Here is a 55,156-nt window from a genome sequence, read left to right on the forward strand (position 1 = left end):
GGAAGCTAAGCCTTTCAGCGCCGATGGTACTGCAGGGGGGACCCTGTGGGAGAGTAGGACGCCGCCGAACAATTATTCCGGGAAAGCCCCGTGCCTTTGTGGCACGGGGCTTTTCTGCGTTCCGGGACCGGTCACCACGACCACCGGATGCCGGAGCAGCCCGCGAGAGCGCCGGCCCGCTGCGACGGGGTGGCATCTCGGCATGTGGCCTTCCTCACAGCGAAAGCACAGGAAGTGAAGGCAACTGCACCCATTCGTCTTTTCTGTCTCTGCGGATGATCGCGTTCCGGTCGGAACCGGTGGAAAACCCGTGCCGTCCCGCGCCCATGACGGATCTACGATCACGTCGAGTCGCATCTGTGTGCCCCATTCCGCTGCGACCCCTTCCTCTCTGTCCGGACCTCGAAGGGCTCACGTGAAGATCCGCCGCATTCTTGCCACAGCTGTCGCCACCGCGGTGACCGCGCCCGTCCTCATGCTGTCGGCCGGTCCCGCGTTCGCCGAGGGCAGGCCGGCGTCCCAGACGCAGGAGAAGCCGTCGATCGCGGAACTGGAGAAGGCCGCGACAGCGGCGAAGAAGGTGTACGACGAGGCGGTGGAGGCCGAGAGCGCCGCTGAGGCCGCCGTCGAGCTGGTCATGGCCGACAGCAACCCGCTGGCTCTGGACGCGGCGGAGGCCACGGCTGCGGCGGCCGACGCCGCCACCGCGAAGGCCGTCGCCGACCAGACGGTCCTCGACGCCCGGGCCGTGCTGGACGCCCTGTCGGAGGAGTCCACCGACCAGGAGCGGGCCGACGCGGAGACGGCCCTCACCGAGGCCGAGGCGGCCGCCGCCGGCGCCGCCACGGCGAAGACCGCCGCGGACGCCGAGGCCGGGAAGGCCGTCAAGGCCCGCGATGACGAACGGGTCGCAGTCCTCAGGGCGCTGCACCTGGCGCAGAACGCCACCGAGGCCGCCCTCGCCGACAAGAAGGCCGCCGACGCGGCGCTGGCCAAGGCGGAGGAGGAAGCCGCCGGGGAGGGCGAGGACGACGAGGACTGCGTTCCGACCACCGAGCTGACCACGGAGGTCACGGGGCTCCCGTCCACGGTGGTCGCCGGCACGAAGGTCACCTTCGGGCTCCGGGTCACCAATGGCACCGGCAAGACCCTGGACGAGGTGTTCCCGTTCGTCTATCTCCACGCCACGGACAGGAGCGGGCGCAAGGTGCTCGACGATCTGGTGCACCTGCAGTGGTCGTCCGGCTCGTCCGCGAAGTGGCAGAACGTCGACAACGAGAACTACATCGACCCGGTCAGCGCGCTGAAGAGCGGTGCCCACGTCGATGTGAAGCTGCGTCTCTCGGTCGACGCGTCGGCCCCGGCGGGCAACGGCGTGACCTTCGTCGCCGGTGACTACTGGAACGAGGACGGGAGCTGCGGGGGAAGCCCGGACCTCGAAGGCTACGAGTTCCTGATCGCCGCCGCGGGCAGCAAGCCCGGCAAGGTCGAGGACGCGGTGCCCGCCCCGACCGGGCGCGACACCGCGGACCTCAGGCCGCAGGGTGCCGCGTCGGCCGTGCCCGTGGGGGGCAGCCTGGCGGCCACGGGCTCGTCCTCCGCCACGCAGCAGCTCGCGCTCGCGAGCGGTGCCGCCCTGGCGATCGGGGCCGGCGCGGTCTTCGCCGTACGCCGGCGCAAGGACGGTTCCCGCGTCTGAGGCGTGAGCCGGTGCACCGGCCGCTCCGGACCGTGCGACGGGCCCGGCACCTGACGGTGCCGGGCCCGTCGCCGTACGGCCCTTCCCGGATTCTCGTTTGCCGTGGTGGGACCGGCGGGGCACGATCGGCGGATGGACTACGTGGTGCGTGCGGTGCGGGCCGAGGAGTGGGAGCGGGCCAAGGAGATCCGGTTGGCGGCCCTGCAGGACCCGGCCGCCCCGATCGCCTATCTGGAGACGTACGAGCAGGCCCTGACCAAGCCGGACGTGTTCTGGCGGGAGCGGACGGCAGGGGCCGCCTCGGGGGAGCACAGCCGTCAGTTCGTCGCGGAGGCGGCCGACGGTGAGTGGGCGGGGACGGTGTCCGCGCTCGTGGAGAGGCCCGCGGGCGAGCCGGGTTTCGGCGAGGCGGCCGAGGTCGGCCAGACCCACCTGGTGGGGGTGTTCGTGCGGCCGGGGCACCGGGGCCGCGGAGTGGTGGACGCGCTGCTGCGTGCGGCGATCGACTGGTCCTGGTCGCTGAGCGGGCCGCCGCTGGAACGCGTCCGGCTCCACGCCCACGAGGCCAACGCACGTGCCGTGGCCGCCTATCGCAGGATCGGCTTCACGCCGACCGGGCGGGCGCTGCCGATGGAGGGCGACGCGGCCTCGCTGCAGTGGGAGTACGAGATCCGCCGCTGAGACGCGGGACGTCCGCGGGGAGCGGTCCCGCCCGTGATCACCTCGGTCCCGCAGGTCCCGCAGGTCCCGCAGGTCACCCGCGTCGCGCAGGGGCGCCGGCGCCCGGTGGGTCGAGCAGTGCGGGCGTCGGTGGTGGGTGTGCGGGGCGCCCGGACGGGGCGCGGTGGGTCAGTGCTGTCCGGGGGCCGGCAGCGGGTCGCGCCAGCGGGACCGGGCCTGTTCCTCGGAGCGGAGCAGGACCAGGGTGGTCATGCCCCGGGCCTCGCCGGACGACAGCAGGTCCGGGAGCTGGGGCAGCGGCGCGACGGCCGCGACGTCGTCCAGGACGAGTGTCATTGGTGGGTCGAGCCGACCGTCGGTTGACCGTGCGGCCATGCGGCGGCCGTGCTCGACCACGTGCGAGGCGAGTGCGGTGAGCAGGGGCATCGCACCGGGGCGGTGGCGAGGGTCCTCGACGGGCTCGCCGACCACATAGAGGGTTCCCCCCTCGCGGGCAAAGGAATCCAGTACGAGCGCATCGGATCGGTTGGGTGTGCATGCGTCACGGATGTGGACCGACGAGAGGGCGGCGAGCGCACGCAGGATCAGTTCCGTCGCCGCGTCCCGGCGTTCGGGATGGGCGGTGAGCGCGGACTCCAGGAGACCGGCCTGCCCGGCGGCGGCCTTGGGGTGCGTACGGAGCAGGCGCACCGGTTCGTGGCCCCCGGAGCCGGACGCCCAGCGGTGGACCTGGCGGAAGGGGCGGCCGTCCACGGCGGCGGCGTGCAGCCAGCACCGGAGCAGGGTCTCGGCGGTGTCGGCCACGGCCGCGTCGATGCGGGCCTGCGGGCGTACCGGGGTGAGGAGCGCGGCGGCCCGTGAGGCCGCGGTGGCGGGGTCCTCGCAGCCCGCGGTGGGTGCCCAGTGGAGACGGGCCGGTGTGTCGCAGAGATGGCCCGGGTCGTAGACGAGGACCGGGCCCAGCTTGCTGCGGGCGTCCTTCGTCTCGGCCCAGACGGTCGGGTCCGAGGTCACGACGAGGGCGGGGCCGTCGGCGTCCCGGACGGCCCGGACGACGGCCGGGCGGCGCGTGGCGGACGTGCCGTAGAGGACGTGGGGTGCGCGGGGGGTGGGGAGCAGCGGGGCGCTCTCGCGGGCGTACGCGGCGAGGGCCTCGGCGGGGGCGGCCCGTGCGGGGTCCGGGGCGGGTGGTCCGAGGGGTGCGCCGGTCGCGGGCACGGGGGCCGTCGCGCCGGCCGCCGCTGCGGGGATCGCCTCGACCGGGGCGGGGGCTGCCTCGACCGGGGTGGGAGAGGGGGCCTCGGCGGGTGTCGTCCGGTGTGCGGGGGCCCGGTCCGCCTCCGGCGGTACGGGGGTGTGCGGGGCCCGGTCCGCGTGGCGCTGCTTCCGCACCAGCCGCCAGCGCGTCAGCACGCCCATCGCGAAGACCGTCAGGACCAGCAGGACCATCACTTCGCCGATGAACAGGCCCCAGAACAGGCCGTATCCGGAGAGGTCGCCGGGCGGGGTGTCCGGCCAGGCGGCCGGCAGGTCCGTCGGGCCGACGGCGAGGGCGCGCAGGGCCAGGGGGGTCCGGGTGAACGTGACGCCGTCCGGCCAGCCCCCGTGGGTGAACAGCCCCGCCAGGCCCGTCGCCGTCCACGCCAGGACCGTCAGGCCGAAGAGGAAGGCGAGGAGACCGATCAGCAGGCCGTCCGGGACGCCTCCCTGGCCCTCGCCGCGTCCCGGACCCGTGGGTGCCTGCCGTGCCATGTCATGCCACCGTTGACTCGGACGACTCGTTCAGCCGTTGCTGGTGCTCGATCCGCGCCGCCCGCTGCTCCGCCTCCAGCTCCGCGGCGCGTACGTCGTCGGGGAGCAGGTCCGCGGCGGAACCCTCGGTCATCGCGCGGTCGGTGAAGACCAGGGGGCGTTCGGCCTCGGTGATCAGGTGCTTGACGACCTGGACGTTGCCGTTGACGTCCCACACGGCGATGCCCGGGGTCAGCGTCGGGATGATCTCGACGGCCCACCGGGGCAGGCCGATGACCTTGCCCGTGGCTCTCGCCTCGTCGGCCTTCTGGGCGTAGATCGTGCGGGTGGAGGCCATCTTCAGGATGGCCGCCGCCTCCTTCGCCGCCGCGCCGTCGACGACGTCGCTGAGGTGGTGGACGACCGCCACGAAGGACAGGCCGAGCCGGCGGCCGAACTTCAGCAGGCGCTGGAAGAGCTGGGCGACGAAGGGCGAGTTGATGATGTGCCAGGCCTCCTCGACGAGGAAGATGCGCTTCTTCCGGTCGGGCCTGATCCAGGTGTGCTCCAGCCACACGCCGACGATCGCCATGAGGATCGGCATGGCGATGGAGTTCCGGTCGATGTGCGAGAGGTCGAAGACGATCAGCGGGGCGTCGAGGTCGATGCCGATCGTGGTCGGTCCGTCGAACATGCCCCGCAGGTCACCGTCGACGAGACGGTCCAGGACGAGGGCGACGTCCAGGCCCCAGGCCCGTACGTCGTCTATGTCCACGTTCATCGCCTCGGCGGACTCCGGCTTCGGGTGGCGGAGCTGTTCCACGATGTCCATCAGGACCGGCTGGCGCTCGGTGATGGTGTCGTTGACGTAGGCGTGCGCGACCTTGAGCGCGAAGCCGGAACGTTCGTCGAGGCCATGCCCCATGGCGACCTCGATGATCGTGCGGAGCAGGGCCAGCTGTCCGGTCGTCGTGATCGACGGGTCGAGGGGGTTGAGCCGGATCCCGTCGTTCAGCGCGGCGGTCGGGTCGAGCCGGATGGGCGTGATGCCCAGCTCCTGGGCGATGAGGTTCCACTCGCCGACCCCGTCCTCGCCCTGGGCGTCCAGGACGACGACCTGGCGGTCGCGGAACCGGAGCTGGCGCAGCACGTAGGTCTTCTCCAGCGCGGACTTGCCGTTGCCGGACTCGCCGAGCACCAGCCAGTGCGGGGCGGGGAGCTGCTGCCCGTACAGCTGGAACGGGTCGTAGATGTAGCCCTTGCCCGAGTACACCTCACGCCCGATGATCACGCCGGAGTCGCCGAGGCCGGGTGCGGCGGTCGGCAGGTAGACGGCCTGGGCCTGGCCCGTCGACGTGCGTACCGGGAGCCGGGTCGTCTCCACGCTGCCGAAGAGGAAGGCGGTGAAGGCATCCGACAGCGCGGACAGCGGATCTCGCATGGCGTGACTGCCCTCTCGGTTAGCGACGGATGCCGGTGGCGAACGGCAGGGTGTTCACGAAGGCGCGGTGGTGCTCCCGGTCGCACCACTCCAGCTTCAGGTACGACTTGCCGGCCGAGGCCCGGATCGTCCGCTTGTCGCGGGCGAGTGCCTCGGGGGACCGGGACGAGACGGTGAGGTAGCCGACCAGGTTGACTCCGGCGGCGCCGCTCGCCAGGTCCTCGCCCCGCTGGTCCAGCCGTCCGTGGGCGGCGATGTCGCGGGGGTCGACCGTGCGGTTCATCTTGGCCTGGCGGCTCGCCTCGGCGTCGTCGTTGGTCTTCTCGGTCAGCATCCGCTCGATGGCGATCTCGGTGGGTTCGAGGTCCATGCAGACGGCGACGGTGCGGATCACGTCCGGGGTGTGGACGAGGAGGGGCGCCAGGAAGTTCACGCCCACCGGGGTCATCGGCCATTCCTTGACCCAGGCCGTGGCGTGGCACCAGGGGGCGCGCGTCGTCGACTCGCGGGTCTTGGCCTGGAGGAACGTGGGCTCGACGGCGTCGAGTTCGGCCGGCCAGGCGTTGCGCTTCGTCATGGCCTGGATGTGGTCGATGGGGTGGTCCGGGTCGTACATCGAGTGCACGAGGGAGGCCAGCCGGCTCTGGCCGAGGGGCTGGCGGACCCGGATGTCGGCCTCCGCGAGCCGTGCGCAGATGTCGGTGAGCTCGCGCGCCATGACGACGGCGAGACCCGCGTCGCGGTCCACCTTGCGGCCGCCCTGGGGCCGGATGGCGCGGGCCATGGCGTTGGCCTCGGCGGCCAGGTCGCGGCCGTAGTGCATGCAGGCGACGAGGTAGGCGCGGTGCTGCTCGCTGGAGGTGGACACCATCGACTGGAGCTGGTCGTAGGAGTCCTGGAGCCAGTCCGGTGCGGACCTGTCGCCGCGCTGGGCGACGTCCTTGGCGTGTGCGTCGGGGTCGGCGGGCAGGGTGCGGGCCAGCATCTGGAGGCGCGTCACGAAGCCGTCGCCGTTGGCCACGTGCTTGAGGAGGGTGCCGAAGCGGTCGACCAGGGCTTCCTGGTCCTCGCTGTCGCGGAGGCCGACCCCGGGTCCCTCGATCTCGATGGCGGCGGTGACCGTGCGCCGGTCGGCGTGCAGCAGGACGGCGATCTCGTCCGGGCCGAACGGTGCGGCGAGCCAGCTGATCCTGCCGATGCCCGGCGGCGGCCCGATCTCGACCTCGCGCCCGTCGGCGCCGATGCCGGCCTCCATGGCGGCGGAGCGGTAGGCCGTGCCGCGGCGGAGGGTGCGCTTGAAGCTGCGGTTGATCTCGAACCACTTGTAGAAGGTGCGGCCCTTGTAGGGGACGTACACGACGGCCAGGGCAAGGGCGGGGAAGCCCACGAGGGACACGATCCGCAAGGACAGGGCGGGGACGAGGAGCCCGCTCATCATGCCGAGGAAGGCCCCGAGGATGATCAGCGCGATCTCGCCCGTCTCGCGGTTCTTGCCGACGATCGCGTTCGGCCGGGCGCGGCCGATGAGATACGTGCGGCGGGGCGTGATCGTGTGGGCCTGGGTCGTCACCGCCCTCCACCTCCTGTGCTCGTGCTGCCTGTGTTGCCTGAACCGCCTCGCGCGGGGCGGCTGCCGTGGGGGGTGCCGGAGGTGGGTCCGGAACCGCTGCGGGGCGACGGGGCGGAGCCGCCGCCTCCACCGGAGTTACGGGTGCTGTGGGCGGCGACACCGCCGCTGACCGGGTTGGCGGGGCGTGCGCCGCCCCCACCACCGCCCTCACCGCCGCCACCGCGGCCGCTGTGGGTCTTGATGCCCTGCGAGACGAGCGCGGCGGGCGAGCTGATCATCGCGGCGGCCTGTGAGCCGTCGGTGGCCTGCTTGAGGTTGGTGCGGGCGCCCTGGATCTCGTCGCCGAAGCCGGGGACGAAGCGGTAGATCATGGCGGAGGCGAAGATGGCCAGCAGGATGATGGCGAGACCGGACACGACGGCTGAGAACGCGTTGGGGCCGTCGTCCGCGGAGAGTGCCCCGGCGAGCCCGAGCACGATGACGATGACCGGTTTCACCATGATCACGGCGATCATGATGCCCGCCCAGCGGCGGACATGGCCCCACATGTTCTTGTCGACGAGCCCGGAGTACACGACGACACCCAGCAGGGCGCCCACGTAGAGCAGGGCGGCCCGGATCACGAGCTCCAGCCACAGGACGCCGGCGGCGACGATCGACACGAGCGAGACGACGATCAGCATGATCGGCCCGCCGCCGATGTCGGTGCCCTTCTTGAGCGCCTCGGCGAACGACCCGAAGAAGACGTCGGACTGGCCGCCCGTCGCGGTGGAGATCACCTGGGTGACGCCGTCGGTGGCGGAGACGACCACGTAGAGGATGAGCGGGGTGAAGGCCGAGGCCAGCACCGTGAGCCACAGGAAGCCGATGGCCTCCGAGATCGCGGTGGTGAACGGCACCCCGCGGATCGCGCGCTTGGCCACGGCGAAGAGCCACAGGACCAGGGTGAGGATGGTGGACGCCGCGAAGACGACGGCGTACTGGGTGCGGAACGTGGAGTTGGTGAAGTCGACGGTCGCGGTGCTCTCCACGGCCTCGCTGAGCTTGCCCACGATGTAGGCGGCGGCGTCGGCGCAGCCGCGGGCCAGCGAGGTGAGGGGGTCCGAGGCGTCGGCCACGAGGGGTGTGTTGCGGGCGCCGGATCCGGCTTCGCCGTCCTCGCAGTAGTCCTTGGCCAATCCGACGATCAGGTCACAGGGGTTGTCGCTCCCGCTCGGCGAGGGAGTCGGTGTCGGAGCTGCGGAGGCACGGGAGGCGAGTGCCAGCAGCGTCGCCTGGAAGCTGCCCAGCAGCCCCATGAGCGAGAGGGTGCGGAACCTTCGGCTATCGGGCATAGGTGAAGCCTCCGTATCCCTGAACCGCACCAGCGATGTCGTCCGCAGTCGAAGCTCGGTTGTCGCCGTTGACGGGTGTCGGCCCCTCCGCCTGGCTCGACGACTCGATCCTCCAGTCGTCACCGACCCACTTGAGTTTCTCGGTGAGGGTGAACCAGGTGGCGGTCACGGGCTTGGTGGATCCGTCCCCCGCCATTCCGACGAGACCTGTGCACCAGACCTCCACGGTCGCGGCATCCGCGCTCCGGGCCGTCACCTTCGTACCCACGGGAACGGTTCTGGAGACGAACGTCAGTCCGCCGGGTGTGCTGCCGTCCTCGTTCAGGCCGACGTTCGAGAGGAAGCCGGCGGAATACGCCTTGGCCATGTCGGCCTGGAGAGCAGCCACGACGGCCGGGTCGTGGGTGGCCTCCAGGATGCCGTCCCGCTTCGTCTTGTCGAACATCTCTGCGGATCCCAGCGCCACCGCGTAGTTCGCCGCCGCGCTCTGCGCCCCCTGCTCGTCGTGCGCGAAGCCCGATGCGATCGTGCCGTTCCTGCCCGGGACCGGCTTGGTGCCCGTCGCGGCGGTGGGGCCCGCGCCTGCCGCGTCCGAGGGTTTCTCCTTGGCGCCGTCCGAGCCGCCGCCCCCGCCCTGGTTCGCGAACGCGATCGCCGCGATCAGCAGCACCACGACGCCCACCACCATGATCAGCGAGCGGGAGTTCCGGACGGGGCGGCGGGCGTAGCCCTCGCCCTCCTCGCCGTCGGGCAGGCGGGTGCGTGTCTGGCGCGTCCCGCCGAGGGTGCTGTACGCGTCGTCGTTGCGGTTTCCCGGCTCGTGTCCGCCGTATCCGCGCTCGTCGCCCTGGCTCATGCCGCGTACGCCCCCTCAGCCGTGTGCAGTTCCGCGTACGACGACGGTAGCGCTGCTGGTTTCCGCGTGGGCGCGGTGTGGTGACTCGACATCAGGGGAGACGACCTCTGCCGGTGGGCACGACGGACGGGTGGGGTGGGATGGGCCCGGGACGGGCCCGGGGCAGGGTGACGGCCCGGCGGTGGGTCAGACGGCCATTCCGTAGACGATGGTGAACAGTGTGCCCAGCGAGCCGATGATGAAGACGCCGGTCAGCCCTGCCACGATCAGGCCCTTGCCCTGTTCCGCGCTGAAGGTGTCGCGCAGCGCCGTCGCGCCGATCCGCTGTTTCGCGGCGCCCCAGATCGCGATGCCGAGGCAGAGGAGGATGGCGACCGCCATCACCACCTCGATCATGATGCGCGCCTCGTTGCCCAGCGTCCCGAACGGCCCCCAGTTGGGGGCGATTCCGCCGATGATGGTGGTGATGTCGCCCTTCTCAGCCGCAAGGTTCATGTAAGTCACCGCCCCTGTTGGGTAGTTCGCAGCCCGTGCCGTGCGACACGGGTCAGTCTCTATCTTCGCTGATGAAACCGGCATCGCACGACGCCTTCCCGGGTCTCTTTACCCGGATCTCGCACGTTTGACCGGGCGAACCGCTGTGACCTGCGGTTCGCACCGGAATCCGCCCGCATGTGCATGGTCACTCTGTGTATCACGCGGTGTGACCGCTAGCAACGACGGTGGCCATGGGTTCCGGATGCGGTTGGTGCGTTCACCGCGCACCGGCCGTTCGTACGCGCTGTTCGAGTGCGGTGCGTGCGCCGGTGGCCCCGGCCGACGCGCCGTCAGGCGCCGGGTGCGGTGCGGTCGGTGTCTACGGGGCGCGGAGCACGGTGTGCGCGGGTGCCGGGCCCCGGGGCGGCCTCGTCCAGTGCGGCGGGGGCGTGAAGGTGCACCAGGAGCCGTCGAACGGGAACGCTCCGGCCTCGGCGAGCCGGGTCACGCGCCGGCCCTCGGTGCGGATCGCCACCGCCTCCTCCGCCGACCAGTAGGCGGGGTGCCCGGTCTTCTCGGCGAACGACCGCTCGTCCTTCCATCGCCAGCCGCGGTCCGGGGCCACGACGACGTCGAGTTCGTGATCCGCCACGTCGATGTCCTCGCCGCGGTGGATCCGGTGCTCCAGATTCACGTACCAGCCGCGGAAGTCGTGGCCGCGGCCGAAGAACCAGAACACCGCGTGTCCCGCTCCCGTCGGCTGGTGGATGAGGGCGCTGCCCCGGGGCCACCGGCCGGCCCTGACCGGGTAGCCGTGCGGAGAGCGGGCCTCGGGCGGGATGTCCCGCAGGTGCGTCCGCCGGGGCAGCGTGGTCCGCCACATCGGGGTGCCGGACTCCAGCCACACCCACTGGCCCGCGTCGGTGCGCCGGACGAGGCGTACGGGCACGGAGGAGCTCAGGTGGCCCCCGATGAAGAGGTTCCACCGGAGGATCTGCCCGGCCTCCGCCCTCACCGCACCCGTCCCGTTCTCAGGTCCGCCCCCGCTCCCTCAGGTCCGCTCCCTCAGGTCCGTTCCCTCAGCGTTGCCGTGAAGCTGCGGCCGTAGGCGTGGTGGGTGGTGACGTCGAGGCGGGTGCCGCCCGGGACGTGGTGGACGCGGATGCCGGTGTCCGCCGCCACGCTCCGCAGCGGGCGGCCGTGGAGGGTGACCGACACGGTGCGCCGCGTCGTCGTGGGGTCGGACACCGCGAGTGCGTAGGTGCCGCCCGCGGTACGGCGCAGCAGGACGCTCGCCGGGCCGTCGATCGAGAGGCGTCCCGCCCGGTGGGTGCCCGCGGTGAAGGCGTTGGCGGCGGTGATGCCCAGCCCGGTGTGGGCCGCCGCCTGCAGGTGTTCCATATTGGAGAGGACGGCGAGCGGGCCGTGGGTGTAGGCCGCCAGGTCCCGTGCGGAGGCGTTCGGGACGAGTGCGTGCGCCATGGCGGTGGGCCGTGTTCCGGGTGGCTGTGCGTAGGTGAGGGTGAAGACCTGCTTGGTCACCGCCGTGTCCGCGTTGGCGAGGCGTACGAGGCGGCGGCTGCGGGTGACCGTGCCGAGTGCGACGACCGGGGGCGGGCCGGCCAGGAAGACGTAACCGACCGCGGTCCGCTGTCCGTCGTCCGTGTACCGCAGCCAGGCCGGCGGGGTGGTCCCGTTGCGTGGCCAGGGCGAGCCGTCGTGGAGGCAGCCGGTGACGGCGACGGGGGAGGAGGGGTCGGCGATGCGGCTGTCGACGGTGGTGGTGACTCCGCGGCCCGCCGATCCGGTCACGCCCGCGGAGAGGACGAGGATCTCGTCGTCGAACATGAACCAGGACCGGGTGGCGCGCGCCGCGCGGTAGGCGACGAAGTCCTCGGGCAGGGTGCCGGCCTGCCGGGCGGCGTACGCGGCGTCGTCGGACAGCACGAGTCCGGCCGCTCCGTAGGCGCCGAGGCGGGCGCCGCCGGAGAACTCCTGGGTGGCGCGCGGGAAGTAGACGTACGTGTTCTGCGCCTCGGACGAGGAGGTGAAGCCGCGTTCGGGGTTGTCGTACCAGAGGCTGCCGTACGCCTCGGGCACGGTGAGCCGGGTCTCCGCCGGTGCGGTGACGCCCGCGAGCCGGTCGGGCCGGACGGCGGTGACGTAGTCGACGCCGAACGCCTGCCGCTGGTCCGCGCCGGACAGGTACAGGTGGTGGGCGCCGGTGCCCTGGAACCAGGGCATCAGGTTCTCGCCGCTCATGTACTCGTACATGCTGGTGCGCGCGGAGCTGCGGGCGAGTGCGAAGGCGTAGCCCGGCCGGCGGTGCACGGTCCGGTCCATCGCGTTGTACGCGGCGTGCGCGGCGGAGGGGCCGATGTCCCGTGCGGGTACGGGGGAGTCGAGGATGTCGGCGTAGCGGGCGATGCTGACGGGGGACGTGAAGGCGGTGGGGTCGAGACCCGCTTTCGAGGTCTGCCCGAGGTGTTTGACGTACGCCCGGAGTGTTTCGGCGTCGCTGCCGGTCGTGTGGGCGGAGAGGTCGACGACGGCTTCCACGACGGCGGTGACGTCGTCGTACCCGGTGCCCGTCCGTGAGACCGCGCGTCCCTTGACGATCTCCATCATCCAGCCCTCGAAGATGAGGGGGGCGAAGCCGTCGGCGATCCAGCCCCGCACGACGCCGGGCAGGCTGTCGTCGGGGAGGTGGCCGGTGCCGTCGAGGATCTTGATGGTCTGGACGATCCGGGTGAGCAGTCCCTTGCCGTAGGAGCCGGTGTACGCGACGGAGCCGTGCTGGACGAAGGAGCCGTCGGCGTAGAAGCCGTCGGTCACCCCGTGGCGCGGCCGGTAGGGGTCGACGGTCGCGAAGACGGTCAGCTGGTCGGCGAGGGCCTTGGTGATGCGGGCCTCGTCCCCGAGCAGGGCGCCCTGGAGGATCCGGTTGGCGGTGATGTCGGCGAGGTTGGCGCCGGTGTGGAAGCGGGAGTCGAGGTCGACGTCGCCGTCCTTGCCGTGGCGCAGGTAGGCGTCCATGGTGGCGACGTACGTCGCGGTGAGCTCGGGCCGGTGTGCGGTGAGCTCGTCGCGGAGGAGGAGCAGGGTGCGGGTGGCGTGGCCCGGTATGCCGATCTCCCAGTGGAACCAGTTGCCGTAGTAGCCCTTCGACTGATCGCCGAACCAGTCGTCGTGGAGCCGGGCGAGGCTGTCGGCGACCCGCCTCCGGACCGTCGGGCCGGCGAGCGGTCCGGAGGGGTCGGTGCCGGGCAGGCGGGTGGCGAGGGCGATCTCGTAGAGGTACTGGTACGTCGTGCTCAGGTGGGGGTCGCTGGTGCCGAGCGGTACGCCCGCGAAGAGTTCGTCCTGCCCGGCGCGGTCCATCGCCGCGAGCCGGGTGAGCGCGGTGGCCCGCAGGGCGGCGAGCTTCGGGGCGACCTCGGGGCGGGCGTTGGACGCGGTGGTGCCGGCGAGGACCGCGAGGGTGTTGCGGAGGAGGGCGGCCGAGCTGCCGGCCGGTTCGGCCGGTGGCGGTGGGGCCGACGCCGTGGTGGCGCCGGCGGTGGCGGGCGGCTCGCGCCGGGGGGCCGCCTCGGCCCGCAGCGCCTGGGACATCGTCCAGAGCGTGGCGGCGGGGATCACGGACAGTGCGGAACGACGTGAGAGCTCCATCGGCACGCTCCAAAGTCCGGCCTTCAAGCGCTTGTTGCCCGTGCACCCAGCCAACCAACGGTCTCTCCCGGGTGTCAACGGCCGTGCGGCTCGGACGGCTGCGGGGCGCGGGCGGGGCGAGGCGTCGTTGACAGTGGAGGCTAATTGAATTAGCTCTTAGCTAAGAACATTAGCTGAACTTCTGGAGGATGCCGTGTCCGAGTACCTCGCCGTCGACGGTGGCACGCTCGCTTACGAGGTGGCGGGTTCGGGCCCGCTGGTCGTCCTCGCGCACGGCATGGGCGACAGCCGGGCCGCGTACCGCGAGGTGATCCCGCCGCTGGTGGCGGCGGGGTACCGGGTCGCGGCGGTCGACCTGCGCGGCTGCGGTGAGTCCGGGGCCGACTGGCCGGTCTGGACCCGCACCGCCCTCGCCGGCGACCTGCTCGCCGTGATCCGCCACCTGGGCGGCCCGGCCGTGATCGTCGGCCATTCGATCTCCGGTGGCGCCGCCACCGTGGCCGCCGCCCTGGAGCCCTCGCTGGTCACCGGGATCGTCGAACTGGCGCCCTTCACCCGCAAGCAGTCCCCCGGCCTGGCGGACCTGAAGGTGAAGCGCTTCCGGCAGGGGATGCTGCGCCTGCTCGGTGCGGGGCTGTTCGGCAGTGTGCCCCTCTGGCTCTCGTACCTCGACGTGGCCTACCCCGGTGCGAAGCCGGCCGACTGGACGGAGCGGATCGGCCGCATCGAGTCCCTGCTGCGCGAGCCGGGACGGATGAAGGCTTTCCAGGGCATGGGCCGCAGCGCCCCGGTCGACGCCGGCGCGCAGCTCGGCAACGTCCGCTGCCCGGTCCTCGTCGTGATGGGCACGCTCGACCCCGACTGGGCCGACCCGCACGGTGAGGGCTCCGCGATCGTGGACGCCCTGCCGTCCGGCCTCGGACGGCTCGAAATGATCGAGGGTGCCGGGCACTATCCCCACGACCAGTTCCCCGACCGGGTGGTCGCGCTCGTGCTGGCCTTCCTCCGGTCGGACGCGGCCCGTGCCTAGGGCCGGCCTGGACCCGGCCGCCGTGGTCGCCGCCGGTGCCGCCCTCGCCGACGAGGTGGGCCTCGCCCACCTGACGATGGGGCTGCTGGCGGAGCGGGTGGGCGTCCGCACCCCGTCCCTGTACAAGCACGTGAGCGGTCTGGAGGACCTCAACCGGCGGATCGCGGAACTGGCGATGGCCGAGGCCGCCGAGGCCGTCGGCGTCGCGGTCCAGGGCTACGCGGGCCGCGACGCGCTGGCGGCGGCCGCGCGTTCCTTCCGCGCCTACGTCGTCGAGCACCCCGGCCGCTACGCCGCCACGCTGGGCCAGGAACCCACCGGGCCCGACGACCCGCTGGCCGTCGCGTCCGGCCGGCTGCTCGACGCGTTCGTCGCGGTGCTGCGCGGCTACGAGATCGCCGAGACCGACGTGGACCACGCCCTGCGCACACTCCGCAGTCTCTTCCACGGGTTCGCGACCCTGCAGGCGGGCGGCGGCTTCCGCTGGAGCGCCGACGTCGACGAGAGCCTCGACTGGCTGATCGCCTTCGCCGACCGGGGCCTGCGGAACGTCAGCGCTCGGTGAGCGGGGTCGTGGGCTCGGCGAAGTGATCGAACTCGCCGGCCACGACGCCCCGGGTGAACGCCTCCCACTTCTGGACCGTGGTGGTCACCACCGTCCCGGGATCGCCCGTCTCGCGCAGGTGCACGAGCCCCCCGCGGCCGAACGCGATCTCGATCCAGGGACCCGGCCCCTCCGCGCCCTCCGGTGCGGCCCGGACCCAGGTGAGGCCGGCCGGGAGGTCACCCACGGCCGTGGGTCTCCTTCACCGTGCGGAGCAGTGCCGCCCAGGCGGCCGGGCTCGTCCGGAGTATCGCGCCGTCGGGATCGCCGCTCTCGGTGAGGGCCACGGAGCCGTGGTCGGCTGCGACGTGTACGCACGAGTTGCCTTGGGCGCAGTAGGACGACTTCTGCCATGCGAGTGTGGCCATTGCTGTTCCCTCACAGATTCCGGCCGATGGTGTGGACGAAGTCACGTGACCTCTCAGGCGCGAGCGCGATGTCCTCGATCCTGCTCAACAGGGTGCGGTACTTCTGCAACTGCGCCTCTGCGTCCTCCGGTGCGGCCCGGACCCAGGTGAGGCCGGCCGGGAGGTCATCCACGGTCGTGGGTCTCCTTCACCGTGCGGAGCAGTGCCGCCCAGGCGGCCGGGCTCGTCCGGAGTGTCGCGCCGTCGGGATCGCCGCTCTCGGTGAGGGCCACGGAGCCGTGGTCGGCCGCGACGTGCACGCAGGCCTCTCCCTGCGCGCAGTAGGAGGACTTCTGCCAGTCCGACGTGGTCATTCGTGGTCCTCACCGTTCCTGGGCGATGGTGTGCACGAGGTCTCTCGACTGCCCGGTCGGCAGCGCAGCCGCGTCGAGCCGTTCCAGCAGCATTCGGTACGCGGCCAGTTGGGCTTCAAAGTCGGTGAACACCGGGCCGTGGGACTGGACGAGCCGGGCGGTGTCGATCCGGAGATCCCGGCTCCGTTCTGCAGCGGGGTGCCGGAGGAGCCGCATGTCCTGGCGGAGCGCGGGCGTGGACTCCAGCTCGTGCGGGAGTGCGCGGAGAGCTGGGGCGCCTACCCGATCAGGGGTGGGCTGCCCGGGCAGGGCGGGAAGGTGCTGTGGGTGGAGTGCACCGTCCCGCCGTGCCCGGGGTGGGTGCGTCAGCCGGAGTAGCGTGACTCGAAGGTCCGGAATGCCTGCTCCTGGCGCCATTCCAGGCGCGCCTTGGGGCTGTCGGCGAGGAAACGGGTGCAGCGCGCGGACTGCGGTGCCCGGCACTCCTGGACCGTCTGCCAGCCCTGGCGCACGGGGTCGGGACGCCACAGGCTGCGGCCCGGCAGGAAGGCGTACTCCAGGGAAGCCCGGGCCAGGTCCTTCAGCTCCGGGTAGCCGAGTCCGTAGGTGAGGGCGGCCCGGCGGTACTCCTGGCCGATGTCACCGCGCGAGATGCCGGGGTCGTCGGTGGACAGCACGACGGGTACGCCGTACTTCCGGTAGACGGGGAACGGATGGTCGTCGCCCTCGACCTGGAGGATCTGCGCGTTGCTGGTGAGCGGTACCTCCACGGCGATCTGGCGGCGCGCCATGTCGCGGGCGAGCTTGCGCCAGTCGTCCTCCTGCACGAGATCGACGCCGTGGCCGATGCGTTCGGCCCGGCCGGTGCGTACGGCGTCGTCGATGTGGAAGGTGAGGTCCTCGGGCTTCACGAGGCCGGGGACGAGCTCGCCCGCGTGCAGGGTGATGTGGGCGCGCGGGTAGACCCCGTGCAGGTAGTCCAGCATCCGCATGTGGAGGCGGTAGTCCCGCAGGGAGATCTCGCCGTCCTCCGGCTGGACCAGGTTCACGGCGACGAACCGCTGGTCGCGTTCGGCGAGGCGGAGACCCAGGGCGATCTGGGTGAAGACGCGTTCCGGGGCGCTGTTGCGCGAGACCTGGGAGATCCAGCGCACCGTGATCCGGCATGCGGGGCGGGGCGTGGTGGTCGCGCAGCCCGCGGTGTCGCGGAACTCGGAGTCGGCGGTGTCGGCTTCCTTCCCGGCGTCCGCCACCAACTGGTCCAGCCGGCCGCCGGCGAGCAGCTTGCGGTGCAGGGCGGCCAGGTCGGCGTCCCAGCCGACGTCGGTCGCCAGTTGCTTGGCACCCGCCGAAGCGGGGCTGACCATGGTCTCCAGGTAGGACTGGTTCTGCCGCGCCGCGGTGCCGGCCACGTCGGCGAGCATCTTGCCGCGGTGCGAGGTCGCCGCGCTGAACTTCCCGAACGTGGCGAAGAAGTGGTCGTGGCCCGACTCCCCCTGCGGGAAGTCCTGCATGGACCAGGCCCGGACGATCTCCTGCCGGAAGGCGGGATCGGTCAGAGCGTCGGCGGCCGGCCGGGTCCCGGTGCCGCAGGGAGGGGCGACCGCGGTCGTCGTGGCGTCGATGCAGAGGCCGTCGTCGGCCGCGAGCCGGATCAGGTACTCGGTCTGCACCGCACCGGAGAGGTGGTTGTGCAGGTCACCGCCCTTGGGGAGGTCCCGGAAGAAGTTCCCGGGCCGCTGCGGGTGCGCCTCCAGCCACGCGGCGGTGCGGGCCTCGGCAGTGGTCGCCGGACGCGGTGCGGTGTCGGAGGCGGAGGCTGCGGCCCGGGCGGTCGTTCCGGCGGGCAGGGACGCGGCCAGGGCGGCCGCGGCGAGCCCTGCGGCCGTCAGGAGACGGCGGGCAGGGCGTGAGTCGGGGGATACGGAGATCACGCCTCGCATGATCACGAAGACCGGCTCGGACGGCCCCGGGCCGCGTGGACAGCACCCGGTAAACCATCCGTCCGAGGGACATCCCGGGACGGCGGTCCACCCGAACGCCCCGGGGCGTCACCGGAAGCGGAGGGACCGGCGGCTCCGGGAGTGGACTCAGAGGCGCAGTCCGGGTGGGAAACCGGTCCAGTGGAGGTCCGCCGGGAGATGGCCCATGTCGTTGACCACGAGCAGTGCCGCGGGCCGGCCGGGGGTGTACCGGATGACGGTGAGCGCGGCGTTGGCGTGCTGCAGGCTCATCCAGCGCCACGCGGGCGCGTCGAGGGCATCCCGCACCAGCCAGGCGACCAGAAAGGCGTGGGTGACGACCAGTTCGTGGCGGGGCTCGTCACCGGCCGCCACTCCGGTGAACCGTGCCAGGGCGGCGTCCGCCAGCTGCGGGCCGCGGGTGCGCTCGTCCTCGGGGAACTGTCCCAGGAAGCCGAGGAACCGGTCCGCCGACTCCTCGGGAAGCTCCGCGCGGCCTGGGACGTACGGGACGTAGTCCCCGGCCTCCTCGGCGGCCCGCAGGGGTACGTCCTGCCGCAGCTGCGCGTGGACCAGGCGGGCGGTCAGGGCGGCCCGGGGCAGCGGACCGTGGTGGACGGCGGACAGCGGTACGTCCCGGAGCCGTTCACCGAGCAGGGCCGCCTGGCGCCGGCCCCGTTCGGTCAGATCGGTCTCGTCGGGGGACGCCTCGCCGTGCCGGGCGAGGTAGAGGAAGCGGGGCGCGGTCTTCGCCCCGGTCCGTGCCGTGGTCATGAGGTCCTCTCGCTGGTCCGGCCGTCTCGCCGGCGCGGTGGCGGGACGGTTCTGTCGCCCGGCTGTCCGGCCGTCCGGCCTGCTCGATCGCTCGGCCGGTCCGGGTTTCCGGCCGGTTCGGATTCTTGGCCGTCCGGTCGCCCGGCCGGTTCGGTGGGTGTCGGGGTGGACGACGTCCGGGCTCCGGGCGGTTCCGGGTCGCGCGTTCGGGTGACGCCGGCGAGGACCGCCCCGTACGGGGAGGGGGCTCCGGCTCGCGCCCCCGGTGGGCCCGGCGTGTCGGAGGCGCCGGGTCTGGGACAGTGCCGCTCCGCGATCGAGACGACGGGGTGAGCGGGGATGACTGTGGTGCGGGGGCCGGACGACCGGACGGGACCGCCGCCGGGCGGAGCCGACTGCGGGCCGAGGCTGAGGCACAGCGACGGACCCTGGCTGCGGGCCGCGCGGGGCGCGGACGAGTTGGTGACCCATCTCAGGCCGGTGCAGCAGGAGTTGGGGGCGGCGCACCAGGGGCTCATGGAGGGTGCGGGCCGGCTGACCGCCCTCGCGGAGCTGGCGGCCGTACGGGAGTCCTGGGAGCGGCGGATCAGGGCGGCGCAGTGGGAGTGCGGCAGCCTGGCCGCCGGACTGCGGGACGTGGCGCGCGTCCAGGGCGGCACGAACGAGGCCGTCGGGTCGTCCTTCGGCCCGGCGCGGGTGTGCGAGCGCGAGGAGGACCGGCGGTGACGCCGACGCCGACCCTGACCTGGGCGCAGTTACGGGACCTGAAGTGCGCCGAGCTGGAGGGCGCCGCCGACGGCTGGGGCAGGTCGAGCAACCGTGCCGACGCGGCCCGGGACCGCATCGAGCAACAACTGCTGACCGGACTCCGCGACACACAGGAGGGCGAGGCCGCACAGGGGGCGGTGGCCCGGCTCCGGCAGCTGGGCCGCAACTTCCAGTACGTGTACACCGAGTGCGGTCTGCTCCGTACGACGCTGAACTCCCTCGCCCACGAGATGAAGCGCCAGCAACGGGTCCTGGCGGAGGCACTGCAGGACGCGGCCGCGCTGAAGTTCACGGTGCACCCGGATGGGTCGGTGACGTATCCGGCGGGCGGCGAAGGGCTCGTGGACGGTGCGCCGCTGCGGGGCGGTACCGCGTCGTCGCGCGGAGCCCCCGGGCTGACACCGCCTTCGGGCCTGGTCGCGCCGAACCCCCATGCGGCCACGGCACAGGACATCGCCGACCGGGTGTGCGGGGCGGTGCGTGCGGCGGCCGAGATCGACTGGCGGTACGCGGGGATCCTGCGCCGGCTGAAGGCGGAGGAGGGCCTGAAGGTCCCGGACTCCACATGGCAGGACGCGGCGGGCGACGCGGCGGAGGTACGGGACGCGGCGAGGGTCTACCTCGAGGACGCCATCCCGCACGACGCGTCTCCCGAGGCACGGCGCGACTGGTGGGCGGGCCTCACACAGGAACAGCGCGAGGAGTACCTCGCGGTGTACCCGGACCAGATCGGCAACCTCGACGGAATCCCCGCCTTGGTCCGGGACGCCGCCAACCGGGACAACCTGCGCCTCCTCATCGGAGAGCTGGACGGCCGGGACGACGAGAAGTCGATGACGCAGCTCGCGGGACTGCGCGAGATCGACCGGCAGTTGAGTGCGGAGCCCAAACCCGGGGAACCGCCGATGCTCCTGCTGGGCATCAGCGATGAGGGCAACGGGCGGGCGATCGTTTCTTACGGGAACCCCGATACGTCGCGGAATGTGGCTGCGTATGTGCCGGGACTGAACACTTCGCTGGACGAGGACTTCGCGAAGAACGATCTGAAGCGTGCGCGTGACACAGCGATCGGCGCCCGATATCACGATCCGTCTAGTGCGGTGATTGCATGGCTCGGATACGACGCACCACAGCTAGTCGATGGCTTCAGTAGTTTCGCTGTGGCAGGTGATGGACGCGCAGTGCAGGGTGGTACGCGTTTCAATGAATTTACTGCAGGGCTATCTGCGACAAACGAGAATTGTGATCCGCACATGACGGCCATCGGTCATTCCTACGGTTCTCGGACCGTAGGGGCGGCTACGCAGCAAGCGGGCGGGATTCCAGGCGTCGATGACATTGTCCTGGTCGGAAGTCCTGGAGTGGGCGTTGATCGTGCCGAGGAACTCGGAGTGGGCAGGGGCCATGTGTTCGTCGGTTCGGCTGAAAATGACGTAGTAACAAAGATGCCGGCCAGGCAGCAGGTGGCAGCAAGTTCCATGGCGGCTCTGTCGGGCCCCTTCGCCTATGTCGTGGGTGACATGGCAGACCGAGGCGACGACGATCTCTGGTTCGGGAAAGATCCTGCAAGTGGCGCCTTCGGCGCCAGACGGTTTCCTGTCGACGATGGTCCAAGCGTCGTAAGCGGCGGCGGTGTCTCTATCGATGCGCATTCTCAGTATTTTGATCCCGTCAGGGATTCTGTCTCGGCGAACAGCATCGCCCTCATCTCTGCGGGGCTTTCCAGGAAAGTAAAATCTGAGGAGTATCGGTGATGGGCTCACTTCGGCGTGTGGTCGCCGTCGTGGTCTCTTCTTGTGCCTTGGCGGCTTGCTCGGGTAGCCCCACGCCGCTCGCTGGCAAGGAGGGGTATGGGATGAATATGCAGGAGGCGGCGACGCGCGCCGACAAGATTCTGGACGAGGTCTTCGATCAAGTTCATCCGGAGGTGCGATGGACCCACGGACCAACCACCACCGGAAGGTGTGACGTAACCCGAAGGCGTGCCGTCATGACCATCGTGTCCCCGGAACGCAGGGGCAACTTCTTGGGTGTGGTCGATCGTGCCTGGCGCAGTAGTGGGTACCGGATGAAATCCATCAACAACGATCCTGACGTCCCGGCCATGTTTGCCCAGACGGATGACGGGTTCGGCGTCAGCCTGATCGTCGGAGGCGAAGGACAGGTGTTCTTCGAGGTCGACACCCCCTGCGTCGAGGAGTCCGAGGTAGCCGACTCCACCAGTCGGGCCACCGCGCCCACCTACGAGGGCATGGAGCACATCCCCCGCCCCGACATCCGCTCGTCCTTCTGGTCCGCCGGCGCCCCCTGACCCCTCCCATCCGCCCCTGACGCCCCCTCATGCACCCGTCCACCCGTACACACCAGCGAATCAAGCGGTGAAGCGCGCCCGAATGGGGGATGGTTGGGGTGTGCGGAAATACTGGGTGTTCGTCGGTGGTGGGATCGGGCTGGGTCTGTGCTTCATCGCCCTGCTCGTCGTCGGGACGTACTCCGCCGCTGCCGGGATGGCCGGGGCGAGCGGGGCGGTCGGGCTGGCCAAGGGGGCGGTGCCCGCGCGGTACCAGCCGCTCGTGGAGAAGTGGGGCAATCTCTGTCCCGCCATCAACCCGGCTCTGCTGGCCGCGCAGTTGTACCAGGAGAGCGGGTGGAACCCGCGTGCCCAGAGCCCCGCCGCCGCCCAGGGCATCGCCCAGTTCATCCCCGGTACCTGGGCCGCCCACGGCATCGACGGGAACAACGACGGGAACCGCGACGTCTGGGACCCGGCCGACGCGATCCCGTCCGCGGCGTCCTACGACTGCGAGCTCGCCGGATACGTCAAGAAGGTGCAGGGCGACCCGACGGACAACATGCTGGCCGCCTACAACGCCGGCGCCTACCGGGTGATCCAGTCGGGTGGAGTGCCCGCGATCAGCGAGACGCAGAACTACGTCAAGATCATCCGGTCGCTGGAGAAGAGCTTCGCCAAGCCGGTCGGCAGGGTGCAGCCCTCGCAGCAGGCGGCCGGGGCCATCTACTTCGCGCAGAAGAAGCTCGGCACCCCCTACCTCTGGGGCGGCAACGGAACGGCCGACCAGGGAGGCCGGTTCGACTGCTCCGGGCTGACGCAGGCCGCCTACCGGACGGTCGACATCGAGCTGCCCCGGGTGGCCAACGACCAGTACAACGCCGGGCCGCACCCCTCCCGGGACGAGCTCCTCCCCGGTGATCTGGTGTTCTTCTCCGACGACCTCAACAACTCGCGGGCCATTCACCACGTGGGGTTGTACGTCGGCGGCGGGTACATGATCAACGCTCCGTACACCGGTGCGGTGATCCGGTTCGACAAGATCGACACTCCCGACTACTTCGGTGCGACCAGGGTCACCAAGGACGGTGCCGCCGCGCTTCCGACGGCGCTCCCGCAGAGCTGACGGGCAGTCGTCCGTGGCCGGAACTCTCCGTGAAGTCCGGGCCCTGAGCTGCGACGATGAGTCACTCTTCGATAACGTCATGGTGATCATTCGGTGGAGAGCGGAACGCAGGCAGCAGGCAGGTCGTTCCCTGGACCGGGACAGCATGCGCACATGACCATGCGTGTCTGCCCGGACCGGTCGGGCGTGACGGCATGATGGCGTGACGCGGCACCGGAATCCGCACCGACCACGGGGGTCAGACCAAGGCGACGCGCGCCGTTGTGCGTCGCAGCAGCAGCAGACAAGGCAAGGGGCCGCGGCAGATGGCTGGACTCGCACTCGATGGGTCGAACCCCGATGTCAGCCTGCTCTACGACATCAATGGGCTGGCGAAGGCGGCTCCGACCTGGTTCGACCGGGTCATGGAGTTCGTCGGTGAGTTCGGGATCATGCTCGCCATGGTCCTGGCGGTCCTGTGGTGCTGGTGGAGCGTGCGCCGACGTGGGACGACCGAGGACTCGGTGACCGGGGTCGCCGGGCTGGTCTGGGCGCCGCTCGCGGCCGGGATCGCGTTGCTCATCAACATCCCGATCCGTGAGTTCGTGGAGAGGCCGCGGCCGTTCCTCGACCACAAGGGCCTCGAGGTCCTTGTGCAGGGCAAGACGGACTACTCCTTCGTCAGCGACCACGCCACGATGGCGATGGCGATCGCGGTGGGGCTCTTCGTGGCCAACAGGAAGTTCGGCCTGGTGGCGATCGGGCTGGCCCTCCTGGAAGGCTTCTGCCGCGTCTACATGGGTGTGCACTACCCGACCGACGTCATCGGCGGCTTCGCCCTCGGTACGGCCGTGGCCCTGCTGCTGGCGCCCCTCGCGATGATGCTGCTGACGCCTCTGGTGGGTGCGGTGGCGCGTGCGGGCGTGGTCGGTCGCCTGGTCCGCTCGGGCGGCGCGATCGCGGCCGTCGACGGGCGGGGCGAGTCGCGGGGGATTCCCGAGCCGAGCCGTGGCTCCGGCTCCGGCGGTGCCTCCGACGAGAAGGACCTCGCCGCTTAGGCGACGGGAAGAACGAAGAATCTCGTCGCACAGGCGAGAAGGACCTCGCTGCGTGGGCGCAGCGGTCCAGCGGTGTGAGGGGGTGTCCTGCGGGACACCCCCTCTCGCGTGTTCCGGGGCCTTCCGTGCCGCTCGGGCGGCTCCGACCCGTGTGCGGGTGTCCGTGGACGCCTCTCGCCCAAGTTTCGAGAAATGGCTGATTTCGCTCGGTCCGGCATCGCCGCTGCGGCGACGGGGCGTCCACGGCGGCGGGGCGTACACGGCGGGGCGTACACGGCGGGGCGTACATGGCGGTGCGCACGCACGGCGGTGCGCACGCACGGCGGTGCGCACGAGGAGCGGGCGGTGTGCACGAGGAGCGGGCGGTGTGCACGAGGAGCGGAAGCGCCGGGGAGTCCGACCGGCCGGCCGGGTCGCACCCGGTCGCGGCCCTACTCCTCCGGCGCCCCGAGGTGGGTGCGTGCGTCGGTGCGGGCCAGGTCGCGGGAGCGGCGGGCGGCGCCGGTCCACCCGCAGCTGCAGCGCGCCAGGCAGAACGAGCCTCGTTCGACGGTCGTGGCGGTGTGCCCGGGAGAGGGGCTGTGGACGGGGGGATCCGGGGGGTCCTGGTGCACGCGTCCACGGTACCGGGGGCACCGCGGACCGGTCGGGGAGTCCGCCGATCGGCTGCCGTGACGGGGCCCGTGGCGTGACGGGGCGCCCCGGCCGTCGTTAGGCGGGACAGGCGGGAACCCGGTCAGGTGGACGTCGTTGGGGGTTGGCAGGCGATGGTGGTGCGACAGCACAGGTGCGGAGGCGGGGCACTGGCTGTGTGCGCCCTGGCCGTCGCCGGCGTGATGACGGTGGCCGGCGGGTGTTCCGCCCCGGGCGGTGACGGCGACGACGGTGCGGACGGCCGCACGGTCGCCCGGGACGCCGCGGCCGGCACACCGGTGGCGGTGGTCCGTCGGGCGGCCGGGCAACTGGCCGTCGCGGGAAGCGCCGAGACGCGTACGTCGATGGAGACCGCGGCCGGCGGTACCCGGGTGACGATCAGAGGCGAGGGGACGTACGACTTCCGCCGGCAGCTGGGCCGGATCACCGTGGTCCTGCCGAAGGACGCGGCGGGGGCCGACGAGCACCGGCCGATCACGGAACTGCTGGCGCCCGGGGCCCTCTACATGAAGAACCGGGGTGCCGGGGTGCCCGCCGACAAGTGGGTGCGGATCGACACGACCGCCCTGGAGGACGGCAATCTGCTCACCGGCGGTGTGACCGATCCGACGGCCGCGGCCGAGCTGCTGCGCGGTGCGGACGAGGTGCGTTACGTCGGGCGGACGGAGCTCGCCGGGGTCACGGTCCGTCACTATAGCGGGGTCGCCGACATCGCACGGGCCGCACGGGAGGCCTCGCCGTCCTCGCGCGGGGCGCTCCACGCGGCGGCGAAAGGGTTCAGCACGGACTCGGTCCCCTTCGACGCCTATCTGGACGACGAGGGACTGTTGCGGAAGGTGCGCCACCGCTTCACCTTCGCGACCGAGGGACCGGAGGTGGCGGTGGTGTCGACGACCCTGCTGCACGGTTTCGGGGCGCCGGTCTCCGTGGAGCTCCCACCCGAGAAGGAGATCTACACGGGGCAGGTCGAGCAGGGCCGGAGTGGCCCGGAAACCCCGTGAGGGCGGTCGGTACGGACCTGGGGGTGGGGACCGAAATGGTCCGTCCGTGCCATGCGCGGCACGTCCCGTGCTCCCTACGCTAGGGAGTCGGTGCGCCAGGAGTCGGCGACAGCAGAGAGAGGTGACGCAGGTGGTGACGCTCAGCGCTCCGAACGCTCAGGACTGTGTGGCCCTCGCCGAGATCGAACTGTGCGGCGAGCTCATGATCGCGGCGGCGGACGCACACGAGGACCGGCTCAGTGCCGACCGGATCGACGAGGTCCTCAACGTCCGGACGGATACCGCCGAGCCGGCGCCGACGATTCCCCGGCAGGCCCGCCACCGGGGCTGATCCGTCCCCGGGCGACCCGGACACTCCGGAACCGGACCCGCGCTGCGGTCCCCGTTCCCGTCACCGCCCCGGTGCCCGGCCACGTCACCGCCCCCGCCAGGTCCGCGTCCCGGACCCGGCATCCCCCGTCTCCGCCGGCCGGCCTCCGTCCAGGCCGGCCCCCGTTCCGCATCTCCCCGGCCTCCGCCTCGGCCGGCCCCGTTCCGTATCCCCGTCCCCCGGCCCCCGTCTCCGCCCTCGCCCGCGTCGGTGTCACGTGCGCAGGAGGCGGGCGATCGCCTTGGTGGCCTCCTCGACCTTCGCGTCGATCTCCTCGCCGCCCTTGAGTGCGGCGTCCGCGACGCAGTGGCGCAAATGCTCCTCCAGCAGTTGCAGCGCGAACGACTGCAGGGCCTTCGTGGAGGCCGAGACCTGGGTGAGTATGTCGATGCAGTAGACGTCCTCGTCCACCATCCGCTGGAGGCCGCGGATCTGGCCCTCGATGCGGCGAAGGCGCTTCAGGTGCTCGTCCTTCTGGTGGTGGTAGCCGTGGATTCCGCGGTCGTGGTCGGTGACGACCGCGTCCGTACCGGCCGCGTCGGCGGCCTCGGTGGTGGTCATGGGGTCCTCCCGTTGTCCTCGTGGCCTGCGGTGAGAGTGCCGTTCCGTACCGTCTGTATACCCCCGCCGGGTATATCGTAACGAATCCAGCCGAAACGTGACCGGGGGGCCGTGCTGATCACTGTGCCCGATGCGCGACACTGAAGAACGCCGGTTAGCCGTGGCCGGATGATGCGCCTAGCATCAGCCTGACCGAATCCAAAGCACCCCGAGGACCCCACGTGCGCTTTCGTCTGACCCCCAGGGAGACGAGCTTCTACGACATGTTTTCCGCCTCCGCGGACAACATCGTCACGGGCTCGAAACTCCTGATGGAACTGCTCGGGGCGGATTCAGCCTCCCGAGTCGAGATCGCGGAGCGTATGCGGGCAGCGGAGCACGCGGGGGACGATGCCACCCACGCGATCTTCCACCAGCTGAACTCCTCCTTCATCACGCCGTTCGACCGCGAGGACATCTACAACCTCGCGTCGTCGCTCGACGACATCATGGACTTCATGGAGGAGGCCGTCGACCTGGTCGTCCTGTACCAGATCGACGAGCTCCCCAAGGGTGTCGAGCAGCAGATCGAGGTCCTGGCCAGGGCGGCGGAACTGACCGCCGAGGCCATGCCGAGCCTGCGGACCATGGAGAACCTCACCGAGTACTGGATCGAGGTCAACCGCCTGGAGAACCAGGCCGACCAGATCCACCGCAAGCTGCTGGCCCACCTGTTCAACGGCAAGTACGACGCCATGGACGTGCTGAAGCTCAAGCAGATCGTGGATGTGCTGGAAGAGGCGGCCGACGCGTTCGAGCACGTCGCCAACACCGTGGAGACCATCGCGGTCAAGGAGTCCTGAACCTCGTGGACACCTTTGCGCTGGTCGTGACCATCGGGGTCGCGCTCGGCTTCACGTATACGAACGGCTTCCACGACTCGGCGAACGCCATCGCCACCTCGGTCTCCACCCGGGCGCTGACCCCGCGTGCGGCTCTGGCGATGGCCGCTGTGATGAACCTCGCAGGCGCCTTCCTGGGCCAGGGGGTCGCCAAGACCGTCAGCGAAGGCCTGATCGCCACGCCCGAGGGCCAGAAGGGGATGGGCATCCTCTTCGCGGCGCTGGTCGGCGCGATCATCTGGAACCTGGTCACCTGGTACTACGGCCTGCCGTCCTCGTCCTCGCACGCGCTGTTCGGCGGCATGGTCGGCGCAGCGCTGGCCGGCGGGACGATGGTCCACTGGGACGGGGTGCTCGAGAAGATCGTCATCCCGATGTTCCTCTCCCCGGTCGTCGGGCTGATCTTCGGCTATCTGGTGATGGTCGGGATCATGTGGATATTCAGGAAGACCAACCCTCACAAGGCCAAGCGCGGCTTCCGTATCGCCCAGACGGTCTCGGCGGCGGGCATGGCGCTCGGCCACGGTCTGCAGGACGCCCAGAAGACGATGGGCATCGTGGTGATGGCCCTGGTCATCGCCGACATCGAGGGCCCGAACGACGAGATCCCGGTCTGGGTGAAGATCGCCTGTGCGGCGATGCTCTCCCTCGGGACGTACGCGGGCGGCTGGCGCATCATGCGGACGCTGGGCCGCAAGATCATCGAGCTGGACCCGCCGCAGGGCTTCGCCGCCGAGACGACCGGTGCGTCGATCATGTTCGGTTCGGCCTTCCTGTTCCACGCACCCATCTCCACGACTCATGTGATCACCTCGGCGATCATGGGTGTCGGCGCGACGAAGCGGGTGAACGCGGTCCGCTGGGGCGTGGCCAAGAACATCATCCTGGGCTGGTTCATCACGATGCCGGCCGCGGCGCTGGTCGCCGCGGCGAGCTACGGCGTCGTGGTGCTGCTCTTCGGCTGACGCGGACCGGGCCCCCCCGGGGGCTCCTACGGTCGCGGTCATGGGTCCGCCCCTGCTCTCCGGTGGAGAACGGGGGCGGACCCGTTGCCTTGCGGTGGCACCGCCATGCAGCACCCCAAGGCCGTCTGTGGTTATCCGAAGCGGCCCGAGATGTAGTCCTCGGTGGCCTGGACCGACGGGTTGGAGAAGATCCGCTCCGTCTCGTCGATCTCGATCAGCCGGCCGGGCTTGCCGACCGCGGCGAGGTTGAAGAACGCCGTACGGTCCGAGACGCGCGCCGCCTGCTGCATGTTGTGCGTCACGATGACGATCGTGAAGCGCTCCTTCAGCTCACCGATCAGGTCCTCGATGGCGAGGGTCGAGATCGGGTCGAGCGCCGAGCACGGCTCGTCCATCAGCAGCACGTCCGGCTCGACCGCGATCGCGCGGGCGATGCACAGGCGCTGCTGCTGGCCACCGGAGAGGCCGGAGCCCGGCTTGTTCAGGCGGTCCTTGACCTCGTTCCAGAGGTTGGCGCCCTTCAGGGACTTCTCGACGATCTCCGACAGCTGGCTCTTGCGGTACGAACCGTTGAGCCGCAGCCCCGCAGCGACGTTGTCGAAGATCGACATGGTCGGGAAGGGGTTCGGGCGCTGGAAGACCATGCCGACCGTGCGGCGCACGGTGACGGGGTCGACGCCGGGGCCGTACAGGTTCTCGTCGTCCAGCAGCACCTTGCCCTCGACGCGGCCGCCGGGGGTGACCTCGTGCATGCGGTTCAGGGTCCGCAGGAAGGTGGACTTGCCGCAGCCCGAGGGGCCGATGAAGGCGGTCACGGAGCGGGGCTCCACCGTCATCGAGATGTCCTCGATGGCCTTGTGGGAGCCGTAGTAGGCGGTGAGCCCGCCGATGTCGATGCGCTTGGCCATGTGAATCACTGCTTCTTTCGGGTCGCTGATGGCCGCGTCAGCGACCGGTCTTGGGGGCCTTCCAGCGGGCGATGCCGCGGGCCACCAGATTGAGGATCATGACGAAGGCGATCAGGACCAGGGCTGCCGCCCAGGCGCGGTCGTAGGACGCGGCCTCGCCGATCTTGTACTGCTCGTAGATGTAGAAGGGCAGCGAGGACTGGGCGCCTTCGAAGGGGTTCGTGTTGATCAGCTGGCTGCCGAAGACCAGCAGGATGATCGGTGCCGTCTCTCCCGCGATGCGCGCGATGGCGAGCATGACGCCGGTGGTGATGCCGCCGATCGCGGTGGGCAGGACCACCTTCAGGATGGTGCGCCACTTCGGGATGCCGAGGGCGAGGGAGGCCTCGCGGAGCTCGTTCGGGACGAGCTTGAGCATCTCCTCGGTGGAGCGGACCACGACGGGGATCATCAGGATGGTCAGGGCCAGGGCGCCCATCAGGCCGGAGGGCTCGATGCTGCCGATCAGCATGATCGACAGGATGAAGAGGCCGGCCACGATCGACGGGATGCCCGTCATGACGTCGACGAAGAAGGTGACGGCCCGGGCGAGCGCGCCCTTGCCGTACTCGACCAGGTAGACCGCGGTCAGCAGGCCGACCGGGGCGGAGATGACGGTGGCGATCCCGACCTGTTCCAGGGTGCCGATCAGCGCGTGGTAGACACCGCCGCTGGCGTCCGAGCCGAGGACACCGGCCATCGAGTGGGTGAGGAAGTACCCGTCGAGGCGCTCGGAGCCCCGGCTGACGGTGGTCCACAGAAGCGAGGCGAGCGGGACGACGGCGACGAGGAAGCACACCCAGACGATGCTGGTGGCGAGGCGGTCCTTGGCCTGGCGCTTGTTCTCGACCGCGGTCGTCGCGGCGTACGAGAGGACCAGGAAGAGCAGGGCGGAGATCAGGCCCCACTGGACGCGGCTGTGCCAGCCGGCCGCCAGCGAGATCCCGACGCCGAGGGCGATCGACAGGGCGGCGAAGCCGAGCGGCGCCCAGCGGGGGAGGCTGCGGCTGCTGAGGCTTCCCTTGCCGGGTTCCGGCGGGGTCTGCGGACGCGTGTCCTGGACGTCGGTGGTGGTGGCGTTGCTCATGCGTTGGCCCCCGAGTACTCCTTGCGGCGGGCGATGATGAGCCGGGCCGCGCCGTTGACCAGCAGGGTGAGGACGAAGAGGACGAGGCCCGAGGCGATCAGGGCGTCTCGTCCGAACTCGTCGGCCTCGCCGAACTTGGCCGCGATGTTCTGGGCGAAGGTCCCGCCGCCCGGGTTGAGCACGTGCAGCGAGATGAGGAAGCTCGGCGACAGGACCGTGGCGACGGCCATCGTCTCGCCGAGCGCCCGGCCCAGGCCCAGCATCGAGGCGGAGATGATGCCGGAGCGGCCGAAGGGCAGCACCGAGAGGCGGATGACCTCCCAGCGGGTGGCGCCGAGGGCGAGCGCGGCTTCCTCGTTCATCTTCGGGACCTGGAGGAAGACCTCGCGGCTGACGCTGGTCACGATCGGCAGGATCATGATCGCGAGCAGGACGCCGACGGTGAAGAGCGAGCGGGCGACGCCGACCTCGGTCTTCTCGAAGAGGTACGTCCAGCCGAAGAACTGGTCGAGCCAGAGGTTCAGGCCCTCCATGTACGGGACGAGGACGAGGGCGCCCCAGATGCCGTAGACGATGCTGGGTACCGCGGCGAGCAGGTCGACCACGTAGGCGAGGGGGGCGGCCAGCTTGCGCGGCGCGTAGTGCGAGATGAACAGGGCGATGCCGACAGCGATCGGAACCGCGATGACCATCGCGATGATCGAGCTGACGACCGTGCCGAAGAGCAGGACCGCGATGCCGAAGACCGGCGGGTCACCGGCCGGGTTCCAGTCGAAGGTGGTGAGGAAGTTGCCCTCGTCCTGCGAGATCGCGATCACGGAGCGGTAGCTCAGGAACACGGCGATCGACGCCATGATCACGAGCAGCAGGATGCCCGAGCCGCGGGAGAGGCCCAGGAAGATCTTGTCGCCGGCGCGCCCGGTGGACTTGGGGCGGCCGCGCGTGGCCGGCGGAGCCGGCGGTATGTCGAGCGGTGTCGTGGAAGCCATGGTCTTTCCGGTCTGTGTGGGGGAGCGGAGGGCTCCCCTGGCGGCGGTGCACCGGATGGGTCGGGCGGTGGGGGCCGGTCCGGAGGGGTGCGCCGGACCGGCCGCCTGTGCGTGGCGTGCGGGGGTGGTTACGAGAGACCGGCGACGGTCTCGCGGACCTTGCTGTTGATCGCCTCGGGGATCGGGGCGTAGCCGGCCTCGGTGAGGACCTTCTGGCCGTCCGCGGAGGAGGTGTAGGTCAGGAAGGACTTCACGGTGCCGAGGGTGTCGGCCTTGTTGCCGGTGTCGCAGACGACCTCGTACGTCACGAGGACCAGCGGGTAGGCGCCGTCGGCCTTGGTGGTGTAGTCGAGGTCGAGCGCCAGGTCCTTGCCGGTGCCCTTGACCTTGGCGGCGGCGATCGCCTTGGAGGCGTTCTCCGAGGTGGCCTCGACCGGGGCCGAGCCGCCCGTGTCGATGGAGACGGTGGTGATGTCCTGCGAGGCGGCGTAGGAGAGCTCGAAGTAGCCGATGGAGCCGTCGACGGCCTTCACCTGGCTGGCGATGCCGGACGAGCCGGACGCGGCCTGGCCACCGGGGGCGGGCCACTTCTTCTCGGCCTCGTACTTCCAGTCGCTCGGGGCGGCGGCGCTCAGGTACTTGCCGAGGTTCTGGGTGGTGCCGGAGTCCTCGGAGCGGTGGAAGGGCTGGATCGCCTTGTCCGGCAGCTTCACGCCGTCGTTGAGCTTGGCGATCGCCGGGTCGTTCCACTTCTTGATCTTGGTGTCGAAGATCTTGGCGAGGGTGGGGGCGTCCAGCGTGAGGCTGTCGACACCCTCCAGGTGGAAGCCGACCGCGATCGGGCCGCCGACCATGGGGAGGTTGATGCCCTGGCCGGTCTTGCAGATCTTCTTCGACGCGGCGACCTCTTCGGGCTTCAGAGCCGAGTCCGAGCCGGCGAAGCCGACCGTGCCCTGGTTGAACGCCACGATGCCCTCGCCGGACGAGGAGGAGCTGTAGTTGATCTCCACGCCGGAGCAGGCGGCCATGTAGTTCTTGACCCAGAGGTCCATCGCGTTCTTCTGGGCGCTGGACCCGGAAGCGCGCAGCTGGCCCTTGGCGTCGTCACACTTGATGTCCGACGCCGCGGCGCTGGTCTTGCCGGCGCCCGTGTCGGCGCCGGTGTTGTCGTCCGAACCGCACGCCGTGAGGACCAGGGCGCCGGAGACGGCGAGGGCACCGAGCGCGGTGGCACGAAGCCGGTTCTTGCGCTGAAGCTTCACTTTCGGGGTGTTCCTTCCAGGAGCCGCCGCGGCTGGTGGGGACGAGGCGGCGTGCGACGGAGTGGTGCATGGCTTGGTGCCGTGCACCGTGTACGTCCGAAATTAGGCAGAACAGGTGAAGCGCCCTACGGGGCAGAGTGAACGGCAGGTGAACCGTGCCGGGCGGGCTGGTTCCGCCGGTCGCGGGGGCCTGAGCACCGGCGGCGGGGCGGGGACGCGCGCCGGGGCCTCACCCCGGGGCCGGCGTACGGGGGCGGCCGCGCGCGCCGGGGCCTGAGCACCGGCGGCGACGTACGGGGCTTGGCGTACGGGGGCGGGCCCGCGCACCGGGCGGCCGGGCCTGCGCACCGGGCGGGCCCGCGCGGAAGGGCCCCGCGCACGAGGGCCCGCGCCGTCGCAGGGCCCCGCGCACCGGCGGCCGGTCCTACGCGCAGGCCCCGGCCGGGAGGGTGTGTCCTCAGCCGGCGGTGCGGCCCGGGGCCGACGGGCCCGGGCCGGCCGGTGCGATGCGTAGGAAGGCGTCCAGCTGGACGCGGTCGCCGGGGCGGGACAGCCGGTCGCGGACGGTCCCCGGGGGCAGCCAGGCCAGCCGGTCGACCTCGTCGTTGGGCACGAAGGTGCCGTCGGCCGCCTCGGCGGCCCAGTAGCTGACCTCCTTCGGACGCCCGTTGGCCGTGTACAGGGCCGTCGGCAGCGCGGCGCCGGGCACGCAGTGGTGCCCGGTCTCCTCCAGGACCTCGCGCAGGGCGGCCTCCAGGGGGGTCTCGCCGCGCTTCAGCTTGCCCTTGGGATACGACCAGTCGTCGTAGCGGGGCCGGTGGACCAGGCAGATCTCCAGGTCACCGGCGGGGGAACGGCGCCAGAGCACGCAGCCCGCGGCCAGGACGGTGCCGCTCATGACGCGGCCACGGCTGCCGTGTGCCGCCAGGTCTCCCGGAACACTCCCCGGGCCGCCTCCACCTCGTGCCGCTGGTCGGCGTGCAGCACGCCGAGGGCGTACGCCGTCGCGGGGGCGATGCGCGGGGTGCGTGCCGCGGCGGCTGCGGCGGCCGCGGCCTCCACCGCGTCCCGGTGCAGGTCCAGTGCGTGCCCCGGCCCGGCCAGGGACGGATCGGGGGCGCCCCGCAGCAGTTCGTGCGCGTACCGGTGCAGCCGCAGCAGCCGGCGGGCCTGGTGCCAGAGGGCGTCGTGGGCCTCGTTGTACGGCTCCACCGCGGCGTCGGGCGGGAGCGCGGCCACCGCGTCCAGCATCCGCTGCTCGGCCAGCTCGGCCGGGGCGTGCAGCACCAGGCCCGCCGGTTCGGCGGCGGCGGGGGACAGGGGTACCTCGGAGGCGAGCACCGCGACCGCGTCCGCGACGGCGTGGAAGCGGGAGGAGCCCAGAGCCTGGAGCGCCGCCGAGTGGGCCCGGGTGCGGGCGAGGGTCAGCCGGCGTTCCAGGAGCGCGCCGGCGCGGGCCGCGCCGACGTCGAGCGCCGCCCGCTCCTTGTCGGCCTCGGTGGGGCCGGCCCCCGAGGGGGTCCGGGCCGCCGGGAGGGAGGGGCCGGAGAGCTGGTGCAGCGCCTCCAGGAGCCTGCCGAGCCGGGTGGCGTACGCGTGCTCGCGGGCCAGGGTGCCGGAGAGCCAGGCCAGTTCGGCACGGAGCTGGTCGGCCCAGGCCGGTTCCAGCGCTCCCCGGAAGGTGTGGAGGGTGCCGCTGATCCGGCGTGCCGCGTGGCGCAGCGCGCGTGCGGCCTCGTCGGCGCTGCGCGTGCCGGCGTCCGCGGGGGCGCTGTGCTCGCGCTGCAGCCGGAGCCCCCGGAGGAAGCAGGCTGCCTGTTCGCGCAGGTAGGGCGCGAGGACCGTCTCCGCGGAGAGGGCCGTCGTCGGGTGGTCAGGGCGTCGCACGCCGGCGCCTCCGGGCGTCAATGAGCATCTCTTGTACGTGCCGCAGCGGCTGCCCGTCCGGGTCCGTGGAGTGCCGGGTCCAGTTTCCGTCGGGACCCAGGTGCCAGGAGGAGGTGGTGTCGGACATCCCTGTTTCCAGGAGCCTGCTGAGGGCGGCGCGATGCGCGGGGTCGGTGACACGGACCAGTGCTTCGATCCGGCGGTCGAGGTTGCGGTGCATCATGTCGGCGCTTCCGAACCACACTTCGGGTTCGCCGCCGTTGCCGAAGGCGAAGACCCGGGAGTGTTCGAGGAAGCGGCCCAGTATCGAGCGGACCCGGATGTTCTCGGAGAGGCCGGCCACGCCGGGGCGGATCGCGCAGATCCCGCGCACCCAGATGTCGACGGGGACCCCGGCCTGTCCCGCCCGGTAGCAGGCGTCGATGACCGCTTCGTCGACCATCGAGTTGACCTTGACGCGCACGTAGGCGGGGCGCCCGGCGCGGTGGTGGGTGACCTCCTTGTTGATCCGGGCGACCAGGCCGTCCCGGAGGGACTTCGGGGCGACCAGCAGCCGGCGGTAGGTCTCGCGGCGGGAGTAGCCGGAGAGCCGGTTGAAGAGGTCGGAGAGGTCCGCCCCGACCTGCGGGTCGGCGGTCAGCAGGCCGAGGTCCTCGTAGAGCCGCGCCGTCTTGGGGTGGTAGTTGCCGGTGCCGACGTGGGAGTAGCGGCGCAGCGTGTCGCCCTCCTGGCGGACGACGAGCGACAGCTTGCAGTGCGTCTTGAGGCCGACGAGGCCGTAGACGACGTGGCAGCCGGACTCCTCCAGCTTGCGGGCCCACTTGATGTTGGCCTGTTCGTCGAAGCGGGCCTTGATCTCGACGAGGACGAGGACCTGCTTGCCGGACTCGGCCGCGTCGATCAGAGCGTCCACTATCGGGGAGTCGCCGGAGGTCCGGTACAGGGTCTGCTTGATCGCGAGGACGTCCGGGTCCCCCGCCGCCTGTTCCAGGAAGGCCTGCACGGAGGTGGAGAAGGAGTCGTACGGGTGGTGCAGCAGCACGTCGCGTTCGCGCAGGGCGGCGAAGATGTCCGGGGCGGAGGCGGACTCGACCTCGGCGAGGTCGCGGTGGGTGCCGGCGACGAACTTCGGGTACTTCAGCTCCGGCCGGTCCAGCGAGGCGATGCCGAACAGCCCGGTGAGGTCGAGCGGGCCCGGCAGCGGGTACAGCTCGGTCTCGGAGATCTTCAGCTCGCGGACGAGCAGGTCCAGGACGTACGGGTCGATGGACTCCTCGACCTCCAGGCGGACCGGCGGGCCGAAGCGGCGCCGCATGAGCTCCTTCTCCAGGGCCTGGAGGAGGTTCTCGGCGTCGTCCTCCTCGACCTCCAGGTCCTCGTTCCTGGTGACCCGGAACATGTGGTGGGCGAGGACCTCCATGCCCGGGAAGAGCTCTTCGAGGTGCGCCGCGATGATGTCCTCTATGGGGACGTAGCGCTGCGGGGACGCCTCCAGGAAGCGGGTGAGCAGCGGCGGGACCTTCACGCGGGCGAAGTGCCGGTGCCCGCTGACGGGGTTGCGCACGACGACCGCGAGGTTGAGCGAGAGCCCGGAGATGTACGGGAACGGGTGCGCGGGGTCGACGGCCAGCGGGGTCAGCACGGGGAAGACCCGCTGCCGGAAGAAGGTGAAGAGCCGGGCCTGCTCCTTCTCGGTCAGCTCGGGCCAGCGGACCAGCTGGATGCCCTCGTCGGACAGGGCGGGCGCGACGTCCTGCTGGTAGCAGGCGGCGTGCCGGGCCATGAGCTCGCGGGAGCGCGTCCAGATCAGGTCGAGGACCTCGCGGGGCTGCAGCCCGGACGCGGACCGGGTGGCCACACCGGTCGCGATACGGCGCTTGAGCCCGGCGACCCGGACCATGAAGAACTCGTCCAGGTTCGAGGCGAAGATCGCCAGGAAGTTAGCCCGTTCGAGTAGCGGGGTGGTGGGGTCCTCGGCGAGTTCCAGGACCCGTTCGTTGAACGCGAGCCAACTGCGCTCCCGGTCCAGGAAACGCCCCTGCGGCAGCTCGTCGCCCTCCGCCCCGGGCGCGTACGCGTCCATGTCGTTGTCCAGGTCCGGGTCCAGGTCGGCCGCTGTGGACAGGCCACCGGGCACGGAGCCCGTGACGGCGTGCGGCCGGTGGGAGGCGAGGGAGCCGACCGACGGCTGGGCGGGCTGGACCGGGACCTCGGAGCTGGGCTGCTGGCTCATGAACCTATTCTTCCGCGCGTTCGGCTCCTCAGGCGCGTCGGAGCCCGTAAAGATCGCGGAAGAAGCGGAGGTCGGTCCCGGGCCGGGGCCGCTCCCGTTGCGGGGGGTGGGCACAGCTGGCTGCATCCCGCGAGGGTCGCAAGCCCGTCTGAATGGCCGGTAACGACGACATGACGTACAGGAAGCGGTGTGGCTGCGGTGCCGTCGGCCGCCGCCCCGTCCTCACCGTAGGTGAAGCTCCTGCCCAGGCTCCTCCCGGGGGCCGGACTGGGGCGGTCTGTCGGGCGGTGCGGCGGCTCGGGCGAGGACGGAGGCGGGACGTGCCCGCGGCACCGGGCCCGCGCGGCACTGCGGCCGTCGGCACCGCGGCCGTCGGCACCGACGCGCAGGCCGGCGGCAGGGCCGCGGCCTCGGTGGCGGGCGGGAGGGGTCGCGTACCGGGGGCGTCCGCGCTGCTCAGGACTCCGTGCGGTACATCAGGTCGACCTCGTGCGTGGCGAAGCCCATCCGTTCGTACACCGCGAGGGCCGCCGGGTTGTCGGCGTCCACGTAGAGCATGGCGGTCGGCAGGCCGCGGGAGGCGAGGTGGCGCAGTCCGATCGCGGTGAGCGCCTTGCCCAGGCCGCCGCCCTGGGCGTCGGGCAGGACGCCGACGACGTAGACCTCTCCGAGGTGGTCCTCGGCGTGCTCCTTCGTCCAGTGGAAGCCGATGATTTCGCCGTCGCGCTCGGCCAGGAAGAAGCCCTCCGGGTCGAACCAGGGCTCGGCCCTGCGGTCGTCCAGGTCCCGCTGGGTGAGCGAGCCCTGCTCCGGGTGGTGGGCGAACGCGGCGCTGTTGACGGCGAGCCAGGCCGCGTCGTCCTGCCCCGGGACGAAGGTGCGGACGGTGACGCCCGGCGGCAGCGCCGGCTCGGCGATGTCGAGGGTGTCGAGCGGCCGGCGCAGCTGGCGCAGTTCGCGGAACAGGGAGAGGCCGAGCACCTGCGCCAGGTGCCGGGCGGCCGGCATGCCGCCGTGCGCCCAGACCCGCAGCCGCTTGCCGGTCGCGGCCAGGAGGGCGGCGCCCAGCGCCCGGCCGTGCCCACGGCCCCGGTGCGCGGGGGCCACGACGAGCTCCGCGGCGGGGGCCTCGACCGGGTCGGCGTCCTCCAGCTGCGCGTAACCGGCCAGCGTGCCGTCGGCGACGAGCAGGAAATGCCGTACGCCCTCGCGGTGACCGCCCCTCAACTGCAGCCGCCCCTGCTCGGAGACGGCCTGCCGGCCGTCGGTCCCGGCGGCCTCGCCGAGGAGCGCGAGGACGGCGTCGGCCTGCTCGGGGGTGAGCGCGTCGAGGGTCTCGATCTCGCGCCCGGGGGAGGGGAGGGGTGCGTCAGTCGTCATGGGTACGAGCGTACGGGGCGGGGCCGGGGCGCCGGGGCAGGCTGCCGCCCGGTGCGGACCTGTGGGGTGAGGCGGTCGGGGGACCGGCCGCGGTGCGCGGCGTGCTGAGTGCGGAAGCCCGGCTCGGCGCGTGCCGTGCGCACGGGCGACGTGAGGCCGTCGGGCATCTGGAGGGAGCCCGGGGGCGGTTCGGGCCGGTGCCGGGCCGGTTCCACCGCCCCGGCTGTGCGTTCGCCGTCCACGGGTGCCCGGGCTCCTGGCGCTCGGGCACGCTGTGACGCTTCCGCTGCCGCCTATGTGCCTTATGGGGGATCAGACCCTTTCCGGGTGTACGGCAACCATTTCGTAACCCCGGACACCTGTCGCGCTACGCGCGTTGACCCTAGGCTGCCGCTCGCAGCATCCAGACACTCACAAGGGGACCGATGTCAGCGACTCCGCAGAAGAACCGTGTGCCCCGGCGGGTGCTCGCCGCCACCGCCGGGCTCGTCACCGTCGGCGCGCTGGTGGCCGCGATGCCGGCCGGCGCCCATGACAAGGGGCACGGCCACGGCCACCACGCGTCCGGCACGGTCGACGTGCAGTTGCTCTCCTTCAACGACCTGCACGGCAACCTGGAGCCGCCGGCCGGTTCCGCCGGGACCGTCAGCGAGACGCAGCCCGACGGCACGGTGAAGTCGGTCCCGGCCGGAGGCGTCGAGTACCTCGCCACCTCGCTGCGCACCGCGCGCAAGGGGCACCCGTACTCTGTCACGGCGGCCGGCGGCGACATGGTGGGCGCGAGCCCGCTGCTGTCCGGCCTGTTCCACGACGAGCCGACGATCGAGGCGCTGAACGGGCTCGACCTCGACGTGACGGCCGTGGGCAACCACGAGTTCGACGAGGGGGCCACGGAGCTGGGCCGGCTGCAGAACGGCGGCTGCCACCCGGTCGAGGGCTGCTACGAGAAGGGCAAGAAGTTCAAGGGTGCGGACTTCCCGTACCTCGCGGCCAACGTGACGAGCGAGAAGACCGGCAAGCCGATCCTCAAGCCGTACACGGTCTGGAAGAAGAACGGCGTCAAGATCGGCTTCATCGGGGTGACCCTGGAGGGCACGCCGAACATCGTCACGGCCAACGGCGTCAAGGGCCTGAAGTTCCACGACGAGATCGAGACGGTCAACAAGTACGCCAAGGAACTGGACCGCCAGGGCGTCAAGTCCATCGTCGCGCTGATCCACGAGGGCGGGGCCCCGGCCTCCACCTCGTACAACTACGACTGCGACAGCCCGGGGGCCGGGGACGGCATCTCCGGGCCGATCGTCGACATCGCCAAGGGCATCACGCCGAAGGTCGACGCGCTGGTCACGGGCCACACCCACCAGGCGTACGTCTGCACGGTCCCGGACCCCTCCGGCAACCCGCGCATGGTGACCTCGGCGTCGTCGTTCGGCAAGCTCTACACCGACACGACCCTCACCTACGACCGCCGTACCAAGGACATCGTGCGGACGTCGGTGAAGTCCGCGACCTCGGCGAACCACGTCGTCAGCCGCGACCAGGCCAAGGCCACGGACATGACGGCGCTGATCGCCCGCTGGAACACGCTCGCCGCCCCCATCGCGGGCCGCCCGCAGGGGTACATCTCCGCCGACATCAACGGCCGCGGCTCCACGGCCCCCGAGAAGCCGCTCGGCAACCTCATCGCCGACGCCCAGCTGGAGGGCCTGGCCCCCGCGGACAAGGGCGGTGCGGTCGTCGCGTTCATGAACCCCGGCGGCATCCGCGCCGACCTCGTGTACACGGCGTCCGGGAGTGAGGGCGACGGGGTGGTGACGTACGGAGAGGCGTTCACGGTCCAGCCGTTCACCAACATGATGAACGTCGTCGACCTGACCGGTGCGCAGCTGGTCACCGCGCTCCAGCAGCAGGTCAGCGGCTCCAACGAGGCCTCCCCGAAGATCCTCCAGGTCTCGAAGGGCCTCACCTACACGCTGGACATGACGAAGTCGGGCGCCGACCGGGTGGTCGCGGACACGATCCGGCTGAACGGTGAGGCGATCGACCCGGCGAAGACCTACCGCGTCGCGATGAACGAGTTCCTCGCGGGCGGCGGCGACGGCTTCGCGGCCCTCGGCCAGGGCACGAACAAGCTGGTCGGCGCGTCCGACCTGGACCTGTTCAACTCCTACCTGGCGGCCCACTCCACGGCTTCCGCACCGCTGGCCCCGCCGGCCACCGACCGGATCACGATCGTGCAGTAGCTCCGTCGCGCGCGGGGGTGTCCCGACGCTCCCGCCCGGCCCGGAGACCGATGGTCCGCCCCACCACGTGGCGGACCATCGGTCGTTCGGGCCGGTCCGAGGGCGAGGGCCTGCCCTCGGGCTCCCGGTGCCGGGGGTCTGGGTTCAGGGTTCTGGGGTCGGTCTTCGTCGAGGCGCGCGAACATCCTGTCCGCGGCCCGGAGGGTCGCCGCCGGGCGGGGCCCCTCCCGGCCGGACCGGCCGGCGGGGAGGGGCAGTCGGGCAGCCGGGCGGTGTCCGACGGGTTCCGGCCATGCGGGCGTCGGTGGCGCGATGACCCTGTTCCGTCATTGAGGTGTGCCCGACATAATTCGAGCCTCCCCCCCCCACGGCTGCCGGAGGCACGTCCCCATGAGTCCGTACACCGCCACCCGCCGGAACTTCCTCACCGGTTCGCTCGCCGTCACCGCCGGAGTCCTGCTCGGCGCGACCCCCGCCGCCGCTTCCCCCGCCGCGGCCCTCGGCACCCAGGACTGGATGGGCGGCATCGCCGACGCCACCCCGCTGCGGCGCCTCACGATCCCTGGGACGCACAACTCCGGTGCCCGCTTCGGCGGCCCCTGGACGGAGTGCCAGAACACGACGATCGCGGCGCAGCTCGACAGCGGCATCCGCTTCCTCGACGTCCGCTGCCGGATCAGCGGGGACGCCTACGCGATCCACCACGGCGCCTCCTACCAGAACCTGAACTTCGACGACGTGCTGGGCGCCTGCCGGGACTTCCTGGCCCGGCACCCCTCGGAGACGGTGCTGATGCGGGTCAAGCAGGAGTACTCGGAGGAGAGCGACGCCGCGTTCCGGCGGATCTTCGACATCTACCTCGACGGCAAGGGCTGGCGCTCGCTCCTGCGCCTCGACTCCGCCCTCCCGGACCTCGGTGGCGCCCGCGGCAAGGTCGTGCTGCTCGCCGACAACGGCGGCCTGCCCGGCGTCCGGTACGCCGATCCGGCGGTCTTCGACGTCCAGGACGACTACATGGCCGAGCCGGGCGCGAAGTACCCGAAGGTCGAGGCGCAGTTCCGCAAGGCCGCGCAGCAGCCGGGCAAGGTGTTCGTGAACTACGTGAGCACGGCGGCGCTGCTCCCGCCGCGCTGGAACTCCGACCGGCTCAACCCGCAGGTCCACTCGTTCCTCGACGGTTCGGAGGCATCGGGCTGGACCGGTCTCGGCATCGTCCCGCTGGACTACCCGGCGACCCGGTCGGGCCTGGTCGAGTCGCTGATCCGGCACAACCCGGCGGGCTGAGGGAGGCCGAGGGCTCACGCCTCCGGCGGCGGGGTCGGGGCTCCGGGCAGTCTGATCGATGCCACCGTGCCGCCGCTCTCCGCCGGGGTGAGGGCGATCGCGCCGCCCGCCTGCTGGACGGTGCGGGCCACGATGGACAGGCCGAGCCCGGAGCCGGGGAGCTGACGGGCGGACGGGGAGCGCCAGAAGCGGTCGAAGACGTGCGGGAGCTCCTCGGCGGGGATGCCGGGGCCGTGGTCGCGTACGGTCAGCTCGCCCCGGTGCAGGGCCACCTCGATCGTCCCGCCCGCCGGGCTGAACTTCACCGCGTTGTCGAGGACGTTGACGACCGCCCGCTCCAGCGCCGCGGGCTCGGCGCGCACGTACCAGGGGGCCAGCTCGGCGGTGATGGTCAGCTCCGGGCCGCGCAGCCGGGCGCGCTGGAGCGCGGTGCGGGTGATGTCGTGCAGCGCGACCACCTGGAGGGGGCCGGGCTGTGCCGCGTCGGGGCGGGAGAGCTCCTGGAGGTCGCCGATGAGGGCGGCCAGCTCGGTCATCTGGGCCTTGACCGAGGACATCAGGGCCCTGCGGTCCTCGGGCGGGATGGCGCGGCCCGTGTCGTCGCTCCGGGCGAGCAGCTCGATGTTCGTACGGAGCGAGGTGAGCGGGGTGCGCAGCTCGTGGCCGGCGTCGGCGATCAGCTGTGCCTGGCGGTCGCGGGACGTGGCCAGGGAGCTGGTCATGGCGTTGAAGGAGCGTGAGAGCCGGGCGATCTCGTCCTCGCCCTCCGCGGGGATCCGGACGGTCAGGTCCTCGGTCTCGGCCACGTGCTCGACGGCGCGGGCGAGGTCGTCGACGGGGCGCAGGCCGGTACGGGCCACCCACAGGCCGGCGGCGCCGGCGCCGACGACACCGATGCCGGACACGAGGAGCAGGACCCAGGCGAGGGTGGTGAGCGGGTCGGTGACCTCGCTCAGGGGGCGGGCGATCGAGACGGCGAGGTCCCCGGACTCCGTCCCCGGTCCGCCCCGGACGTCCAGCCGCGAGGTGTAGACCCGCATGCTCGCGCCGTCCTGGGCGGTGACCGTGTGCAGGGCGTACGTCTGCTTCCGCTCGGCCACCGCCAGGTCCCCGGTGTCCACCGGCAGTTCCGACGTCCCGGGGGCGACGCAGACCGTGCCCCGGGAGTCGATGAGCTGGACCGTCACACCGGTGAAGGGGCGCGGTGGCAGCGTGGTGTCGCCGTTGCAGTACGTGTACAGCCCCGCCAGGTAGCGCTGGTCGACCGTGGACCCGCGCAGCGACTGGTCCAGCTGGTGTTCCAGCTGCTCCCGGGTCACGAACCAGCACGCCGCGGCGACCGCCGCCACCGCCGCCGCCACCGCGGCGGCGACCAGCAGGGCGAGCCGCGAGCGGAGCGGGAGGGCGCGCAGGCGACGGGTCAGGCCGGTCACCCGTCACCCCCGCCGGAGCGCAGGGCGTAGCCGACGCCCCGCACGGTGTGCACGAGGCGGGGTTCGCCGCCCGCCTCCGTCTTGCGGCGCAGGTACATCACGTACACGTCCAGGGAGTTGGAGCTGGGCTCGAAGTCGAAGCCCCAGACCGCCTTGAGGATCTGTTCGCGGGTCAGCACCTGCCGGGGGTGGGCCAGGAACATCTCCAGCAGGGTGAACTCGGTGCGGGTGAGCTCCACCCGGCGGGTCCCGCGGGTGACCTCGCGGGTGTTCAGGTCCATCCGGAGGTCGACGAAGGACAGGACGTCGTCGTCGGGGAGGTCCTCGCCCGCCGCGACCGCGTAGGAGCTGCGGCGCAGCAGGGCGCGGATGCGGGCGAAGAGTTCGTCCAGCTCGAAGGGCTTGACGAGGTAGTCGTCGGCACCGGCGTCGAGGCCGGTGACCCGGTCGCCGACGGTGTCGCGGGCGGTGAGCATCAGGATGGGCGTGGTCGATCCCGTCGACCGGATGCGCCGGGCGGCGGTGAGGCCGTCCATGCGGGGCATCTGGATGTCCAGGACGATCAGGTCGGGGGCGTACGACTCGGCCTTGGCGAGGGCGTCGTAGCCGTCCACGGCCACCTCCGTGCCGTATCCCTCGAAGGCGAGGCTGCGTTGCAGGGCCTCGCGCACGGCGGGCTCGTCGTCGACGATCAGGACGCGCTGGGGATCGTCTTCGGCGGGGCTCATCGCTTCGTCGTCCTCTTCCTTCGTGCTGAGTGGTGCGGTCTGCGGGCGGGGCTCTGCGGGCCGCGCTCTCAGCCTCGCACGGCAGCCGCACGCCGTCGCGCGGCACGGCGTGCGCGGCTGGTGCCGCTGCGGACCTCGGGCGGACGGGGAGCGGGGGCGGTGCGGGCCGCGGCGGCGAGTTCCGCGGCCAGGGCGAGCGGGAGGGCCAGACCGGACGGGCCGGCGGCCACGGTGGCGGTGTCGGGGTTCACGGGGTCCTCCTCGTCAGGAGCCGTTGCCGGCGCGCAGGGTGTCCAGGTCGGCCTTGACGGTGTCGACCGGGATGGCGAAGCCGAGGCCCACGCTGCCCGCACCCGAGCTTCCGGAGCTGCTGGCCGAACTGGGCGAGTACATCGCGGAGTTGATGCCGATGATTTCGCCGTTCATGTTGATCAGGGCGCCGCCGGAGTTGCCGGGGTTGAGCGAGGCGTCGGTCTGGAGCGCCTTGTAGGTCGTCTTGGAGGTGCCGGTGTCGCCGTTGAACTGCTGCCCGCCGAACTCGAACGGCCAGTTCTGACCGCCCTGTTGCTGCTGCTGGCCCTGGCTCTGGCTCTCGTCCTTGGCGACCGTGACGTCGCGGTCCAGGGCGGAGACGATGCCGCTGGTGACCGTACCGGTGAGGCCCTCGGGCGAGCCGATGGCCACGACCTGGTCGCCGACCTCGACCGAGGAGGAGTCGCCGAGCGTGGCCGTCTTCAGGCCGCTCGCCCCCTGGAGCTCGAGGAGCGCCAGATCCTTGTCGGGGTCGGTGCCGACGACGTCGGCGGTGTACGTCTTGCCGGTGCTGAGGGCCACCTTGATCGTGGAGGCTCCGGAGATCACGTGGTTGTTGGTGACGATCTCGCCGTCCGAGGTGATGACGACACCGGAACCGGTGGCCTCGCCGGACGAGGACGTCGCGCTGATCTCGACGATGGCCGGCGACACCGCCGCCGCCACACCGGAGACGGTCCCGGCGCTGCTCTGCGAGACGGTGGTGCCGTGGACGACGCCGCTCGATCCGGAGGCCGTCGAGCCGCCGCCCGCGAGCTCGCCGATGAGGGTGGCGGTGCCGCCGCCGACCGCCGCGGCGGCGATGGCGACGGCCGCGAGCAGGGCGAACGGCCTCGTGACCCGGCGCTCGGGCCGGGGGGCGTCGGCAGTGGGTCCGGGGGCCGGCCAGGCGTGGGCGCCGGCGGGCGATCCGGTGGCCGGCTGCTCGGGCTCGTGGGCCGGGGGCGGCGGGTAGGCCGCCGGGTCCCCTCCGTGGAAGCCGCCGCCGTGCCCGGCACCGCCGTACGCGCCACTGCCGTACGCGCCGGTGTCGTACGCTCCGCCGTCCCGGGCGGCACTGCCGTACGCGCCGTGGCCGTACGCACCGCTGCCGGGTGAGCCGTCGTGCGCACCGTTGTCGTGGGAGGGGGGCATCGGGTACTCGCCGCTCGGGCGGTGGCTGTCGGTCATGTCCACGAGAGTGGCCAGCGAACATGAGAGCAGCCTGAGTACGTCCTGAGAAGCCCGGCAGAACCTCGTATGCCCGATATAAGGACCGGCCCTCAGAGCGCGGTCACCGTCGGTTCGCCGCAGCCGCACGAGCGGCGCACCACCAGCGCGGACGGGAACTGCTTCAGCCGCTCGCGCCGCGATCCCGAGACCCGCAGCGAGTCGTCGAGCACCAGGTCCACGGCCGCCCGGGCCATCGCCGGCCGGTCCGAGAAGACCGTCGTCAGCGGCGGATCGGTCAGCCCCGCCTCCTTGACGTCGTCGAAGCCCGCGACGGCGAGCCCGCCCGGCACGTCGATCCGCAGTTCGCGTGCGGCCCGCAGCACCCCGATGGCCTGGTCGTCCGTCGAGCAGAAGATCGCCGGGGGCCGGTCTGGGCCGGAGAGCAGCGTCAGGGCCACCCGGTAGGCGTCGTACCGGTTGTACGGGGCGTGGAAGAGCCGGCCCTCGGTCGGCAGCCCGGCCTCCTGCATGGCCCGGCGCCAGCCCTCGATGTGGTCGGCGACCGGGTCCCCGACCACCGGGGTCGACTCCGTGCCGCCGAGGCACGCCACGTAGGCGTTGCCGTGTTCCAGGAGGTGGCGGGTGGCGAGCTGGGCGCCGCCGATGTCGTCGGTGACGACCGCGACGTCGTCGATCGCCTCGGGGCGCTCGTGCAGCAGGACGACCCGCGCGTCCCAGGCCTCTATCTCGGCCGCGGCCCGCTCGCTGGGGCCCTGGCTGACCAGGATCAGACCGGACACCCGCATGCCGAGGAAGGCCCGCAGATAGTGGACCTCGCGCTCGTCGCGGTAGTCGGAGTTGCCGACGAGGACCATCTTCCCGCGCTCGGCGGCGGCCTGTTCGACCGCGTGCGCCATCTCGGCGAAGAACGGCTGGCGGGCGTCGGGGACGATCATCCCTATCAGGTCGGTGCGCCGCGAGGCCATCGCCTGGGCGACCCGGTCGGGCCGGTAGCCCAGCTCCTTGATCGCGGCGAGCACCCGCTCGCGCGTGGCCGGGGCGACCGGCCGGGGTCCGTTGTTGATGACGTAGCTGACGACCGCTGTCGAGGTCCCCGCCAGTCTCGCCACATCGTCCCGCGTCACCTTGGCCACGCGCGGCAGTCTACGCGGATCGACCCAAGGGCTGTCCCGTAATCCCCGGCGTGCGCGCGACGGCGTCCGCGGCACCTCGCCGCGCTGCCGGAACGCCCGCATACGTCCCGCATGCGGGCGTCCCCGCGGCCCTGCGGGGCACCGCGTCAGACGCCGAGCGCCGGTCCACCGGGGATCACGGGACGGTCCTCAGCGCTTGGCGGACCGCGCCGGGGCTTCCTCGCCGGCCCCGGCCTCCGCCGACCGCTCCGGGCGGTCGGCGCGTTCGTCCGGCTGCTCCGCTGCGGCCTTGGCCTTGGCCTCCTTGGCCTTCGCCTCCTCGGCCGCCCGGTCCACCTTCTCGGGGGTGACGAAGCGGTAGCCGACGTTGCGCACGGTGCCGATCAGCGACTCGTGCTCGGGGCCGAGCTTGGCGCGCAGCCGTCGCACGTGGACGTCCACGGTGCGGGTGCCGCCGAAGTAGTCGTAGCCCCAGACCTCCTGGAGCAGCTGGGCGCGGGTGAAGACCCGGCCCGGGTGCTGCGCGAGGTACTTGAGCAGCTCGAACTCCTTGAAGGTCAGGTCGAGGACCCGGCCCTTGAGCTTCGCGCTGTACGTCGCCTCGTCGACCGAGAGGTCGCCGTTGCGGATCTCCATGGGGGAGTCGTCCGCGGTGATCTGCTGGCGGCCGGTGGCCAGCCGCAGCCGGGCCTCGACCTCGGCGGGGCCCGCGGTGTCCAGCAGCACGTCGTCGATGCCCCAGTCGGCGGTGACGGCCGCGAGGCCGCCCTCCGTCACGACGAGGATCAGCGGACAGCCGGGCCCGGTGGACCGCAGCAGCTGGCAGAGCGAGCGCACCTGGGGAAGGTCCCGGCGGCCGTCGATGAGAATGACGTCGGCACCCGGGGTGTCGACGAGAGCGGGTCCCTCGGCGGGGGCGACCCGCACGCTGTGCAGCAGAAGGCCGAGGGCGGGAAGCACCTCCGTCGACGGTTGAAGGGCATTCGTCAGCAGCAGCAGTGAACTCATCGCCGCCCACCTGCCTGGGTCGTCGGTCGATCGTGCACGGTCAGCTGGCCCATTACGTCGGTCCTCCTCGTTCCCTGCGAGAGGGGCACTCCCGGGTCGGACCCGGGGGAGTATGCGGCACTGCTTCGTACTCCCGTACGGCCATCACCTGCGACGGCCGTCATACGGTTTTTACTGTGCGGTCCCGCGCCCGGGGACCGCTGAGGTTGTTGAAACGTCTCCGTAACAACGCTCGGAATGCACAAAAGGACCCGGGGGCTGCTTTGCCCGGATCCTCTTCCCAGCAGAATAGCCCACATGAGTTCTGTGTCCGAGGGTCGATTCCCCGCTTCTTCTGTTCCCTCGATCACGCCGGTGCCCCGGCGCACCATGTTGCTGACCGGTGACGGGGTCCGTATCGAGGCGGTGTACACCCCGTGTACGGCGGGTTCCGGGGGTGCGGGAGGCGGTGTCCCGGAAGGGCCCGCCGTCGTCCTCGCACACGGTTTCACCGGCGCCGCCGACCGGCCGGCGCTGATGCGGGCCGCCAGGGTGTTCGCCCAGCGTGCGGCCGTGATCACGTTCTCCTTCCGGGGTCACGGGAGGTCCGGTGGGCGGTCCACGGTGGGCGACCGCGAGGTGGCTGATCTGGCGGCCGCGGTCGCCTGGGCCCGGTCGCTGGGACACCGCCGGATCGTTACGGTCGGCTTCTCGATGGGCGGTTCCGTGGTGCTCCGGCACGCCGCTCTGTATACGACTCCGGAATCCGGGGAATCCGCGGCGGAGGAATTCGGATCGGCGGCGTCCGATCGGGTGCAACGGCGCACTGGGGCGCACCAGGAGCACGGGGGGCGCGCAGAGGCGCATTCCGGTATCCGCACCGGAGCGGTCCCGGGCGCCCCCGCGAGCGCGTCGGCCCCGTGCGCGGACCGGGCGGCCGGGCACCCGGCGGACGCGCACACGGACGCGGTCGTCGCGGTGAGCGCCCCGGCCCGCTGGTACTACCGCGGCACAGCACCGATGCGCCGGCTGCACTGGGTGGTCACCCGGCCCGCGGGCCGGCTCGTCGGCCGCTACGGCTTCCGCACCCGCATCCAGCGGGAGGACTGGGACCCCGTGCCGCTGTCCCCGGTCGAGGCGGTCCCGCTGATCGGCGTCCCCCTGCTGATCGTGCACGGCGACCAGGACCCGTACTTCCCCGTCGACCACCCGCGCATGCTGGCCGCGGCGGCGGGCGACGGAGCCGAGCTCTGGCTGGAACACGGCATGGGGCACGCGGAGAACGCCGCGGACGAGGCCCTGCTGACCCGCATCGCGGACTGGGCGCAGTCGGCGTGATCCATGATGGACAGTCGACGCACGACGAAAGGGGTGCCGCCATGGCAGCGGGGACGATCCGCTACTGGGCCGCGGCCAAGGCCGCCGCGGGGACCGCGGAGGAGCCGTACACGGCGGTGACGCTCGCCGAGGCACTCGCCGGGGTGCGCGAGCGGCATCCCGGCGAGCTGGCGCGGGTACTGCTCCGCTGCTCGTTCCTGATCGACGGGAATCCCGTGGGGACCCGCGGTCATGAGACCGTACGGCTTGCCGAGGGCGGCACGGTCGAGGTGCTCCCGCCGTTCGCAGGAGGGTGAACCGCAGACCATGAGCGACAACGACCAGCAGTATCCGTACGACCCCGGTCACGGACAGCCGTACCAGGGGCAGCCGCACGATCCTGCGTACGGACAGCGCCCCCCGGGGCAGCCCTACGCCCCGCAGCAGCCGCACGACCCGGCGTACGGGCAGCCGCAGCCGTCCGGACCGTACGCGCAGCCGCAGCAGTCTCACGACCCTGCGTACGGGCAGCACCAGCAGCAGCCGTACAACCCGTACACGCAGCCGCAGCCCGGGCCGTACGCGCAGCCGCAGCAGCCGCAGTCCGACGCGTACGGGCAGCCGGCGCAGCAGCCGTACGCGCAGCAGCAGCCCGCCGTGTACCCGGAGCGGGGCGCCTCCCCGGCTTCCGTGGACCAGGGCCCGGCCCAGACGTGGCAGGGGCAGACCTGGGACACCCGGTCCCAGCCGACGTTCCAGCCGCAGCAGCAGCCGTCCGCGCCCGTACCGCCGGGTGCTCCCGCACCCGCCGGGCCCGGCGCTCACGCTCCCGGCGTGCGGGGGGCCGGGGCCGCTCCGCTGCCGCCCGAGGCGCCGGGGGCGCAGCCGGGGCCCGCCCCGTCCGCCCCGGCCGCCGGGGCTCCGGCAGCCGCTCCGGACGCGGCCGGGTTCGGTGCGCCGACCACCCTGGGCAACAGCCGGATCACCGACGCCCAGCGGGCGCGTGCCGAAGGCCGTTCCCCGATCATCGCGCCCGGGATGCAGCCCGCCGCGATCACGGCCGGCCTGGGACTGCTCCTCGCCCTCGGTGCCGCGATCGGGTCCTACGCCCTGCTCGTCCCCCTGGTCCTGCTCCAGGCCGTGACGGCCGCCGGCTGGTTCCGGCTCAACGGGATGTGGCCGGCCCGGCAGGGCATCGCGCTCGCCTTCGCCGGCGGGCTCGTGGCCGACGCCGTGCTGCTCGCCGCGGGCCGCGGCAACGCCCCGGCGGCGCTGCTCGGCACGCTGGGTGTCTGGGTGCTCCTCACCCTGGTCCTCCAGCTGCGCAGCCACGCCGGTGCCGACGAGCGGATGTACGGCCTGACGGCCACCGTCGCGTCCGCCGCGCTCGCCGTCCTGGCGGCCGGGCACCTGGCGGCCGTCCCGGACGCGGTGACGGTGGGCGGTGTCGCGGTCGCCGTGGGCGTGCTCGTCCGGGCGCTGCCGCTGCCCGGAGTGGTCTCGGTCGTCGTGGCGCTGCTCGCGTCGGCGGGGGCGGGCCTGGGCGCGGGAGCGCTCACGGACTTCGGGACGCAGGCCGCGCTCCTCGGGTTCGCGGCCGGTGGCTGCGCCCTGATCGGCCTGCGCGTCGCGAGCTACGACTACCCGTCCCGCTTCGTGCACATGACCGCGGGAGTGGCGCTGCCGCTCACGGCCGCGGCTCCGGCCGTCTACCTGATCGGCCGGGCGATCGGCTGACCTTTCCCGGATGTTCCCGGACGTTCTCCCCCTCCGGCCGCGGGCCGGGGAACCGGCCGGGCCTCGTGCTCGTCGATCATTCAGGGCGCGCCGCACCGCGGCAGTAGGCTCACGTGCACCAGAGGTCCGGCCGGTCCGAGTAGGGGAACAACAGGCATGCGCGCACTGCGAATACTGCTCATCATGGCTGTCGTGCTGGGCGGTGTCTTCGTCGCCGTGGACCGGGTCGCCCTGCACTTCGCCGAGTCGGAGGCCGAGGGGCGGATCACCTTCGGTGACGCCGAGGCCGGTTCGACCGACGTGTCGATCAAGGGCTTCCCCTTCCTGACCCAGGCGGCCGCGTCGGAGCTCGACCGGGTCGACGTCACGGTCAAGGACATCCGGGCCGGCGCCGCCGGGCGGAGCATACGCATCAGCGAGATCCAGGCCCGGCTCGACCGGGTGACGCTGGGCGCCGGATACACCAGCGCGACGGCCGCCCGGGCCACCGGGACGGCCCTCATCTCCTACGCGGCCCTCACCGAGGCGGCCGACGACGGTGTCACCGTCGGCTACGGCGGCGACGGCAAGGTCAAGGTCACCGGCACGGTCAAGATCCCGCTGCTGGGTCAGACGCTCACGCGCAGCGTGCTCTCCACGGTCACCCTGGTCGACGGCGACACCGTCCGGGTGCGCGCCGACGAGGTGCCGGGCGAGGGCATCCCCGGACTGGAGGACCTGGTCCGGACGAAGACCGACTTCGAGCGCGAGATCGGCGGACTGCCTGCCGGCCTGGAGCTGCAGAAGATCGAGGTGGCCCCGGGCGGCCTGGAGGTGTCGGTGACCGGCTCCGACGTGCGGCTCGCCGGCTGACACCACGGTCCCGGGCGACAGTGGATGACCCCCGGGCGGCCGGGGTAGGGGTTCCGCGACGGCGGAGCGGACCACTCATCCGGATGATGAGACGGCCGTGTCCGATCCGCAGATGCCCGGCTCCCCACGGCCCGCCGGATTCCTGTCCCCGCGCGAGGCCCGGGGCCATCCGTCTCGTATTGCGGACGATCGTGTCTCATCATTCGACACGACGGTGACATCTCCGCCCGTACCTCCCTACGATCGGATGCATGAAGCGACAGGCGGACCTCACGAAGCGGCGGGCAGTAGACCTGTGCCGCGTCGCCGCCATGCTCTGTCGCACCTTCTGAGCGGGACCTCTCCCGTTTCCCGCCGGCCCTTCGACGACGTCAGGGCCGACCCCGTGCCCTCCGCACGCGCCGCGCTCCCGGCGCCCGCGCGTACGCCTCGCACGCAGCACTCCGCACCACCCCGCCGCAGACTGCCCCGGAGGAGAAACACATGAGCCGCGCAGACGTCCTCGTCGACGCCGACTGGGTCGAGGCCCACATCGACGACCCGCAGGTCGCCATCGTCGAGGTCGACGAGGACACCTCGGCGTACGAGAAGAACCACATCAAGAACGCGATCCGGATCGACTGGACGAAGGACCTCCAGGACCCGGTCCGCCGTGACTTCGTCGACCAGGCCGGCTTCGAGAAGCTCCTGTCCGAGAAGGGCATCGGCAACGACACGCTGGTCGTCCTCTACGGCGGCAACAACAACTGGTTCGCCTCGTACGCCTACTGGTACTTCAAGCTGTACGGCCACGAGAACGTCAAGCTGCTCGACGGCGGCCGCAAGAAGTGGGAGCTGGACTCCCGCGACCTGACCGACGCCGTCCCGTCGCGCCCGGCCACCGCCTACAAGGCCAAGGCCCAGGACGAGTCGATCCGCGCCTACCGCGACGACGTCGTGGCCGCCATCGGCAGCCAGAACCTCGTCGACGTCCGTTCGCCCGACGAGTTCAGCGGCAAGCTGCTCGCCCCGGCGCACCTCCCGCAGGAGCAGTCGCAGCGCCCCGGCCACGTGCCGAGCGCCCGCAACATCCCGTGGTCGAAGAACGCCAACGACGACGGCACCTTCAAGTCCGACGACGAGCTCAAGGCCCTGTACGAGGACGAGCAGGTGGACCTGTCTAAGGACACCATCGCGTACTGCCGCATCGGTGAGCGCTCCGCGCTCACCTGGTTCGTGCTGCACGAGCTGCTCGGCCAGGAGAACGTCAAGAACTACGACGGTTCCTGGACCGAGTACGGCTCCCTGGTGGGCGTGCCGATCGAGCTCGGCGCCAACAAGTAATCCCGCAGGACCCGATCAGCAGGACCCCGACCAGAAGGACAGAACACCATGTGTGGAGCACAGGCCGGCGGCCCCGACGCTTCGACGATCAAGCCGGGCGAGACGACCATCCAGGGCAGCGTGACCCGCGACGGTGAGCCCGTCACGGGCTACGTCCGACTGCTGGACTCGACCGGCGAGTTCACCGCCGAGGTCCCGACCTCGGCGACCGGACAGTTCCGCTTCTACGCGGCCGAGGGCACCTGGACGCTCCGCGCCCTGGTTCCGGGCGGCACCGCCGACCGTACGGTCGTGGCGCAGACCGGTGGTCTCGCCGAGGTCGCCATCGCCGTGTAGTTCACGCACACGTACGGCCGGAGGGCCGCACCCCAGGGGGTTGGACGCCACCTGAAGCGGGGTGCGGCCCTTCGTGCCGTCCACATGCGGCATTCCGCCGGTGAGCCCTACGCTGGATACATGTACGCCCGGCGCAGGCGCGTCTATTTTCTGATGATGGGCGGATGCCTCTTCCTCTTCGTCTCCGCCTGGTCCTTCGTGCGTCTGTGGTCCGTCCCGGCGGCGGTGGCGATGTGCGTGGTCGCCATGGTCGTCCCGCCCGTCGCGGCGATCGTCGCCAACCGGCGCGGCCCCGACGACCGTTGGTGGGACGATCCCTCCCCGGACCGCCGGCCCCCGGGCTCCCGGCCCCCCGACGCGCGGTCGCCGGGCTCCCGCTCCACGGGCTCCGGGCCGCAGGACCCGCGGCCCCCTGACCCGCCGCCTCCGGATGCGCGTCCCCCGGGCTCCCGTCCGGCCGGCTCCCGGCCACCGGGCTCGCGGCCCGAGGAGTCCCGGCCCCGGAACCCCCGGCCGTCCGACGCGCGGTCGCGGCCCGGAGCCTCCCGGCCCCGCACGCCGCAGGAGGCGCCCACGGGCGATCCGACCTCCGACCTCTGGTGGGACGAGCTCGACGGCAGGGACAACCGCCACTGAGGACCGCCCCGGGAGCCCGGTCGGCCCCGGTGTCCGGTCGGTGCCGCCGCAGCGGTCGGGTCCGGTGTCCGGCCGGTCCCGCCGTCCGTCGGTCCTGACGCGGCGGCCGGACCCGGCCCGCGCGCTCGGCCCGCCGCCCGGCGGCCGCCCGCGGATCAGTAGACGAGGGCCTGGGTACCGTCCGCCATGGCCTCCTGCACGAAGACCTGGGCGCCGGCGATCCGTACGCCGTCCAGGACGTCCTGCTCCGTGATGTCGCGCCGGGCCGCGCACTGGGTGCAGAGGGTGATCCCGCCACCGGCCAGGATCGAGTCGAGCAGATCCGGCAGGGGCGCGGAGTGCGGCAGTGCGAATTCGGCGGCCCGTCCCGGCAGGGCGAACCAGGCGGACTCCCCGGTCAGCCACAGCGAGACCTCGACGCCACTGGCGACGGCCACGGCCGCCACGGTGAAGGCCTGCGAGCAGCGCTCGGCGGCATCGGCTCCGGCGGTCACCTTGATCACGAGCTTCTTCGGCATGCACCGAACTGTAAGCCTCGGCGGGGCGACCCGGGCCGAGCCGACCGCGCCCGGGGCAAACCCCGGGCCGCCGTGCCGGGCCCCCACCCATTAGGCTGGGGGCCCGGCTGTCCGCTGCCGTCATGTCGTTCGTTCCGAGGAGCTCCCGTGCTTGAGGCTTTCTTCTCCGCTCTGCTGGTCCTGGTCTGCGTCGGCGTGCTCGCCTTCGCCGCGGTGACCGTGAAGAAGCTGTACCAGGGCCAGCGCTGACCCTCGCCGAACACCTCCCGTACACCCTCACAGATCGTCTGAGCCGCTCATGATCGAGATTCCGTCCGACCTCCACCCGGACCTCGTGCCGCTGGCATTCCTCCTCGGCAACTGGGCGGGTGCGGGCGTCTCCGACTTCCCCGGCGCCGAGAAGTGCAACTTCGGCCAGGAAGTCACCTTCAGCCACGACGGCCGCGACTTCATCGAGTACGTCTCGCACTCCTGGGTGCTCGACGCCGAGGGCAACCAGGTCAAGCCGCTGGAGTCCGAGTCCGGCTACTGGCGCATCGACAAGGACCGCAAGGTCGAGATCGTCATGGTCCGCGACCAGGGTGTCGTCGAGGTCTGGTACGGCGAGCTGGCCAAGCAGAAGCCGCAGATCGACATCGCCACCGATGCGGTGGCCCGCACGGCGGCCTCCGGCCCGTACAGCGGCGGCAAGCGTCTCTACGGCTACGTCCACAGCGACCTGATGTGGGTCGGCGAGAAGGCCACCCCCGACGTGGAGCTGCGGCCGTACATGTCGGCGCACCTGAAGAAGGTCGTCACCCCCGGAGAGGTCGCCGAGATGGCGCGGGGCCTCGGGGACCTGCCGGACGACGGCATCGCCTTCTTCAAGTAGACGGTCCGGGCCCCGTTCCGCACGGACCCGGGGCCCCGCGCCCGTCCCGCCCTACACTGGGGCTGTGGTGAGCACCGACTGGAAGACCGATCTCCGGCAGCGCGGTTACCGGCTGACGCCGCAGCGCCAGCTCGTGCTGGAGGCCGTCGACGCGCTGGAGCACGCGACCCCCGACGACATCCTCTGCGAGGTGCGCAGGACGGCGTCGGGCGTGAACATCTCCACCGTCTACCGGACCCTGGAGCTCCTGGAGGAGCTCGGGCTGGTCAGCCACGCCCACCTGGGGC

At 71.8% G+C, this 55,156-nt stretch carries 56 protein-coding genes and 1 pseudogene (1 of these 57 cut by a window edge); 25 read left to right on the forward strand and 32 right to left on the reverse strand.

What is annotated here, in order from left to right:
* Positions 1-415: 415 nt before the first annotated feature.
* On the forward strand, positions 416-1,699 hold the full coding sequence (locus tag ABZ172_RS13490) for an LAETG motif-containing sortase-dependent surface protein (RefSeq protein WP_356883448.1): 1,284 nt from the start codon (positions 416-418) through the stop codon (positions 1,697-1,699).
* A 132-nt stretch (positions 1,700-1,831) separates the two neighbouring features.
* Positions 1,832-2,380, forward strand: coding sequence for a GNAT family N-acetyltransferase (locus ABZ172_RS13495; RefSeq protein WP_356883450.1), 549 nt, complete (start codon positions 1,832-1,834; stop codon positions 2,378-2,380).
* Between the two features lie 168 nt (positions 2,381-2,548).
* Here the strand turns inward: ABZ172_RS13495 and ABZ172_RS13500 are convergent, their stop codons facing one another.
* From ABZ172_RS13500 to ABZ172_RS13535, 8 genes are all read right to left on the reverse strand, one after another.
* A complete protein-coding gene (locus ABZ172_RS13500; RefSeq protein WP_356883452.1) occupies positions 2,549-4,132 on the reverse strand; it encodes a type VI secretion protein in 1,584 nt (527 codons plus the stop codon).
* A gap of 1 nt (position 4,133) precedes the next feature.
* The gene (locus tag ABZ172_RS13505; RefSeq protein WP_356883454.1) at positions 4,134-5,552 is read right to left on the reverse strand and encodes an ATP-binding protein; all 1,419 of its coding nucleotides are present in this window, start codon (positions 5,550-5,552) and stop codon (positions 4,134-4,136) included.
* A 19-nt stretch (positions 5,553-5,571) separates the two neighbouring features.
* Entirely contained in the window at positions 5,572-7,122 is a 1,551-nt protein-coding gene (locus ABZ172_RS13510) for an SCO6880 family protein (protein WP_356883456.1), read from the reverse strand.
* A complete protein-coding gene (locus ABZ172_RS13515) occupies positions 7,119-8,456 on the reverse strand; it encodes a hypothetical protein (protein WP_356883458.1) in 1,338 nt (445 codons plus the stop codon). Before ABZ172_RS13515 ends, ABZ172_RS13510 begins: the two co-directional genes overlap by 4 nt.
* The gene (locus tag ABZ172_RS13520; RefSeq protein WP_356883460.1) at positions 8,446-9,312 is read right to left on the reverse strand and encodes a hypothetical protein; all 867 of its coding nucleotides are present in this window, start codon (positions 9,310-9,312) and stop codon (positions 8,446-8,448) included. Before ABZ172_RS13520 ends, ABZ172_RS13515 begins: the two co-directional genes overlap by 11 nt.
* Before the next feature lie 186 nt (positions 9,313-9,498).
* Positions 9,499-9,807, reverse strand: coding sequence for a hypothetical protein (locus ABZ172_RS13525; protein ID WP_138899619.1), 309 nt, complete (start codon positions 9,805-9,807; stop codon positions 9,499-9,501).
* A 361-nt stretch (positions 9,808-10,168) separates the two neighbouring features.
* Positions 10,169-10,804, reverse strand: coding sequence for a DUF402 domain-containing protein (locus ABZ172_RS13530; protein WP_356883462.1), 636 nt, complete (start codon positions 10,802-10,804; stop codon positions 10,169-10,171).
* A gap of 50 nt (positions 10,805-10,854) precedes the next feature.
* Positions 10,855-13,458: a polysaccharide lyase family 8 super-sandwich domain-containing protein gene (locus ABZ172_RS13535; RefSeq protein ID WP_356883464.1), complete on the reverse strand. Its 2,604-nt coding sequence runs from the start codon at positions 13,456-13,458 to the stop codon at positions 10,855-10,857.
* Positions 13,459-13,651: 193 nt separating this feature from the next.
* On the opposite strand from ABZ172_RS13535, the gene ABZ172_RS13540 reads away from it, so the two are divergent.
* Together ABZ172_RS13540 and ABZ172_RS13545 are read left to right on the forward strand one after the other, a co-directional pair.
* Positions 13,652-14,488: an alpha/beta hydrolase gene (locus ABZ172_RS13540; protein ID WP_356883466.1), complete on the forward strand. Its 837-nt coding sequence runs from the start codon at positions 13,652-13,654 to the stop codon at positions 14,486-14,488.
* A gap of 22 nt (positions 14,489-14,510) precedes the next feature.
* Positions 14,511-15,053 (forward strand): TetR-like C-terminal domain-containing protein, encoded by a 543-nt coding sequence (locus ABZ172_RS13545; protein WP_356883713.1) that lies wholly within the window; start codon positions 14,511-14,513, stop codon positions 15,051-15,053.
* Here ABZ172_RS13545 and ABZ172_RS13550 read toward each other — a convergent pair.
* The 7 genes from ABZ172_RS13550 to ABZ172_RS13580 form a co-directional block, all read right to left on the reverse strand.
* Positions 15,040-15,279, reverse strand: coding sequence for a DUF397 domain-containing protein (locus ABZ172_RS13550; RefSeq protein WP_356883468.1), 240 nt, complete (start codon positions 15,277-15,279; stop codon positions 15,040-15,042). The genes ABZ172_RS13545 and ABZ172_RS13550 overlap by 14 nt on opposite strands.
* The gene (locus ABZ172_RS13555; protein WP_356883470.1) at positions 15,272-15,460 is read right to left on the reverse strand and encodes a DUF397 domain-containing protein; all 189 of its coding nucleotides are present in this window, start codon (positions 15,458-15,460) and stop codon (positions 15,272-15,274) included. The genes ABZ172_RS13550 and ABZ172_RS13555 overlap by 8 nt, the downstream gene beginning before the upstream one ends.
* 10 nt (positions 15,461-15,470) lie before the next feature.
* Positions 15,471-15,632, reverse strand: coding sequence for a hypothetical protein (locus ABZ172_RS13560; RefSeq protein ID WP_356883472.1), 162 nt, complete (start codon positions 15,630-15,632; stop codon positions 15,471-15,473).
* Positions 15,625-15,813, reverse strand: a complete 189-nt coding sequence (locus ABZ172_RS13565) for a DUF397 domain-containing protein (RefSeq protein ID WP_356883474.1) — start codon at positions 15,811-15,813, stop codon at positions 15,625-15,627. The genes ABZ172_RS13560 and ABZ172_RS13565 overlap by 8 nt, the downstream gene beginning before the upstream one ends.
* A gap of 9 nt (positions 15,814-15,822) precedes the next feature.
* Positions 15,823-16,029, reverse strand: a complete 207-nt coding sequence (locus tag ABZ172_RS13570; RefSeq protein WP_356883476.1) for a hypothetical protein — start codon at positions 16,027-16,029, stop codon at positions 15,823-15,825.
* Between the two features lie 149 nt (positions 16,030-16,178).
* Positions 16,179-17,756, reverse strand: coding sequence for an adenosine deaminase (locus ABZ172_RS13575; RefSeq protein ID WP_356883478.1), 1,578 nt, complete (start codon positions 17,754-17,756; stop codon positions 16,179-16,181).
* Between the two features lie 147 nt (positions 17,757-17,903).
* On the reverse strand, positions 17,904-18,548 hold the full coding sequence (locus ABZ172_RS13580; protein ID WP_356883480.1) for a histidine phosphatase family protein: 645 nt from the start codon (positions 18,546-18,548) through the stop codon (positions 17,904-17,906).
* A gap of 339 nt (positions 18,549-18,887) precedes the next feature.
* Between ABZ172_RS13580 and ABZ172_RS13585 the strand changes: the two genes are divergently transcribed.
* From ABZ172_RS13585 to ABZ172_RS13605, 5 genes are all read left to right on the forward strand, one after another.
* Positions 18,888-19,274 carry a hypothetical protein gene (locus tag ABZ172_RS13585; protein ID WP_356883482.1) on the forward strand — a complete coding sequence of 129 codons (387 nt, stop codon included), beginning with the start codon at positions 18,888-18,890 and terminating at the stop codon, positions 19,272-19,274.
* Positions 19,271-21,070 carry an alpha/beta hydrolase gene (locus ABZ172_RS13590; RefSeq protein ID WP_356883484.1) on the forward strand — a complete coding sequence of 600 codons (1,800 nt, stop codon included), beginning with the start codon at positions 19,271-19,273 and terminating at the stop codon, positions 21,068-21,070. The genes ABZ172_RS13585 and ABZ172_RS13590 overlap by 4 nt, the downstream gene beginning before the upstream one ends.
* A gap of 101 nt (positions 21,071-21,171) precedes the next feature.
* Complete coding sequence (locus tag ABZ172_RS13595; RefSeq protein ID WP_356883486.1) at positions 21,172-21,627, forward strand: hypothetical protein; 456 nt, start codon at positions 21,172-21,174, stop codon at positions 21,625-21,627.
* 115 nt (positions 21,628-21,742) lie between these two features.
* A complete protein-coding gene (locus ABZ172_RS13600) occupies positions 21,743-22,732 on the forward strand; it encodes a bifunctional lytic transglycosylase/C40 family peptidase (protein ID WP_356883715.1) in 990 nt (329 codons plus the stop codon).
* Positions 22,733-23,037: 305 nt separating this feature from the next.
* A complete protein-coding gene (locus ABZ172_RS13605) occupies positions 23,038-23,769 on the forward strand; it encodes a phosphatase PAP2 family protein (protein WP_356883488.1) in 732 nt (243 codons plus the stop codon).
* A 431-nt stretch (positions 23,770-24,200) separates the two neighbouring features.
* Here ABZ172_RS13605 and ABZ172_RS13610 read toward each other — a convergent pair whose 3' ends face one another.
* Positions 24,201-24,383 carry a hypothetical protein gene (locus ABZ172_RS13610; protein WP_356883490.1) on the reverse strand — a complete coding sequence of 61 codons (183 nt, stop codon included), beginning with the start codon at positions 24,381-24,383 and terminating at the stop codon, positions 24,201-24,203.
* A gap of 153 nt (positions 24,384-24,536) precedes the next feature.
* Here ABZ172_RS13610 and ABZ172_RS13615 point away from each other — a divergent pair, with 153 nt between their 5' ends.
* Together ABZ172_RS13615 and ABZ172_RS13620 are read left to right on the forward strand one after the other, a co-directional pair.
* Positions 24,537-25,424 (forward strand): hypothetical protein, encoded by an 888-nt coding sequence (locus ABZ172_RS13615; RefSeq protein WP_356883492.1) that lies wholly within the window; start codon positions 24,537-24,539, stop codon positions 25,422-25,424.
* Between the two features lie 121 nt (positions 25,425-25,545).
* The gene (locus tag ABZ172_RS13620; RefSeq protein ID WP_356883494.1) at positions 25,546-25,755 is read left to right on the forward strand and encodes a hypothetical protein; all 210 of its coding nucleotides are present in this window, start codon (positions 25,546-25,548) and stop codon (positions 25,753-25,755) included.
* Between the two features lie 252 nt (positions 25,756-26,007).
* Here ABZ172_RS13620 and ABZ172_RS13625 read toward each other — a convergent pair whose 3' ends face one another.
* Positions 26,008-26,355, reverse strand: a complete 348-nt coding sequence (locus ABZ172_RS13625) for a metal-sensitive transcriptional regulator (RefSeq protein ID WP_356883496.1) — start codon at positions 26,353-26,355, stop codon at positions 26,008-26,010.
* Between the two features lie 221 nt (positions 26,356-26,576).
* Between ABZ172_RS13625 and ABZ172_RS13630 the strand changes: the two genes are divergently transcribed.
* A complete protein-coding gene (locus tag ABZ172_RS13630) occupies positions 26,577-27,197 on the forward strand; it encodes a DUF47 family protein (RefSeq protein ID WP_014154965.1) in 621 nt (206 codons plus the stop codon).
* Between the two features lie 5 nt (positions 27,198-27,202).
* A complete protein-coding gene (locus tag ABZ172_RS13635; RefSeq protein WP_356883499.1) occupies positions 27,203-28,201 on the forward strand; it encodes an inorganic phosphate transporter in 999 nt (332 codons plus the stop codon).
* A gap of 131 nt (positions 28,202-28,332) precedes the next feature.
* On the opposite strand, the gene pstB is transcribed toward ABZ172_RS13635, so the two are convergent.
* The 8 genes from pstB to mshD all read right to left on the reverse strand — a co-directional run bounded on the left by pstB (position 28,333) and on the right by mshD (position 37,986).
* Entirely contained in the window at positions 28,333-29,109 is a 777-nt protein-coding gene (pstB, locus tag ABZ172_RS13640; protein ID WP_356883501.1) for a phosphate ABC transporter ATP-binding protein PstB, read from the reverse strand.
* A gap of 37 nt (positions 29,110-29,146) precedes the next feature.
* Positions 29,147-30,235, reverse strand: coding sequence for a phosphate ABC transporter permease PstA (pstA, locus tag ABZ172_RS13645; RefSeq protein WP_356883503.1), 1,089 nt, complete (start codon positions 30,233-30,235; stop codon positions 29,147-29,149).
* On the reverse strand, positions 30,232-31,224 hold the full coding sequence (pstC, locus tag ABZ172_RS13650) for a phosphate ABC transporter permease subunit PstC (protein WP_356883505.1): 993 nt from the start codon (positions 31,222-31,224) through the stop codon (positions 30,232-30,234). Before pstC ends, pstA begins: the two co-directional genes overlap by 4 nt.
* A gap of 128 nt (positions 31,225-31,352) precedes the next feature.
* Positions 31,353-32,486: a phosphate ABC transporter substrate-binding protein PstS gene (gene pstS / locus ABZ172_RS13655; protein ID WP_356883507.1), complete on the reverse strand. Its 1,134-nt coding sequence runs from the start codon at positions 32,484-32,486 to the stop codon at positions 31,353-31,355.
* Positions 32,487-32,943: 457 nt separating this feature from the next.
* On the reverse strand, positions 32,944-33,384 hold the full coding sequence (locus ABZ172_RS13660) for an NUDIX hydrolase (RefSeq protein ID WP_356883509.1): 441 nt from the start codon (positions 33,382-33,384) through the stop codon (positions 32,944-32,946).
* Complete coding sequence (locus ABZ172_RS13665; protein ID WP_356883511.1) at positions 33,381-34,373, reverse strand: CHAD domain-containing protein; 993 nt, start codon at positions 34,371-34,373, stop codon at positions 33,381-33,383. The genes ABZ172_RS13660 and ABZ172_RS13665 overlap by 4 nt, the downstream gene beginning before the upstream one ends.
* Positions 34,360-36,606 carry an RNA degradosome polyphosphate kinase gene (locus tag ABZ172_RS13670; RefSeq protein ID WP_356883513.1) on the reverse strand — a complete coding sequence of 749 codons (2,247 nt, stop codon included), beginning with the start codon at positions 36,604-36,606 and terminating at the stop codon, positions 34,360-34,362. Before ABZ172_RS13670 ends, ABZ172_RS13665 begins: the two co-directional genes overlap by 14 nt.
* 456 nt (positions 36,607-37,062) lie before the next feature.
* A complete protein-coding gene (gene mshD, locus ABZ172_RS13675; RefSeq protein WP_356883515.1) occupies positions 37,063-37,986 on the reverse strand; it encodes a mycothiol synthase in 924 nt (307 codons plus the stop codon).
* A gap of 425 nt (positions 37,987-38,411) precedes the next feature.
* Here mshD and ABZ172_RS13680 point away from each other — a divergent pair, with 425 nt between their 5' ends.
* Both ABZ172_RS13680 and ABZ172_RS13685 read left to right on the forward strand, forming a co-directional pair.
* Entirely contained in the window at positions 38,412-40,229 is a 1,818-nt protein-coding gene (locus tag ABZ172_RS13680) for a bifunctional metallophosphatase/5'-nucleotidase (protein ID WP_356883517.1), read from the forward strand.
* A 390-nt stretch (positions 40,230-40,619) separates the two neighbouring features.
* The gene (locus tag ABZ172_RS13685) at positions 40,620-41,513 is read left to right on the forward strand and encodes a phosphatidylinositol-specific phospholipase C (protein ID WP_356883519.1); all 894 of its coding nucleotides are present in this window, start codon (positions 40,620-40,622) and stop codon (positions 41,511-41,513) included.
* 14 nt (positions 41,514-41,527) lie between these two features.
* Here the strand turns inward: ABZ172_RS13685 and ABZ172_RS13690 are convergent, their stop codons facing one another.
* The 6 genes from ABZ172_RS13690 to ABZ172_RS13715 form a co-directional block, all read right to left on the reverse strand.
* Positions 41,528-42,946, reverse strand: a complete 1,419-nt coding sequence (locus tag ABZ172_RS13690; protein ID WP_356883521.1) for a HAMP domain-containing sensor histidine kinase — start codon at positions 42,944-42,946, stop codon at positions 41,528-41,530.
* Positions 42,943-43,674 (reverse strand): response regulator transcription factor, encoded by a 732-nt coding sequence (locus tag ABZ172_RS13695; protein ID WP_356883523.1) that lies wholly within the window; start codon positions 43,672-43,674, stop codon positions 42,943-42,945. The genes ABZ172_RS13690 and ABZ172_RS13695 overlap by 4 nt, the downstream gene beginning before the upstream one ends.
* Positions 43,675-43,742: 68 nt before the next feature.
* Positions 43,743-43,925, reverse strand: coding sequence for a hypothetical protein (locus ABZ172_RS13700; protein ID WP_356883525.1), 183 nt, complete (start codon positions 43,923-43,925; stop codon positions 43,743-43,745).
* A gap of 13 nt (positions 43,926-43,938) precedes the next feature.
* The gene (locus ABZ172_RS13705) at positions 43,939-45,156 is read right to left on the reverse strand and encodes a trypsin-like peptidase domain-containing protein (protein WP_356883527.1); all 1,218 of its coding nucleotides are present in this window, start codon (positions 45,154-45,156) and stop codon (positions 43,939-43,941) included.
* A 92-nt stretch (positions 45,157-45,248) separates the two neighbouring features.
* The gene (locus tag ABZ172_RS13710) at positions 45,249-46,292 is read right to left on the reverse strand and encodes a LacI family DNA-binding transcriptional regulator (RefSeq protein ID WP_356883529.1); all 1,044 of its coding nucleotides are present in this window, start codon (positions 46,290-46,292) and stop codon (positions 45,249-45,251) included.
* Between the two features lie 189 nt (positions 46,293-46,481).
* Entirely contained in the window at positions 46,482-47,300 is an 819-nt protein-coding gene (locus ABZ172_RS13715; protein ID WP_356883531.1) for a response regulator transcription factor, read from the reverse strand.
* 297 nt (positions 47,301-47,597) lie between these two features.
* Between ABZ172_RS13715 and ABZ172_RS13720 the strand changes: the two genes are divergently transcribed.
* From ABZ172_RS13720 to ABZ172_RS13755, 8 genes and pseudogenes are all read left to right on the forward strand, one after another.
* Positions 47,598-48,617: an alpha/beta hydrolase gene (locus tag ABZ172_RS13720; RefSeq protein WP_356883533.1), complete on the forward strand. Its 1,020-nt coding sequence runs from the start codon at positions 47,598-47,600 to the stop codon at positions 48,615-48,617.
* Between the two features lie 41 nt (positions 48,618-48,658).
* The gene (locus tag ABZ172_RS13725) at positions 48,659-48,913 is read left to right on the forward strand and encodes a MoaD/ThiS family protein (protein ID WP_356883535.1); all 255 of its coding nucleotides are present in this window, start codon (positions 48,659-48,661) and stop codon (positions 48,911-48,913) included.
* Positions 48,914-48,923: 10 nt separating this feature from the next.
* Complete coding sequence (locus ABZ172_RS13730; RefSeq protein WP_356883537.1) at positions 48,924-50,333, forward strand: hypothetical protein; 1,410 nt, start codon at positions 48,924-48,926, stop codon at positions 50,331-50,333.
* Positions 50,334-50,489: 156 nt separating this feature from the next.
* Positions 50,490-51,185 (forward strand): DUF2993 domain-containing protein, encoded by a 696-nt coding sequence (locus ABZ172_RS13735; protein WP_356883539.1) that lies wholly within the window; start codon positions 50,490-50,492, stop codon positions 51,183-51,185.
* 251 nt (positions 51,186-51,436) lie between these two features.
* On the forward strand, positions 51,437-51,517 hold the full coding sequence (locus tag ABZ172_RS13740) for a putative leader peptide (protein WP_350310325.1): 81 nt from the start codon (positions 51,437-51,439) through the stop codon (positions 51,515-51,517).
* A gap of 151 nt (positions 51,518-51,668) precedes the next feature.
* Positions 51,669-52,508: a sulfurtransferase gene (locus tag ABZ172_RS13745; RefSeq protein WP_356883541.1), complete on the forward strand. Its 840-nt coding sequence runs from the start codon at positions 51,669-51,671 to the stop codon at positions 52,506-52,508.
* Positions 52,509-52,556: 48 nt separating this feature from the next.
* Entirely contained in the window at positions 52,557-52,844 is a 288-nt protein-coding gene (locus ABZ172_RS13750; RefSeq protein ID WP_014154938.1) for a DUF1416 domain-containing protein, read from the forward strand.
* Positions 52,845-52,964: 120 nt separating this feature from the next.
* A pseudogene (locus ABZ172_RS13755) lies at positions 52,965-53,165 on the forward strand (DUF3099 domain-containing protein); the annotation flags it as partial.
* A 470-nt stretch (positions 53,166-53,635) separates the two neighbouring features.
* On the opposite strand, the gene ABZ172_RS13760 reads toward ABZ172_RS13755, so the two are convergent.
* The gene (locus ABZ172_RS13760) at positions 53,636-53,998 is read right to left on the reverse strand and encodes a DsrE family protein (RefSeq protein ID WP_356883543.1); all 363 of its coding nucleotides are present in this window, start codon (positions 53,996-53,998) and stop codon (positions 53,636-53,638) included.
* 298 nt (positions 53,999-54,296) lie between these two features.
* Here ABZ172_RS13760 and ABZ172_RS13765 point away from each other — a divergent pair, with 298 nt between their 5' ends.
* Positions 54,297-54,869, forward strand: a complete 573-nt coding sequence (locus tag ABZ172_RS13765; RefSeq protein ID WP_356883545.1) for an FABP family protein — start codon at positions 54,297-54,299, stop codon at positions 54,867-54,869.
* Positions 54,870-54,933: 64 nt separating this feature from the next.
* Positions 54,934-55,156 carry the 5' end (the start) of a Fur family transcriptional regulator gene (locus tag ABZ172_RS13770; protein WP_356883547.1) on the forward strand. It continues 239 nt past the right edge of the window, so only the first 223 of its 462 coding nucleotides appear in the window; the start codon lies at positions 54,934-54,936; its stop codon lies off the right edge, out of view.

Source organism: Streptomyces sp. NPDC006296, assembly GCF_040613235.1.
In the GTDB taxonomy this organism is placed as follows: Bacteria; Actinomycetota; Actinomycetes; order Streptomycetales; family Streptomycetaceae; genus Streptomyces.

Bases quoted from the DNA above. Each gene is read 5' to 3' on its own strand.
- ABZ172_RS13585 (WP_356883482.1), top strand. From the start codon at position 18,888: ATGACTGTGGTGCGGGGGCCGGACGACCGGACGGGACCGCCGCCGGGC.
- pstB (WP_356883501.1), bottom strand. From the start codon at position 29,109: ATGGCCAAGCGCATCGACATCGGCGGGCTCACCGCCTACTACGGCTCC.
- ABZ172_RS13680 (WP_356883517.1), top strand. From the start codon at position 38,412: ATGTCAGCGACTCCGCAGAAGAACCGTGTGCCCCGGCGGGTGCTCGCC.
- ABZ172_RS13735 (WP_356883539.1), top strand. From the start codon at position 50,490: ATGCGCGCACTGCGAATACTGCTCATCATGGCTGTCGTGCTGGGCGGT.
- ABZ172_RS13575 (WP_356883478.1), bottom strand. From the start codon at position 17,756: ATGCGAGGCGTGATCTCCGTATCCCCCGACTCACGCCCTGCCCGCCGT.
- ABZ172_RS13750 (WP_014154938.1), top strand. From the start codon at position 52,557: ATGTGTGGAGCACAGGCCGGCGGCCCCGACGCTTCGACGATCAAGCCG.
- ABZ172_RS13520 (WP_356883460.1), bottom strand. From the start codon at position 9,312: ATGAGCCAGGGCGACGAGCGCGGATACGGCGGACACGAGCCGGGAAAC.
- ABZ172_RS13670 (WP_356883513.1), bottom strand. From the start codon at position 36,606: ATGAGCCAGCAGCCCAGCTCCGAGGTCCCGGTCCAGCCCGCCCAGCCG.
- ABZ172_RS13570 (WP_356883476.1), bottom strand. From the start codon at position 16,029: ATGCGGCTCCTCCGGCACCCCGCTGCAGAACGGAGCCGGGATCTCCGG.
- ABZ172_RS13615 (WP_356883492.1), top strand. From the start codon at position 24,537: ATGGTGGTGCGACAGCACAGGTGCGGAGGCGGGGCACTGGCTGTGTGC.
- ABZ172_RS13725 (WP_356883535.1), top strand. From the start codon at position 48,659: ATGGCAGCGGGGACGATCCGCTACTGGGCCGCGGCCAAGGCCGCCGCG.
- ABZ172_RS13720 (WP_356883533.1), top strand. From the start codon at position 47,598: ATGAGTTCTGTGTCCGAGGGTCGATTCCCCGCTTCTTCTGTTCCCTCG.
- ABZ172_RS13660 (WP_356883509.1), bottom strand. From the start codon at position 33,384: ATGAGCGGCACCGTCCTGGCCGCGGGCTGCGTGCTCTGGCGCCGTTCC.
- ABZ172_RS13500 (WP_356883452.1), bottom strand. From the start codon at position 4,132: ATGGCACGGCAGGCACCCACGGGTCCGGGACGCGGCGAGGGCCAGGGA.
- ABZ172_RS13495 (WP_356883450.1), top strand. From the start codon at position 1,832: ATGGACTACGTGGTGCGTGCGGTGCGGGCCGAGGAGTGGGAGCGGGCC.
- ABZ172_RS13555 (WP_356883470.1), bottom strand. From the start codon at position 15,460: ATGGCCACACTCGCATGGCAGAAGTCGTCCTACTGCGCCCAAGGCAAC.
- pstA (WP_356883503.1), bottom strand. From the start codon at position 30,235: ATGAGCAACGCCACCACCACCGACGTCCAGGACACGCGTCCGCAGACC.
- ABZ172_RS13505 (WP_356883454.1), bottom strand. From the start codon at position 5,552: ATGCGAGATCCGCTGTCCGCGCTGTCGGATGCCTTCACCGCCTTCCTC.
- ABZ172_RS13595 (WP_356883486.1), top strand. From the start codon at position 21,172: ATGAATATGCAGGAGGCGGCGACGCGCGCCGACAAGATTCTGGACGAG.
- ABZ172_RS13515 (WP_356883458.1), bottom strand. From the start codon at position 8,456: ATGCCCGATAGCCGAAGGTTCCGCACCCTCTCGCTCATGGGGCTGCTG.
- ABZ172_RS13765 (WP_356883545.1), top strand. From the start codon at position 54,297: ATGATCGAGATTCCGTCCGACCTCCACCCGGACCTCGTGCCGCTGGCA.
- ABZ172_RS13525 (WP_138899619.1), bottom strand. From the start codon at position 9,807: ATGAACCTTGCGGCTGAGAAGGGCGACATCACCACCATCATCGGCGGA.
- mshD (WP_356883515.1), bottom strand. From the start codon at position 37,986: ATGACGACTGACGCACCCCTCCCCTCCCCCGGGCGCGAGATCGAGACC.
- ABZ172_RS13760 (WP_356883543.1), bottom strand. From the start codon at position 53,998: ATGCCGAAGAAGCTCGTGATCAAGGTGACCGCCGGAGCCGATGCCGCC.
- ABZ172_RS13685 (WP_356883519.1), top strand. From the start codon at position 40,620: ATGAGTCCGTACACCGCCACCCGCCGGAACTTCCTCACCGGTTCGCTC.
- ABZ172_RS13565 (WP_356883474.1), bottom strand. From the start codon at position 15,813: ATGACCACGTCGGACTGGCAGAAGTCCTCCTACTGCGCGCAGGGAGAG.
- ABZ172_RS13745 (WP_356883541.1), top strand. From the start codon at position 51,669: ATGAGCCGCGCAGACGTCCTCGTCGACGCCGACTGGGTCGAGGCCCAC.
- ABZ172_RS13715 (WP_356883531.1), bottom strand. From the start codon at position 47,300: ATGAGTTCACTGCTGCTGCTGACGAATGCCCTTCAACCGTCGACGGAG.
- ABZ172_RS13695 (WP_356883523.1), bottom strand. From the start codon at position 43,674: ATGAGCCCCGCCGAAGACGATCCCCAGCGCGTCCTGATCGTCGACGAC.
- ABZ172_RS13535 (WP_356883464.1), bottom strand. From the start codon at position 13,458: ATGGAGCTCTCACGTCGTTCCGCACTGTCCGTGATCCCCGCCGCCACG.
- ABZ172_RS13730 (WP_356883537.1), top strand. From the start codon at position 48,924: ATGAGCGACAACGACCAGCAGTATCCGTACGACCCCGGTCACGGACAG.
- ABZ172_RS13740 (WP_350310325.1), top strand. From the start codon at position 51,437: ATGAAGCGACAGGCGGACCTCACGAAGCGGCGGGCAGTAGACCTGTGC.
- ABZ172_RS13625 (WP_356883496.1), bottom strand. From the start codon at position 26,355: ATGACCACCACCGAGGCCGCCGACGCGGCCGGTACGGACGCGGTCGTC.
- ABZ172_RS13705 (WP_356883527.1), bottom strand. From the start codon at position 45,156: ATGACCGACAGCCACCGCCCGAGCGGCGAGTACCCGATGCCCCCCTCC.
- pstC (WP_356883505.1), bottom strand. From the start codon at position 31,224: ATGGCTTCCACGACACCGCTCGACATACCGCCGGCTCCGCCGGCCACG.
- ABZ172_RS13580 (WP_356883480.1), bottom strand. From the start codon at position 18,548: ATGACCACGGCACGGACCGGGGCGAAGACCGCGCCCCGCTTCCTCTAC.
- ABZ172_RS13605 (WP_356883488.1), top strand. From the start codon at position 23,038: ATGGCTGGACTCGCACTCGATGGGTCGAACCCCGATGTCAGCCTGCTC.